Source organism: Paenibacillus sp. MB22_1, from assembly GCF_047200555.1.
Lineage (GTDB): Bacteria > Bacillota > Bacilli > Paenibacillales > Paenibacillaceae > Fontibacillus > Fontibacillus phoenicis.
In genome coordinates, this window is sequence record NZ_JBLADV010000003.1 from 1 (window position 1) to 42,675 (window position 42,675).

The 42,675-nt window shown below is 41.8% G+C and carries 45 protein-coding genes; 42 read left to right on the forward strand and 3 right to left on the reverse strand.

Annotation, left to right across the window (positions count from 1 at the left end; translation table 11 throughout):
• Positions 1 to 252 precede the first annotated feature (252 nt).
• Entirely contained in the window at positions 253 to 2,652 is a 2,400-nt protein-coding gene (locus tag ACL02P_RS24020; RefSeq protein WP_412838227.1) for a CARDB domain-containing protein, read from the forward strand.
• 158 nt (positions 2,653 to 2,810) lie between these two features.
• Here the strand turns inward: ACL02P_RS24020 and ACL02P_RS24025 are convergent, their stop codons facing one another.
• Complete coding sequence (locus tag ACL02P_RS24025; RefSeq protein WP_197070091.1) at positions 2,811 to 2,921, reverse strand: putative holin-like toxin; 111 nt, start codon at positions 2,919 to 2,921, stop codon at positions 2,811 to 2,813.
• Positions 2,922 to 3,073: 152 nt separating this feature from the next.
• Between ACL02P_RS24025 and ACL02P_RS24030 the strand changes: the two genes are divergently transcribed.
• From ACL02P_RS24030 to ACL02P_RS24070, 9 genes are all read left to right on the forward strand, one after another.
• Complete coding sequence (locus ACL02P_RS24030; protein WP_412838228.1) at positions 3,074 to 3,496, forward strand: prepilin peptidase; 423 nt, start codon at positions 3,074 to 3,076, stop codon at positions 3,494 to 3,496.
• A gap of 427 nt (positions 3,497 to 3,923) precedes the next feature.
• Positions 3,924 to 4,388, forward strand: coding sequence for a hypothetical protein (locus ACL02P_RS24035; RefSeq protein WP_068786910.1), 465 nt, complete (start codon positions 3,924 to 3,926; stop codon positions 4,386 to 4,388).
• Positions 4,389 to 4,400: 12 nt separating this feature from the next.
• On the forward strand, positions 4,401 to 4,571 hold the full coding sequence (locus ACL02P_RS24040) for a hypothetical protein (protein WP_198524802.1): 171 nt from the start codon (positions 4,401 to 4,403) through the stop codon (positions 4,569 to 4,571).
• Between the two features lie 178 nt (positions 4,572 to 4,749).
• Complete coding sequence (locus ACL02P_RS24045; protein WP_412838229.1) at positions 4,750 to 5,325, forward strand: hypothetical protein; 576 nt, start codon at positions 4,750 to 4,752, stop codon at positions 5,323 to 5,325.
• Between the two features lie 83 nt (positions 5,326 to 5,408).
• Positions 5,409 to 5,774 carry a hypothetical protein gene (locus tag ACL02P_RS24050; protein WP_009225510.1) on the forward strand — a complete coding sequence of 122 codons (366 nt, stop codon included), beginning with the start codon at positions 5,409 to 5,411 and terminating at the stop codon, positions 5,772 to 5,774.
• Positions 5,771 to 7,018 (forward strand): plasmid replication protein, encoded by a 1,248-nt coding sequence (locus ACL02P_RS24055; protein WP_009225509.1) that lies wholly within the window; start codon positions 5,771 to 5,773, stop codon positions 7,016 to 7,018. Before ACL02P_RS24050 ends, ACL02P_RS24055 begins: the two co-directional genes overlap by 4 nt.
• Positions 7,019 to 7,115: 97 nt before the next feature.
• Positions 7,116 to 7,757, forward strand: coding sequence for a hypothetical protein (locus ACL02P_RS24060; RefSeq protein ID WP_412838230.1), 642 nt, complete (start codon positions 7,116 to 7,118; stop codon positions 7,755 to 7,757).
• 240 nt (positions 7,758 to 7,997) lie between these two features.
• Positions 7,998 to 9,011, forward strand: coding sequence for a hypothetical protein (locus tag ACL02P_RS24065; RefSeq protein ID WP_412838231.1), 1,014 nt, complete (start codon positions 7,998 to 8,000; stop codon positions 9,009 to 9,011).
• A 39-nt stretch (positions 9,012 to 9,050) separates the two neighbouring features.
• On the forward strand, positions 9,051 to 9,539 hold the full coding sequence (locus tag ACL02P_RS24070; protein ID WP_412838232.1) for a hypothetical protein: 489 nt from the start codon (positions 9,051 to 9,053) through the stop codon (positions 9,537 to 9,539).
• Between the two features lie 61 nt (positions 9,540 to 9,600).
• On the opposite strand, the gene ACL02P_RS24075 is transcribed toward ACL02P_RS24070, so the two are convergent.
• The gene (locus ACL02P_RS24075) at positions 9,601 to 10,674 is read right to left on the reverse strand and encodes an RNA-guided endonuclease InsQ/TnpB family protein (RefSeq protein ID WP_249413056.1); all 1,074 of its coding nucleotides are present in this window, start codon (positions 10,672 to 10,674) and stop codon (positions 9,601 to 9,603) included.
• Positions 10,675 to 10,740: 66 nt separating this feature from the next.
• On the opposite strand from ACL02P_RS24075, the gene ACL02P_RS24080 reads away from it, so the two are divergent.
• The 25 genes from ACL02P_RS24080 (at position 10,741) to ACL02P_RS24200 (ending at position 31,030) form a co-directional block, all read left to right on the forward strand.
• Entirely contained in the window at positions 10,741 to 12,240 is a 1,500-nt protein-coding gene (locus ACL02P_RS24080) for a type IV secretory system conjugative DNA transfer family protein (RefSeq protein WP_412837289.1), read from the forward strand.
• Positions 12,241 to 12,317: 77 nt separating this feature from the next.
• Positions 12,318 to 13,136 (forward strand): S1 RNA-binding domain-containing protein, encoded by an 819-nt coding sequence (locus ACL02P_RS24085; protein ID WP_232730013.1) that lies wholly within the window; start codon positions 12,318 to 12,320, stop codon positions 13,134 to 13,136.
• Positions 13,137 to 13,187: 51 nt separating this feature from the next.
• Positions 13,188 to 13,859, forward strand: a complete 672-nt coding sequence (locus ACL02P_RS24090) for a hypothetical protein (RefSeq protein WP_412837288.1) — start codon at positions 13,188 to 13,190, stop codon at positions 13,857 to 13,859.
• A 107-nt stretch (positions 13,860 to 13,966) separates the two neighbouring features.
• Complete coding sequence (recA, locus tag ACL02P_RS24095) at positions 13,967 to 15,007, forward strand: recombinase RecA (RefSeq protein WP_412838233.1); 1,041 nt, start codon at positions 13,967 to 13,969, stop codon at positions 15,005 to 15,007.
• 357 nt (positions 15,008 to 15,364) lie between these two features.
• Positions 15,365 to 15,679, forward strand: a complete 315-nt coding sequence (locus tag ACL02P_RS24100) for a hypothetical protein (RefSeq protein WP_036715201.1) — start codon at positions 15,365 to 15,367, stop codon at positions 15,677 to 15,679.
• 112 nt (positions 15,680 to 15,791) lie between these two features.
• Positions 15,792 to 16,703, forward strand: coding sequence for a hypothetical protein (locus ACL02P_RS24105; RefSeq protein WP_068779957.1), 912 nt, complete (start codon positions 15,792 to 15,794; stop codon positions 16,701 to 16,703).
• Positions 16,700 to 17,026, forward strand: coding sequence for a hypothetical protein (locus tag ACL02P_RS24110; RefSeq protein ID WP_020816499.1), 327 nt, complete (start codon positions 16,700 to 16,702; stop codon positions 17,024 to 17,026). The genes ACL02P_RS24105 and ACL02P_RS24110 overlap by 4 nt, the downstream gene beginning before the upstream one ends.
• Positions 17,027 to 17,213: 187 nt before the next feature.
• Positions 17,214 to 17,696: a hypothetical protein gene (locus ACL02P_RS24115; protein WP_229520986.1), complete on the forward strand. Its 483-nt coding sequence runs from the start codon at positions 17,214 to 17,216 to the stop codon at positions 17,694 to 17,696.
• Positions 17,693 to 18,121: a single-stranded DNA-binding protein gene (gene ssb, locus ACL02P_RS24120; protein ID WP_089550014.1), complete on the forward strand. Its 429-nt coding sequence runs from the start codon at positions 17,693 to 17,695 to the stop codon at positions 18,119 to 18,121. Before ACL02P_RS24115 ends, ssb begins: the two co-directional genes overlap by 4 nt.
• Entirely contained in the window at positions 18,121 to 18,801 is a 681-nt protein-coding gene (locus ACL02P_RS24125; protein ID WP_412837285.1) for a PD-(D/E)XK nuclease family protein, read from the forward strand. Before ssb ends, ACL02P_RS24125 begins: the two co-directional genes overlap by 1 nt.
• Before the next feature lie 18 nt (positions 18,802 to 18,819).
• Positions 18,820 to 19,701: a hypothetical protein gene (locus ACL02P_RS24130; protein ID WP_144870475.1), complete on the forward strand. Its 882-nt coding sequence runs from the start codon at positions 18,820 to 18,822 to the stop codon at positions 19,699 to 19,701.
• A 74-nt stretch (positions 19,702 to 19,775) separates the two neighbouring features.
• Positions 19,776 to 19,928 carry a hypothetical protein gene (locus ACL02P_RS24135; protein WP_009225497.1) on the forward strand — a complete coding sequence of 51 codons (153 nt, stop codon included), beginning with the start codon at positions 19,776 to 19,778 and terminating at the stop codon, positions 19,926 to 19,928.
• Positions 19,906 to 20,259: a type II toxin-antitoxin system PemK/MazF family toxin gene (locus ACL02P_RS24140; RefSeq protein ID WP_412838284.1), complete on the forward strand. Its 354-nt coding sequence runs from the start codon at positions 19,906 to 19,908 to the stop codon at positions 20,257 to 20,259. The genes ACL02P_RS24135 and ACL02P_RS24140 overlap by 23 nt, the downstream gene beginning before the upstream one ends.
• Before the next feature lie 102 nt (positions 20,260 to 20,361).
• Complete coding sequence (locus ACL02P_RS24145; RefSeq protein WP_412837283.1) at positions 20,362 to 20,721, forward strand: hypothetical protein; 360 nt, start codon at positions 20,362 to 20,364, stop codon at positions 20,719 to 20,721.
• A gap of 136 nt (positions 20,722 to 20,857) precedes the next feature.
• Entirely contained in the window at positions 20,858 to 21,346 is a 489-nt protein-coding gene (locus tag ACL02P_RS24150; protein WP_009226417.1) for a JAB domain-containing protein, read from the forward strand.
• Entirely contained in the window at positions 21,343 to 21,507 is a 165-nt protein-coding gene (locus ACL02P_RS24155) for a hypothetical protein (protein ID WP_157273513.1), read from the forward strand. Before ACL02P_RS24150 ends, ACL02P_RS24155 begins: the two co-directional genes overlap by 4 nt.
• Before the next feature lie 29 nt (positions 21,508 to 21,536).
• The gene (locus tag ACL02P_RS24160) at positions 21,537 to 21,797 is read left to right on the forward strand and encodes a stage V sporulation protein S (protein ID WP_412837282.1); all 261 of its coding nucleotides are present in this window, start codon (positions 21,537 to 21,539) and stop codon (positions 21,795 to 21,797) included.
• 68 nt (positions 21,798 to 21,865) lie between these two features.
• Positions 21,866 to 22,078: a hypothetical protein gene (locus tag ACL02P_RS24165; protein WP_198136235.1), complete on the forward strand. Its 213-nt coding sequence runs from the start codon at positions 21,866 to 21,868 to the stop codon at positions 22,076 to 22,078.
• Positions 22,079 to 22,434: 356 nt separating this feature from the next.
• The gene (locus ACL02P_RS24170; protein ID WP_412838285.1) at positions 22,435 to 25,143 is read left to right on the forward strand and encodes an ATP-dependent DNA helicase; all 2,709 of its coding nucleotides are present in this window, start codon (positions 22,435 to 22,437) and stop codon (positions 25,141 to 25,143) included.
• A 919-nt stretch (positions 25,144 to 26,062) separates the two neighbouring features.
• The gene (locus tag ACL02P_RS24175) at positions 26,063 to 26,503 is read left to right on the forward strand and encodes a hypothetical protein (protein ID WP_412837278.1); all 441 of its coding nucleotides are present in this window, start codon (positions 26,063 to 26,065) and stop codon (positions 26,501 to 26,503) included.
• 89 nt (positions 26,504 to 26,592) lie between these two features.
• Entirely contained in the window at positions 26,593 to 27,489 is an 897-nt protein-coding gene (locus ACL02P_RS24180; RefSeq protein ID WP_412838286.1) for a DUF6744 family protein, read from the forward strand.
• Positions 27,490 to 27,514: 25 nt separating this feature from the next.
• Positions 27,515 to 27,856, forward strand: a complete 342-nt coding sequence (locus ACL02P_RS24185) for a DUF4258 domain-containing protein (protein ID WP_009225706.1) — start codon at positions 27,515 to 27,517, stop codon at positions 27,854 to 27,856.
• A 145-nt stretch (positions 27,857 to 28,001) separates the two neighbouring features.
• Positions 28,002 to 28,361 carry a hypothetical protein gene (locus ACL02P_RS24190; RefSeq protein WP_036715715.1) on the forward strand — a complete coding sequence of 120 codons (360 nt, stop codon included), beginning with the start codon at positions 28,002 to 28,004 and terminating at the stop codon, positions 28,359 to 28,361.
• A gap of 203 nt (positions 28,362 to 28,564) precedes the next feature.
• Entirely contained in the window at positions 28,565 to 29,659 is a 1,095-nt protein-coding gene (locus tag ACL02P_RS24195; protein WP_412837275.1) for an AAA family ATPase, read from the forward strand.
• 3 nt (positions 29,660 to 29,662) lie between these two features.
• Complete coding sequence (locus ACL02P_RS24200) at positions 29,663 to 31,030, forward strand: VWA domain-containing protein (protein ID WP_412838287.1); 1,368 nt, start codon at positions 29,663 to 29,665, stop codon at positions 31,028 to 31,030.
• Between the two features lie 324 nt (positions 31,031 to 31,354).
• Here the strand turns inward: ACL02P_RS24200 and ACL02P_RS24205 are convergent, their stop codons facing one another.
• Entirely contained in the window at positions 31,355 to 33,523 is a 2,169-nt protein-coding gene (locus ACL02P_RS24205; protein WP_412837273.1) for a hypothetical protein, read from the reverse strand.
• A 273-nt stretch (positions 33,524 to 33,796) separates the two neighbouring features.
• Between ACL02P_RS24205 and ACL02P_RS24210 the strand changes: the two genes are divergently transcribed.
• From ACL02P_RS24210 to ACL02P_RS24240, 7 genes are all read left to right on the forward strand, one after another.
• Positions 33,797 to 36,550: a type I restriction endonuclease subunit R gene (locus ACL02P_RS24210; RefSeq protein WP_412837272.1), complete on the forward strand. Its 2,754-nt coding sequence runs from the start codon at positions 33,797 to 33,799 to the stop codon at positions 36,548 to 36,550.
• A 110-nt stretch (positions 36,551 to 36,660) separates the two neighbouring features.
• Positions 36,661 to 37,254 carry a restriction endonuclease subunit S gene (locus ACL02P_RS24215; RefSeq protein WP_412837271.1) on the forward strand — a complete coding sequence of 198 codons (594 nt, stop codon included), beginning with the start codon at positions 36,661 to 36,663 and terminating at the stop codon, positions 37,252 to 37,254.
• The gene (locus tag ACL02P_RS24220; protein ID WP_412837270.1) at positions 37,251 to 38,807 is read left to right on the forward strand and encodes a type I restriction-modification system subunit M; all 1,557 of its coding nucleotides are present in this window, start codon (positions 37,251 to 37,253) and stop codon (positions 38,805 to 38,807) included. Before ACL02P_RS24215 ends, ACL02P_RS24220 begins: the two co-directional genes overlap by 4 nt.
• Complete coding sequence (locus ACL02P_RS24225) at positions 38,808 to 40,034, forward strand: restriction endonuclease subunit S (RefSeq protein WP_412837269.1); 1,227 nt, start codon at positions 38,808 to 38,810, stop codon at positions 40,032 to 40,034.
• Between the two features lie 281 nt (positions 40,035 to 40,315).
• Complete coding sequence (locus ACL02P_RS24230; protein ID WP_412837268.1) at positions 40,316 to 40,921, forward strand: hypothetical protein; 606 nt, start codon at positions 40,316 to 40,318, stop codon at positions 40,919 to 40,921.
• A 197-nt stretch (positions 40,922 to 41,118) separates the two neighbouring features.
• Positions 41,119 to 41,970, forward strand: a complete 852-nt coding sequence (locus ACL02P_RS24235; RefSeq protein ID WP_089550007.1) for a hypothetical protein — start codon at positions 41,119 to 41,121, stop codon at positions 41,968 to 41,970.
• Positions 41,971 to 42,091: 121 nt separating this feature from the next.
• Entirely contained in the window at positions 42,092 to 42,568 is a 477-nt protein-coding gene (locus ACL02P_RS24240) for a hypothetical protein (RefSeq protein WP_089550008.1), read from the forward strand.
• Positions 42,569 to 42,675: the final 107 nt, after the last annotated feature.

Consider the following 42,675-nt stretch of genomic DNA (forward strand, 5'->3'; position numbering starts at 1 on the left):
GGGCAGAGATGAAAAAGAAGGATATATGATAAGTTTAGATAGTAGTGGAAACGAAGATTTGGAGGCATTGTTCAGTAATGTCAACGATGCCATTGTAGTAAATACTGGTGATGGTTCTGCGGCGCCATTGACCGAAGTACAGAAGCTTGCACAGAAATTAGAATAAGCTAAACGAATCAAATTACATTTTGAGTCTGCGATTAAAGGTCGTAGGCTCTTTTTCTTTTCAGTTTTTGGTAGGGGAGAATGTGAATGAAGAAAAAAGTAAGCATTGTAATACTACTAATAAGTACGCTGATATCAACAGTAGTCTACGCTGCTGGAATCCCAATGTTACAAAAGCATGTAAATGACGCCTTTGGAATATGGGAATACGGTAAAACCGGAGATAGTTTTGTGGGGTTTGTTCCGGCATTGGGTAGAGATGCAAAAGATAACCTTTGGAAACTTTATCAATGGCAAGCTGTTTTTAGTTTTGCAAACGGTCAAAAGAAAACTATAGATAATTACGATGTATTCGCGGTAAAAGAAAAACCGGGAGATCCTGAGTTCTCGGATAAAAACGGCTTTGGCCTAACATACAAAAGTAAGGCTGCTGTAGGTGAACTATTCGATGCTGTCTGGTCAGGTCACATGAATGTATCTCAGAAGCAACAACAGTATTTTCGAGAAACTTTTACTGTGCGCGGAACGGATTATGATTCTGATCATGATTACTACTATGTTTTGGAATGGAATTACAGGTTCCTGCGCACCTCCGGTATCGTCAGCCGAATGGGTGTCCAGTTTGACCGCACCCAAAAAGTTGATGGAAAAGGTCATGCCTATTTCAACGTTACTGCTTGGCCGACCTTGAAAGTCACGCAAGGTGAGGAACTTACAGTGAGCTTTACAACTGCTGGGGTTAATAACAGCTTGCGTCAAGTGGATGTCTATGCGTTACCCAAAGGTGCATTCCCTGACATGACTAAGCGTGTTAAGCTTACCTCAATCACTACAACCGATACAGAATACAGCAATACCGTTAAGATCGCTAGTAAAGAGCTGTCACGTGTACTTGGAAAAGAGGTAGACATTATCGTAGACGATGGCTACGGACGTACTCAGATAGAGAGTGTGACATTAGCAGATGATCTGAATATGGATTACGTCCCAACAAAACTGACGCTAACTGAAGGTGGTCAGCTTTGGGTTAAGTTCCGTTATGACGGTGATGAAGACATTATCTCCAGTGACTATGCAAGTGAACGCGGAATGCCGATGATAGCAAAGGTTACAATCGGCGGTGCGGTTTCTACTAGCTTTAACCTCTCATCCATGTACAAGGATCTGCCAAAGCAGTTTACTGTGGGTAAAGAGTACAGTTACATGCTTGGCGAGATTGAAATCAGTGATGATCCAGGCACGTATTACATCAAAGCAGATGTCACGATAAACAATCCTAATCATCCAGATAGGGCGCTGGAATCACCGAATGAAGCATACTATAATAACGAGATCAAAGGTGGCTGGACAATCGAGCGTAAGGGGGCAGAGAACGATCTGATCGCCCAATCCATTACCGCCAGCCCAGCGGCGCTGACTGTAGGTCAATCGTCTACGGTTACAGCAAAAGTGAAGAACGTTGGGGCTACGGATGTTTCCAATGTCCTGATCCGCTTCATGGCTGATGGTAAGAAGACCATCTATGAAACCAGAAAGAACATGCCTGCTAATACGCCGATTACTGTAGGCGGCTTCAAGTGGACAGGAAATACGGGTATCCATACCTTAAGCGTTCATGTAGACCCCGAGAAGGAAAAACAAGATAAAGATCGTTCAAACAACGTAGCCGTTACGGGTTGCACTGTAACCAAAAATGGCGGCGATGCTTATTGTGATACCACGAAGCCAGAAGCTAAGTGGGATGTGACATATCCATTGATTACAGGCTATCCAACCAAGACAAGAACGGTGTCTTGGACGGACTCAGAAGGTAAACGACATACTTCTACGGAAAGCTACACGGATTACAGCGACCCGATTTGGGAGAATCGAAAAGTAACCTATAATGAAAAGCTTACCGTTTCGGCTGAACTGAATACAAAGCAGGGAATTCCTACAGCCCCGCCTTGGAAGCCGGAAGAAGAGAAGGAATCAGATCGTGAAAGTCGCGGATCATGGGAAATCATTCCTTGGGCTAAGGAAAATGGTTTGAATCCAAATGAGGTTACGCGTGCCGGTTATGGTGTAGAGATCAAAGCAACGACAAAATACACCACAGATTGGGAAACCAAAGTCCCTAAAGGCTTAGAAGGAACGGCTAAACCCATTGGGGGTGAGCTAAAAGGGCCTACTGAGGTTAGGGTCTATATTTGGGACACCAACGGTGATTATGTGACCAGCATTGGTCTAGTTAAGACAGGTGGAGATGATAAAACAGCAACATGGGAGCTTCCAGAAGAGCATTTCAAATCGAAGTTTCTTGACATCTATGAACGAAAATTTTATACGGATGTCAAAGCTCCCGATGGAGAGTATACGTTTAAAATTGTAGCCATGCACGCTGGACAGAATGACTTATCCTCTTGCATCATCAAGAAAATAACCATTTACGGTAGCATGTATGATGATTGGCAGACGAAGCGAGATACATCGGAGTGGTACAAATAAGGGCATTGCATGTATGTAATTTCAGATTTATAATAAAAATAAGAAAGGGGCGGCGGTAACCGTCCCCTGCAACAGCCGCTTTTAAGGGCGGTTCGGCATTAAGAAAAGATAATGCTTATTAAGAAATAAGACCGAAACCTTTTCTCAGGAGGGGCGGTCTATTTCTTTTGGTTAAGGATCGCTAAAACAATTGTAACTACCAGCGTCAGTAGCGCGATAATTAGCGAACTGAAACCGATCATAATTGTTAAAGCGTCTTTAACTTCCATGGCATCACCTCCCTTGCGAGAGGTTAGCCGACCGCCCATATAGCCTTTCTGCTGCAGTTTTAATTATATCATAGACGACCTCAAGCAGTCTCTTCGGAGGCTGCTTTTTCTATTAGTAGAGGGTTAGGTAGTAGAGGGTTGGGAGGAAGAACATGAACAATTTACTGGAGTCGATTCCGCTGATAATTCTGTTAGGGGTAGCCACGTATACAGATTTGCAGTATAGAATCATACCTGATTGGTTGAGTGGTATAGGGATTGGATATTTCCTTATATTTCGGCTATTCCATAATGAACAACCTTTTTATTATTTGCTAGGTGTTTTAATTGGAGCAGGCTTGCTTTATGTATTTGCTGTCTTAAAACCTGATTCATTTGGTGGTGGAGATATTAAGCTAATGGCAGCCGTAGGTATGGCTCTTGGCTGGCAGCAAGCAATGTTGTTTCTAATGATTATGCTCACGTTTGCTTGTCTATTTGCTATAATTTTCAAATGGGCTGGTGAAATGGAAAAACTTCCATTAGCACCGTTCTATTTAATGGCATATTTTCTATTTATAATTGGAGGAATATGAGTTAGTAAAAAAAAGAAAGCATTCTATTATGGGAACATATGATTGCACTTTCAAGTTTCTAATGCTATAATACACTTGTAATTATTTTTTACCTCTATACTCCCGATTTTGCTGGAGACAAGAGTTTAGTCCCTTAGGGACAAATAAGTGTAATGCCTCACCTACAGGCTTTCAAGCCGAGGAAAAAGTAGGACAGTATATTATTTCCCGAAATCTACATTTGCTTAGAACAAGGGAAGAAGGGTACCGAAAGGCTCTGATAAAAGATTTATCTGTGCTTTTATATGCACCTATGGAAATTCTGATTTTAGTTTATAAAGCCGATTTTTGCATGGATCTTCCGTGTAGAGATCGGCTTTTTATATTTAATGAAAGGAGTGTGCGCCATTCGTATTTGTTTGATGAGTTATCTGAGGAGGTAATTCATTTGCTGTTGCACGTCAAAAGTGGAGAACTGTATCCGGTTGACTTTCTTCCCTTGCAACCTGTAGATGTAAAACGAGGTATGAAAAGCTGGGATCAGGCATTTAATTGGAGTATTTATTTTAGTTACCAGAACGTAGAATTATACAAATTAGTAATTCGAGGGAATAATGACATACAAGGAGTCATTGCGTTAGAACGAAGAGTAGATCATGTGTATATTCATTTGATCGAAAGCGCACCTCATAATCGCTTTGACAAGATATTCGATTTTGTAGGAGAGACTTTAGTTGCCTTTGCATGTCAACGTAGCATTGATCTTGGCTTAGAGGGGTTTGTAGCATTTGATGCTAAGACACACTTGATTGCCTATTATGCTCGAAATATGCTGGCAACGCCTATAGGCAGTGGTCGAATGATTATTAATGAAGATAACGCCAGAAAACTGGTTATGTTATACTTAAGATAAGAGGTGATGATCATGGAAAGAATGAAGTATCCAGAGGAGAGTATTGATGAAGCAGCTCGCCGTTTAACTGATGGACACTATGTTGTCTCGTCGGTTCCTGGTGACAATCTAGAACGTGACAGAACCATCAGTGAAGCCATCGCTAAAATGAAGGTTGAACGTTCGGCAAAGGCTCGTTCGTAAGTCGAAAACTTATAAATATCTGATATTTTGTTTTTTGAAAGTCGATGTACAGGAAACCTCTGTAATCATTGGCTTTTTCTATTTTTATAAAAATAAATTTCGCCCTTCGCCTGGCGTAAAATGGCGGTGTTAATCCTACACCGCCATTGGCGGCAGGATTAACGGAGAGGAGAAAAAAATGAGTATTTTAGAAACGTCAATATTTGATGGGTTAAACGATTTAAAAGATAATGCAGAAAACCTGTACTTACAGCACGAAAAGCTTAAAATACAACGGATGAATGCTGAAGCCAGACTTATCAATGCTCAATTACGTGCTCAATTGATGAGTAAGGAAGAAAAGAGTCTGAACGAGCCTTTACATGATAATGAAATGAAAAGATTACTTGAAGAGTACGCTATGCTGGAACAGATGGAGCAGAGTATTGAAGCCAAAAAGGATGAATTACAACTCAGTATCCTGAAATATAAAGAGCAATCCGGTAAAAAACTTACGCTGTCAGACCGATATATAAAACGATATTACTTCCAACATTTAAGAGATGTAGTTTTAAAACGCAAAATGTTACCTGAACCGGATTGGTCTGATGACATGAGTGTTTTACTTTGGTGGAATAAATTGTTACCCATGTTGGATGCAGATACAATAGAAGAACTTTGGATGTATTTTTTAGTAGATGAAAATGATCGTGTAGTAGAGCAAACCATGCGCAAAATGTTAGAAGAGCAACGTAGAAGATTGATAAGAAGATGAACAAATACCGTTCAATAGCCTCTACCCTCAATTGGGTAGGGGCTTTTTTTGTTTTGCTAAAGGTTGAAGGGAGGTAGACGATCTTGATGAGCAGAGAAGCCATTTTGGATGCGCTACTATCGGCTACTGCTGAGAACGAAAATATGATGTGGATGTTGGCAGCACTTAGAATGGCAGAACGACCTGTACAGAAGGAGCAGCTAAGGGATGTAACCAACGCCTTGTACAAAAAGATACATCCTGATGTAGAGCAGGAGAAGTTGCCGATTAGATCAAGGCATTTGCTGGATGAAGCGGCAGCGATGTTAGAAGGAGCATCGCTGGTTCAGGTAGCTGAAGTAGCAAAATCCAAGCGATACACATTATCCCCATTAGGGGAAGAACTACTCAACTATAGGCAATATAAGCTGATGCAAGAACGAATCAAACGAAAGGGAGCGGAGCAATGAATATCAGTTTGAAGTATGGTTTTCTGGGGTTAGGGATGGGAGGAACTTCAATTGCTCATGCATGTGCTGGGATGCGGTTATCTGCCAAAAGTGAGCAGCGTCCTTATACGGCCTTATTGATTAACAGTAATGAGATGGATCTTCTCAAACTGCCAGATTATCCGAATATTAAGAAAATCAAGCTTCCAGGATTTGAACGTGGGGTAGGTCGGGATATTCAGCTTGGGCAGGAAGCATTCAATGTTCACAAGGAAATTATTGCAAAGACACTGCAGAGCTACTTTAATGACCGGGATTACATTTTCATCTGCTGTGGTTTAGGCGGTGGTACAGGAACAGGTGCGGTTATTGAAGCTGTTCGTCTGCTTCATGGAAAGGGCTTTGCAGGGCGATTTGGTTTGTTGCTTACGTTGCCACGTCGAGACGAAGGTCGGAAGGTTCTAGACAATGCCTTGCAACGTCTGCAAGTGATTAAGCGGGCGATGCAAGGCTTAGGAGCGATTGTTGTAGTGGACAATGAAAAGCTGTTCCAAACTGGCTTGAATAAAAATCAGAGTGTGGAGGATTTCATGAAATCATGTAATCGCCATGTGGCACGGCTGCTCCACGATCTGAACACAGTCACAGCCAGCTACAAGCCATATGGTAGCTATCACTTTGATGCTTCGGAATGGTTGAACATGCTTAAGACAGGTGGCTGCTTACACATTGGTAAGTGCGTTCTTTCCGCTCAGGCTGTTGACCTGGCTTCTCCAGTAACCTATATGGAAGCGATCAAGCAGAGTGTGCTAAACGGGGAGTTGTCAGCCGGTTACGATCTTCAAGACGCAACAAGCAGCGCAGTTAGTATTGTAGCCGATAGTTCTACGGCAAGGCGCTTGTTCACTCATGCTTTTGTGGAGCAGATTCAATCATTCCTGCACGAGAGTACCCCGATTTTGGATGAGAACCCTGTGGCTACCTATGTTGGAGATCAGCCTGGGCAAGTAACAGTGTATAGTGTGTTTGCAGGGTTAAATTTTCCCGACAGCGTGAAAACATTGACGGAAGAGCTGGCCGAACTGGAGCGCAGAGCGGAAGAACGAAGCCAGAAGACAGATACCATTGCAGAGGCGCTAGCACGAGTCAAGCCTAGGGATAAGAAGGCAGCTGTCGATCTGGAGGCGTTGCTTGAAGATGATCCTGCACCAAAAACAGCCCAAGAGAAATCTGATCCCTTTGATTTTCTAAACAGTCTGAAGTGATACGCTTCAGATAAGCCTTTGTACAGCGGATAATGCGGCAGATAAAAGTGACAAGTGATGCACATATAAATTAAAACCAAAATGGAGAGTGAATCAGATGTCGTTTTGGGAGCAGCGTACTCGAAAAAGAACTGAAGAGTTGGAGGAGATGTACAAACAGGCAGTAGAGCTTTCTTTCAAATTAGGAACGGCTTTATCAGAATGGAGGACGATGCTGCCAGAAAGTACCTCTCCTGATCCGAAGGCGTATCCACCATGTATCTATAGAACGTACATGCTGGGAGATAATCCAGTTTATCAATTCTCGTATCAAGGGATGTTGCCTCTTTATCTGAGAGACAAGCATTACGGCAATCAAATTAAGGACTACTACACTCAAGCTACTATTCAGGCCACAATGGAAGCAGTAGCGGCTTCCCAAACAGAAACTCCTGTTCTGAGTTCGGCCTTTATTTATATCTGTCATTTTTTTGAGGATTTATTGATCCGTGATCTGGACAATCGTAACCGTAGCGCAATAATAAACGCGATTCGATATGCTGGATTGATCAAAGATGATTCGTGGAAGGAAGTGGAAATTATGGAATCTGGATTCTTGGATGTTAATCGTAAAAACCATGTTCAAGTCTTTGTTACACCTTCCCAAAATGCTTTGAAAATGATTGAAAATATTCGTGAAAAGTATCGGGCCGGCCATGATTTTTCGGGTATGTTTGAACCCGATAAACACCCCCTATGAGTTGAACCCGTTATTTTCGGAAAGAACTTTTTAAAAATACGTGCTGGATATTGGATTGTACCCGAAACGAAATTAAGGCTAGAGCGGAAAGGTGGGAAGAGGCTACCGCGAAACGCAGTTGAGCGTTAGACTCTGAGCACCCCGTCCTACGCCCCCCGTCAATTAACCCATAAACCGTAACTAACAAGACAATGTGCCTTAGAAAGCGGGGCAGTAAATTTCCAGCAGAAAGGAGGATAAATGCCAAGACAACGTGAATGGACAGACCGGGACCTGAGTATATTGCAGGAACTGTATGAACTACGGGAAATGACGAAGAAGCAAATTACGATGAAGCATTTTACAAGTGAGAAGTATGCACATAAGCGGTTGTATGTCATGAAAAAGGAAGGGCTTATAACTACGAACGTGTATGGTAAGAGAACGGCAGGTCGAACAGTCACGGCGGCGTATGTCCGATTAACCGAAGCGGGAATGGATTTGTTAATAGAACGTGGCTTGTTGGATAGCAAGAACTATCGTGCAAGGGATTTGGGACTGTCAATTCAACAGCGGCAGTACATTACGGATGCGAACGAGCTATTCGTGCAGATCCCCGAAGTGCCGTATATGGACTCTCGCCAGATCAAGCGCAAATACAATCTCAACCGTGGTAATCTAACGGTCGGTGGATTCAGAAGTGACAAAGGGGATTATATGATCTACATCCTGATGCCCGATGCCAGGGAACAAACGCTAGTCAAGATCATCAACGAGATCAAGAAGCACATGAAACTGCGAGGATTCCTGGTGTATTACAAGAGCGTATCCGTAAAACATGCTTTTGAAACCATGAGTGAGAAGCTAAATTTAGTTACAGGTGGTATCCCGGTTCACTTGCTGCCGTTCAATGAGTGGGGGATTCAAATCACAAGGGAATACATCCTGACAAACACGTTTTTAAAGCTACAGAAATTGCTTGAACCATATGGAGAACTGAAAGAAGTTGGCCATTCCAGCAAATACGGATTTGAATACGGGCTGGTGCAAAAAGAATGGATTGGTCCGTGGAAAGACCCCTATGTCATCGAACTCCTGACGATGAACATGATGACTTTGAAACGATGTTTAACCAACTACTCCATAGGAGTAAGCCAGACAGTAGGACGAAGAGTCCTTCTTTTTTGTTATGAGGATGAAGTTGAACACTACAAGCAGGAGTTATCAACCGCAGCACATGTGGATATTGTGGGTATTTCAAAGAATTCCCTTTGAATTCATTTGAACGAAGATTTGAAAGGAAACTTATATGCCATGATCAGATTCGTAAGCTTATTGCTCACTCTTGGCGGGTGGGCTTATTTGTATTGGCGCTTACCGGGTTGGCCCTTATTTATTCCTTGGTCACTCAGCATCATCGGCTTAGTCGTCTATTTATACGGTTGGGTGTTAGAACGGGAGAATAAGCTGATTTATTTCTTCACCAGCTTACTTTGGATTGGGATAGCGTTGAGTCTCAGACTGAATGAGGAGATTTTAGCGACTCCATCCTTTCCATTTACGATAACAGGAACCGTGCACACAGCCTTTATAGCAGCACTCATTTTGTCCTCGTTCCTTACATTTGCCAATTACAGACTCGAACACAATTTGAAAAACCGCCGAGGCAATGTGAGCAAGCAACAACTTGTCCATGTCAAACCTACGGCGGCCGATCGATGGAAAAGTTTTAAACGTCTGTTTATTTCGTCCAAGACAGAGATTCGACTGAATTTGGGTGAAGAAATACCTATGAAGGATTGAGGTCATAAACCACACGGCTAAAGCCGTGAGCTTGCAGCTAGAATAAATCTGCCGCGTTTGGCTATATGACAGTAGCCCTGCTCGCAATTATACGAGCAGCCACATTGTCGGCTGGAGCAGCGTACCCACAGCATTGACAATGGAATGTATCTCTGGTCGCTCGGTTCTTTTTGTCGATCAGTCCGCATTCCGGACATGTTCGGGATGTGTTGCGCGGATCAACCAAAACCACTGGTACACCAGCCAGTCTAGCCTTGTACTCGATAAACTGGCGAAGCTGATAGAACGCCCAAGAAGAATGTTTCGCACGCTGAGCCTTTTTAACCGTCTTCTCCGTCCGTTCCCGAATACCTTTGAGGTCTTCGAGAGCAATCATAGACCGAGTGCCTTTGGCTTTCTCAACAATCTTCTTGGAAATGCAGTGGTTTATATCGCGTACAAAACGCTGTTCTTTGCGGCGACGCTTTTTAAGCAAGCGTTTAGCAGATTTGGTGCCTTTCGCTTGCAGTTTCTTTCGCAAACGACGATGACGAGCGCGAATGCTGTTAACCTTTGAACCAGAAAATACTTCGCTCGTGGAATCAACAGCGATATTCGCAATACCAAGGTCAACGCCAATTACGCCTTCTGGCTCAAACGGTGTTCCGTCCGGCAAATCAACCACAAGGAGGAGATAAAATGATCCGTCTTGTAAAATCAAGTCGGCTTGCCCGCGAACCCTGCGGCCCTGCAATACGCCTTTGTGGTAGGCGCTAATAATCATAGGGACGTCAATGCGTCCTTCAAGTGTAAGTATAGATGCGTACTCCAGCCCTTTGAAGGACAGAATACGCTGGTCATACACGACGGCCCCAAATTCGCGGAAGGCATGGACGGACTTGCGTTCAGTTTTGTAACTTTCTGCAACCTTTCCGATAGAGCGGACAACCAACTGCGCCGACAGACCGAAGCGCTCGCGGACGTCGTAATAACAAAGCTTTTGGATACCAATTTTACCGAACGTTTTGGATTCAAAAGAAACTTTGCTGATGTAGTTACACGCTTCATTGAATCGTTTCATGGTGTCCAATAACTTTCGATGTTGTTCACTATCCGTCAACAGTTTGATCTTCATCGTGCAAAGCAAGGAAATCACCCCCCTTTGCAATCTATTATACCACAATTATTGAATAAATTAATCAATAGAAAGGAAGGTGAGAGCATGATTCAATGGGGAGGCAGTGATATGTTCACGCATATGCTTGTTGTTGGCCCTACCCGCTGTGGAAAGACAGCCACTTTACTCAAGCCCATGATTTATCAGTTGCTGCTTCTGAAGAAGAAGGGGGTTCCACTCGGACTTTCTGTTGTGGAGCCTAAAGGTGATGTTGCGGCAATGGTAGCAGAAATGTGTGATGCAATGGATATGCCCTGTGTCCATGTTGATCCCACAATAACTCATAGCGCGCGGTTTCCGGTGATGAAAGGCGACGAGGACGACGTAGCAGAAGCTACGGTTACTGTCCTTAAATCTATGTTCGGGAAACAGGAAGCATTTTTTGCTACAGTGCAGGAGCTTGCCGGACGGAATATTACCAAGCTTTTAAAACGTCTTTACTTGGATGATGTTAACCTGGGCGATGTACTCCGAACGATGCGAGATCAACGAATGCTGGAGGATAAGGTACAGGAACTTCGTTTTAAAGAGGGTGAATCCGATCTGGTTCAGTTTTTCCAATCGGAACTGCTTGGGGCACAGAAGGAAAAATATCAGCAGTTTGTTATCGGGCTTCGCGCCCAGCTTGAGAACTTAACGTCTAACCGGCATCTGGAGCCAATCTTGACTGGACAATCCGATTTCGACATGGACAAGCATTTTGCTTCTGGCGGTGTATTAGCCGTAAATACGGCCATGGGTAAATTGCGGAAAGCCGGGGATGCCTTTGGTCAGTTCGTCGTTATGCATTTGCAGAGCGGAACATTCCGCAGGCCGGGCACAGAGCGCACGCGCGTACCGCATTTTATGATCGTGGATGAGTATTCCCGATATATTAATCCCGATGTGGAGTTGTTCTTATCCATTGCAGCGGAGTATCGAACAGCCGGAATATTTGCTATCCAGTCTTTGGGGCAGCTAGAAGTCGAATCTGGCAAGATCAACGCTAAGGCCATGAAGCAATCCATTATGACGAGTTGCCGAAACAAAATCGCTTTTGGCGGGCTATCTTATCAAGATGCTGTTGAATTTAGTCGGGAATTTGGGAAAAAACAAATCATAATGCGTCAAAGCACATTTAAACAGCAATTATTACTCCCTAACTTTTTGCCGGAGAACTACCGGGACACGGAAAAGGAAGAAGACCGTATTTTTTACACGCAGATGATGGATGGACTACCCAAATTCCATTACGTGGCGAAGCTGCTGGACGATGGCACACCTTTACCGCCGAAAATAGGCAAAGGTTCATTTGTTCCGAGGGACTGGAAAGAGCGGCGGGAATGGGAAGTAAAGCGGCGATGGTGGAGAGGATTTGGTGCCGTAATCAAGAGCAGGGGCGCTAAACTTGAACATGGAAATGTGGCATTCGATGCGCAGCCTAATCAAGAAACTTTTACTTCTCGTTTGAAATTTATATCTGACCCTATCCAAGATGAACCGTATGTAGACGAAGATGATTTCGATCACACAACGACAAACACAGAAGAAGATCCATTTGAGTAAGAACCTCAGCGCTAATTGTGTTGAGGTTTTTCAAATATCCAAAAACATCCAAAAACAAATTTATGGAGGTAATGAACATGAGTGAAGAGTTAAAGAAAGTGTTGATTGAAGGTTATAACGAGGAAAAGTTGGAGCAGAGCAGCTATGATGAAGGCTGGGCACAGATTTATAGTGCCCGGCAGAATGATCTTGTATTGCAAGCTGAACTAATTGGTCTTGAGCCAAAGCTTAACAAGCTGTGTGGCGTGGTATTAGTCGGTGGAGTCAGAGGATATATCCCACAGGATTTCTCTGGTACGAAGGATGCCCATGAATTTCGGCGTTTACTTGGAGAACCAGTTGCCTTTAAAATCCTGAGCTATGATCGTGATGGAGATACCTTCATCGCATCCCGTCAAGCAGCCCTGGAACATATGGAAGGTTTGACGTGGAAATGGCTGGAGCAAGATGCGGTAATTACAGCGGTAGTACGTAATGTTACTCCCAAGGTATTGATGCTGGATATTGGCGGTATTACAACGGAGCTGCCGGTTCAGGAATATGGTTATGGATGGGTAGATGATCTTCGTGAAGAAGTTACCGCCGGGGATCACCTCAAAGTAAAGGTGGTAGAACTGGATAAAGAAAATAAAATCGTGAAGGTTAGCAAGAAGGCAACAGAGAAAAGTCCATGGCCGGATTGCGTAAAACGATATGTATCCAAAGGAACCTACAAAGGTAAGGTATCCGGTGTAATGGAGTACGGCATTTTCGTTAATCTTGAGCGCGGAGTCGATGCTCTGGTTCCGCATATCCGGTTTGGAAAAGTGAAGCGGGGCGACACAGTCTATATTCGGGTCCGCGGGGTTGATCCAAAGCAAGAGCGGATTTATGGGCGGATTATTCCCAAAAAGTGAAAGGGGCGATTCTCGCCTCTTTCCTCACTTAGTTTTAGAAAGGAGCTTTGTATGAAAACATCACCCTTCTCGATTACACATGAATGGACGTTTAAACCTGCTTCATTTCCGGAGGAGCTTGTACCGGGATATGCTCCATTACGAGCTGCTACCGAAGCAGACGGTCTCAGATCGCTTGGTTTGATTGGCTGCATGGGAAGTGTTCAAATGGGGCGTCTATTCCAGTGGAAACGACATCAAGTCCGGCGCATGTTAGCTGAGAAGAAGCTGATTCAGCACCTGCTTCTCAAGAACAAGAACACGATCCCAATCTATACGATTGGCCCACGAACAGCGCAATTACTCAACCTGGAATGGTCACATGAATTCTGGAGAACATGGACAATGGAACAGATTTTGTCCCATTTAGTGTTTTTTCAGTTTTGCTGCGCCATGCGGGATAAACAAAAAGCGTTTCAAATTCATGCCGCTCCTTATCCCTTTACGGGCAGGGTTGAGATTGGAGCGGAATCCAGAAATGTATTGGTGATCCGTGGAGATACCAGTTACTTGCCTGCTTCATTACGGCACTCATCGTATCCCATTATTGTAATCTCAGAATCTCTTGAAGCGGTTATGCCGTTGAATGAACTTTTGAAGGAAGCGAAGTTACTACTGGACACTGACCTGAAACAAGATTATCGTTTCTACAGGCAGATCAAGGGAGAATGGGTAATTAAGTAAATGTCTTGGGAAAAATCTCCTTTCCTATTGAAATACGAACATATGTGTGGTAAATTGTTCCTATAAAACAGAACATACATTCGTATTATAGGAAGGAGTTTTAGACTATGGACAATCAAGAAAACAGACAGGCGGCACTAGAAAAGGCTTTGAAGGAAATTGAGAAGTCTTATGGGAGAGGGGCTGTCATGAAATTAGGGGAGGCAGCTCATGTCCAAGTTGAAACCGTTTCGAGCGGCAATCTTGCTCTTGATATAGCTTTAGGTGTAGGAGGTTTTCCAAGAGGGCGAATTATTGAGGTTTATGGTCCAGAATCCTCCGGTAAAACAACAGTGGCACTACACGCGATTGCTGAAGTACAGAAGTTAGGAGGACAAGCTGCTTTCATTGACGCCGAACATGCACTTGATCCACTTTACGCGAAGAATATAGGCGTTAACATTGATGAATTACTGTTGTCCCAGCCCGATACCGGTGAACAGGCGCTTGAAATAGCAGATGCCTTGGTACGAACCGGAGCGGTAGAAATTTTGGTTGTTGATTCCGTAGCGGCCCTTGTTCCTAAAGCAGAGATCGAGGGAGAGATGGGGGATTCTCATGTAGGACTTCAAGCCCGACTCATGTCTCAAGCGATGCGAAAATTATCCGGTTCGCTTAGCAAATCCAAGACGATAGCTATCTTTATTAATCAACTCCGGGAGAAAGTCGGTGTATCGTTTGGAAGTCCGGAAGTAACTCCTGGGGGCCGTGCATTGAAATTCTATTCATCGGTTCGTCTTGATGTACGTCGTATGGAGACGATCAAATTAGGTAATGAGATGGTGGGAAGCCGGACACGTATTAAGGTCGTTAAGAATAAGGTTGCACCACCGTTTAAGCAGGTTGAGGTTGATATGATGTATGGTGAAGGCATTTCGAAAGAAGCAACCCTTCTTGATCTCGGAGTTGAACTGAATGTAGTTGAAAAATCAGGTTCGTGGTTTTCTTATGCCGGTGATCGTTTAGGGCAAGGCAGGGAGAATGCTAAGCAGTTCTTAAAGGAACATCCGGAGGTAGCTTTCAAAATCGACAGTGAGATCCGCGGATCTGAGGTAGAGCTGAAACCGGTACTGGAAGAAGCGGAAGATCGGGAATTTGCAGCCGGATAAAATGAGAACGTATGATTGCACTTTTATAATCACAATGCTATAATATTCCTGTAATTATCTTTACCTCTACACTCCCGTTTGCCGGAGACAAGAGTTGCCTGTATAGGCGATAAGTGCTGTACCTCCCCTACAAAGCTTTATAGCTGAGGATTAAAGTAGGATAAAGTCATTACCCCCCGAAATCTCCTGTGCTGAGAACAAGGGAAGAAGAGTACCGAAAGGCTCTGATAAAGGTTAAACCGCACCCGCATGTGTAATTTAAAGTATTGATAATGAATTAAAGCCGATTTTTGCATGGATTCGTCCGTGCAGAAATCGGCTTTTTTATTTTCAAAAAAATGAAAGGGTGATCGAAGCATGTTTAAACACTGGTTCAAAAAGGACAAACGTCAAGATTCATCAGTTTCACATTATAACCCGGTTCTTCCCAATGAGAGTGAGTGGACTAAGCTCAAGCTAATGTGGGAGAAATCCAGAAATAAGCATAGCCCTTTAGAGCAAAGTCTTATTCAGGAAGAAGCAGAAGCTTTTGAACGAGTAAGGGGGATGCTTGAGGAGGCTCTTTCGCTATTGGATGATGCCTGCATTGAATCAGAAGGAATGCTCAAGGTGAGGCTTCGACAAATCTGGACTGATCTGGATGAGCTTGTGAAGACCTATACGCTTGAATAATAAAAATGTGAATGAACGTTATTTCTCTCAAAGAGAAAGGACGTTTTTTTATTTTACCTTTCTGTGCGGGTATAAATAGCACAGACGTCAAATGACGGGTGGAGGTTAAAAAATGGACTTGTCGATTATGGAAAAGGTAGTAGTTCAAGGTGATCTTTCTTCATTGAAACCCGAGGAACGTTTGATCTACTACACGAAAGTTTGTGAGAGCGTTGGACTTAATCCCCTCACCAAGCCGTTTGATTATCTGAAACTGGATGGAAAGCTAGTGCTTTATGCTAAGCGCGATGCTACGGATCAGCTTCGTAAAATTCACAAAATCAGTATCACAATAACCAGCCGTGAACGCATTGGTGATGTTTACTGTGTGACAGCTCGTGGAACGACTCAAGACGGTCGTGCTGATGAATCCATAGGTGCTGTTTCCTTAATGAAAGAGGAGAAGATCTGGGACGAGATGCGTAGATGCAAAGTCCCTACAGGAAAGATTCTCCCGTTGACAGCAGATGAACTTGCCAATGCCATTATGAAAGCCGAAACAAAAGCGAAGCGTCGGGTAACGCTGTCACTATCCGGCCTTGGAATGATGGACGAAAGTGAGATTGAAACCATTGAAGGTGCAGAACGGATTGAAGTGGGTGAGCTTGCTCAAACGAATAATCAAGTTCCGAAAAAGCTGTCTTCTGATAGCACTGCATCCAGTTCTGATCCTAAGACTACTGAAAGTAAAGGTAAGAAAAACAATTCGGGTGGAAAGCCTTCAAACTCGAATCCAAAGAACTCGGGAGAAGTATACAAGATGCTGGATATGGCAACAGGAACCTCTCCGGGCGGAGTAACATTCGCCAAGTTGAAAGTAGTCAATGTAGGGACGGGTGAAGAATCCATTGTGCTTGCCAATACAGCTGAAACGCTTGATCAGGTCAATGCGATTTCAAATAACATGCAATTTAAACTTGATTTTGAAATGAGCAATGGATTCAAAATTGTGAAATCGATTCAGTTAGTGGGTGAAGCTGCATGAGTCTGACAACCTTTACGGATGGGAAGGCACTAATCTGTGCGTTCCCATCCAGTAAGCAAAATGGCGTGTATCTCGTGAAAGTGGAGCCTCATTACAACGATTTGATTATTACGCATGACTGCCCTGCATGTCATTTCGGACACAAGCAATGCAAGCATGTTCAAATGGCTGCGGAAGTTTACGAGCGTTGGCAGTGGTGGGAACCTAAAAAGCAGATTCACACGGTTACGCGCAAAATTGTTCTTTCGTCGGAGTGGGAGCAGATACAACTTCCTCCCAGCCAAGAAGAACAATTAAGGGCAGTGATCGACCATGCTTCCTGACATTCTGGACGTTGCAGACCAGAACGGACTCATTATTAAGCCTTCCTCACAATCGAGGGAGGAAGTTCTCTGTAAATGTCCATTTTGCCATGAGGATTCTAAACCGGGAAAAAAGCGAAGATACTACCTTTCTCTTAACACCAAAGACCAGGTATTCAAATGCTGGTTTTGTGGGGAGAGTGGGGGAGTGCTTCGCTTTATTTCTCTTTTGGAGGGAGTTCCGGAAGAACAGGTGCGGCAGAGATATCGTAAGCGGAAAATTGTGCATCCAGCTGAACGACTCAGCCGAAATCAACGAAAGTTATTGAGGCAACACACAGGAGGCAAAGAGCCTAATTGGAAGCTGATGAGAGAAAGAGATTTTGCCTATTACATGCGTTCTATGGATCTTCTTTGGGAGCAGTGGAATGAGTTTCTGGAAACAGAACGGCAAGGTGCTTATCTCTGGCTGATCATCGGGATAAAGAACTTTAAATATCAAAAGTACATTGAGCGTATCCGACAACGCGAGAAAGAAATTGAAGCTCCCTTATTGGACGATGTGCTCCAAATTTATTCATGTTCAGTACGTCCTAGGTGGACGGAAGACGCGGAAAGATTTGTTTGCAATTTTAAATCTGTAAGTCCTGAGCCTGAAAGGGCAGGCATGAAGACGGAGGATAAAAAATGAGCTTGAACCAAGCAGTATTAATCGGAAGACTGACAAAGGACCCTGAGTTACGTTATACACCTTCTGGTGTAGCAGTGGCACAATTCACATTGGCTGTAGATCGTCCCTTTACGAATCAAAATGGAGAACGAGAAGCGGACTTCATTCCTATTGTGGTCTGGAAGGCAGTCGCTGAAAATGTAGCTAACTATGTGAAGAAAGGCCACCAGGTTGCAGTTACAGGACGAATTCAGGTTCGCAACTATGAGAACAATGAAGGGCGCCGTGTATATGTAACGGAGGTAGTTGGACAGTATGTTCAATTCCTTACTAACACATCTAACGGGACTTCTCAAACCGGCGATCGTCAAAATTCGACAAATAATCAAGGGACCAATTCAGCCGGAGATGGATGGAACATCTCTGATGAAGATTTGCCATTCTAATGCTGTACTCTTATTCCCGGCTCTCGCTTTATGAAACTTGCCCTTATCGATTTTACCAAAAGTACATTTTAGGTAAAAAAGAGCCAGTTACCAAACCACTAGCTCTTGGAAAAGCAGTTCATAAAGCGATTGAGCTAAAGATCAATGGAGTATCTGAGCATGAAGCCATTATAGAGGCAATTATTGAATCAGATTTTCATCCCGAAGTGACTTATGAAGAGATTGCTTCATTGGTGCAGCGTGCTCCGGAAGTCAGGGGACAAACGGAAGTTCATTTTGTACTTCCACTTGGAGATAGCATTCAATTTCAAGGCTACATTGATCTTCTGGAAGAAGAACGATTTTGGGATTGGAAATCGAATTGGCGACTGTACCGAGCAAATGATACAAGGCAGCTTGCATTGTATGCTTGGGCAATTATGAAAAGAAGAGGACTTCGGCAAGTCAAGGGGACATTGTACTTTCTACGCTTCAGGAAAGCAGAATCGTTTGTATATAACGAGTCTGACGCGAATGAAGCTAGAAAATGGGCGCATGGTTTGGCGGAAGAGATTGAAATGAAGAAGTCTTGTCTGGAATCATTCCCGGATATGGCTTCTTCTTTGTTTCCACCTACACCAGGCGGCCATTGTAAGCATTGTCCGTTTGTGATGGAGTGTTATCAAAAATCGAAAAATTAAGTTGAAAGGATGACATAAATGAGTCATTTTACAGTTGCGGTGATTACAGAGTCATTGGACAAAGTTGAGGATTTGTTGGCTCCTTATCAAGAAAACAACATGGGAGATTGTCCGAAAGAGTACCTAGAATTTTATGATGTTGAAGAAGAGTACCGCAAGATTTATGAAAATGAGTCTTCAGTACGAATTCAATTAGAAGACGGGCGTATTGTATCGCCATATGATAAGGTATTCAGAAAAGTAACTCCAAGTGGCAGTGTAATCGGATATGAAGTACCTGATCACTTAAAACGAGTTCAAATTCGGCATACGGAAGTGTATCCTTCTTTTGATGATTTCATGGTCGAATACGGAGGATACACATCACGTGATGAAGAAACAGGAAAGTACGGTTACTGGGAGAATCCTAATGCTAAATGGGACTGGTATTCCATTGGTGGCAGATGGTCAGGTTCACTTTTGCTGAAGTCGGGAGAACGAGCGGATGCTGCTCAAATTAAGGATATCTTCTTTATTGAGCAAACCGATCATGAGGGCCTCACCGTAGAGGTTGAGGGGTATCAAGTACCAGCATCTCTTGCACCAAAATTCGAAATTATGGTGGCTGAGGCAACTAAAGCTTGGGAAGAAATGCTGGCTGGAAAAAGCCTTTACCGTCCGGAATATATCTTTGAAAGATACGGAGATAAGCAATCTTATATTCGTGAAATGTTGAGTTTTTCAACCTACGCGGTGATTACACCGGATGGAGAGTGGCATGCCAAAGGGGATATGGGATGGTTTGGTATGGGTTCTGAAACGCCAGAAGAAGCGCGCAATTTCAACAAGTCATACTATGAAACGTTTATTAAATCCTCTAATCCTAACCACTATCTGGTCGTAGTGGATTGCCACATTTAATTACTGATACATTGATGTTCTCCTTCCGTTTGGTTACAATGAGCTTAACAATACCGAGCGGAAGGAGGATCGTCATGAACAAGGAGGAAAAGTCAGTGGAGAACACGGGCAACGTTGCTAAGAAAAGTGCACCTATTCCGAAAGATGTCACTGTATTAGGACCAGGCTATGAGTGGTGGTTTGAAAATACTGAGGACGATGTTTATGACGAGAAGTATCGGGACTAGGTATTGTCGTGGAGATATTTGGGTGGCTAAGTTTTCGTACTATGAAGATCCAACTCAATATAAAATGAGACCTGTAGTTATCATTTCAAACGATATGCTAAATGAATCGGACGATGTTATTATTTTAGCGCCGATCACCAGTGCGCGTCCTCGAAATGATTATGATGTTGTTATAGATTATTGGGAAGACGCTGGCTTGGATCGCGCTTCGTGTATTCGTGTTTCTAAGCTAACTTCTTTTCATAAGACATTTTTAAAAGTGAAGATAGGTACATTGCAATCCACTGATTTAGAAAGTGTATTGCATGTAGCAAGTTCAATGTTTGTTTGACTGTATAATTTAAAAAAGACGAACGATTTCCTTCGGGGAATTTGTTCGTCTTTTTTTCTTTTTATTTTATTAAGCAGGCCAAAAATGAGGAGAGTGTATTAAATGACTACAGGAGTAATTGAGAAGTTGACAGAGGAAAAAGCAATCGAGTTAGCACTGGAAATAGAACGTACTGAAGCAGCGCTGAAGAAAATGAAAGAAAATTTAAAGGCTTATGTTGATGATAATGGGCCGCTTCATGCAGGAGACAAAGTTTGGGGATACAGCATTTCGACTTCTTGGCAGTTTGGAGCCGATAGTTTGAAGGAACTGGCCGTAGCGATTACAGCAGAGGGAAAGAATGCTTGGGAGTTCCTGAGTCTTCCGGCTACTTCCATTAAGAAGCTCGGTTGGGAAGAAGCTGCGTTGTCTCAATATGGCACGCTGAAAGAAACGAAGCGTTTCGATTCGAGAAAAGTCTAATTGCATCTTTAGTTCTCAGAGTAAATTATGGTTCGAGATAGTTATAAATAATTTCGCCTCTCGCCCGGCGTTAAACGGCGGTGTTTATTTCCGACACCGCCGTAAGGCGGCTCGGGGTAAACGGGAAGGAGTAAAAATGAAAGATTTTATGGTGATGGAATCTCAGTTAAATGCTTTGCCACCTAGAAGACGCAAACAGGCTGAGAAGTTGCTTGAACTGATTCGAAAAGTAATGGAGGGGGAGAAAGATCACTATATCCATACACCAGCCGATGTTTTTCAGGCTGTGGCTACCGATTTAGTTGGATTAGATAAGGAACATTTTATGATCCTTATTTTAAATACAAAGAACCGAATTTTGTCTAAAGAGGTTATCTCTATCGGTACGTTAAATTCTGCAATCGTGCATCCTCGTGAAGTCTTTAAACCTGCAATCATTAAAGGAGCTGCATCCATTATTTGTGTGCATAATCACCCTTCAGGTGATCCTGCTCCTAGTTCTGAAGATAAGAAATTGACCGAAAGACTAATACAAGCTGGTGAAATAATTGGCATCGATGTCCTGGATCATGTTGTTATCGGAACGGAAGGATATGTTTCTTTAAAGGAGCAGGGCATGATATGACAGCCAAGGATCGCTTTTTAACTGAGCTTTTGAAGAGGGATGGTAAGGAACGGTGGGTAGCTGCGTTGTTGCTTGCTGCCCCTCCTGAAGTTTTGAGTACAGTTACGGTGAAAACTTTGCGCAAGGAAGGAAAGGCGGTTATGAATGCTTCTAATAGCTAATGAAATTCAGGGAGAAGGTGTTTGGCATAATGATTAGTATTTGCAAAATTTCTGCTCATGCCAATCCAGTTGACGCAGCCCAGCGAATCGCTAATGTAATTCTCAAGTGTGGCGTGATCGAACTGCAAGCCGTAGGAGATAACGCCATCAGTAAGGCTGTGAAAGCTGTAGCTATTGCTCAGAAATCAATTGTGCATAATGTGGACATGGTTTGTACTCCATCTTTTATGGTTTCAGATTCGAAGGGTGAGAAAGTCGCTGGAATGAAAATAGTCGTAGAGAATAGATAATTCAAAGATGAAAGCAGTTTTCCCTGGAATTGGAGAGCTGCTTTTTTCACATGAGAGGGGAATGGAGAATGAACAGCAGTATTGTTTCTTACCCTAACCGTGGTCCGTATGGAAGCAGCAAATATCGAGGAAACTGCTCAGGACATTTAATCGCCGATTTGTTGGATTATTATCAGACAAAGCGCTTTGTTGAAGTTTTCGCCGGTGGGGGTACAGGAGCGGATGTGGCTAAATCTAAAGCTATCCGCTCAATTCACATCCACCTGTCGCACCTTACATAGGTGCGTGGATTGAAATTCCTATCTATTCAAAGAATTCTTTCCATTATAGGTCGTACCCTTTGCGGGTACGTGGATTGATATACTTCAGTAAATCGTGGAGAATTGTCGCTGGTCAAATAGGTGGCTTAAAACACTCTTTTTTTAATCAAAGCCCTACTGCACAAGGAATTATTATCCTCCCTGTGCAGTTAATCGGCTTGTTCAGCCGACCAAGATCAGAGATCAGTAGGTAGAGCTTAGAAAATCGTGTCAAGATATAGAATAATATTTGTTTGAGAAAAATTTGGAGGTGATCCAATGGTTTTAGCGAATATATGTATCATAGTCATATTGATTTCTATATGGAGGAGAAGGTAATGGATAGAATTCGAATTGAAATTTTGACAGTTAGTAAAGTTATTTGCAAAAACATTAACATGTTTGATGGTAGAAATAGAGGTTTTTTATCACAGAACATACTTTCCCAACTTCGGAATTTCGTTGAATATACTTCATTATTAGCATATAGTAACGGGAAAGATATTGAAATTACATATGATAATATCAAAAAGGCAAATACTTATGTCAGTACAAAAGGCAACTTAAAGTTTTTAACTAAGTTCCATAAGTTGCTTCAAATAACAGCCTCTCACTATACTTTGGATGAAGAAAATTCAGAGAGACTAATGTTGAAGTATTATGAGTTTTTATTGAAAATGAAGGAATTTATCAAGACAACGTTCGATATTGAGGTGCTTGAGAATATAGATCAATTCCCTATTCGTATCGATCCTAATCTTAAAGAATATTATGAGAAAATTACCGAAAGGATAATTCAGCCAAGTTCAAGTAGCACTAGAAACTCTTACAATGATCGATATTATATTCAGAAAGTTAAGCCCATCTTCGTTGAGCACAGAGTGTACTATGAAGTAACATTTACAATAGCTAATGATAAAAGTAGCAAGCATGAGAGAATTATCGCCTTCACAAATGCTGACTTACTCCCCAATTATTCTGTGAGGCTTTCTGTTAGAAATGATACAATTAATATTTTGGGCAAGGAGATGCCTATCTTTATTATTGATGCTTGGGAAGTATCTATTCGACCATGTGAGTTCACTAATTTAGGGAGGATAATGGGATTCCCTTATAAATTTAGCGAAAACTCTAGCGGATATCGAGAGTTAATGAGGTCTTTAACCGTTAGCAAGTCAAATTTAGTAGATTTTGTAGAACTCGATGATGATTCATATGAATTAATTAAAAATCAAATAATTGAAAGAGCAAAATTAACAGTTGAGCCACTAATTTTTCGGGTATTGGACGATTGCCGTAATCTAATAAAGGAGAATAGGCCAGGAAGTAATGTAATAAGATATCTACTGTATAGAATGAACAACAAAGTTTTAAAGCAACAGTATAGTTCTTCCACTTGTCAGTATTTATCAAACTTGAATCTTAATTATAAATGTATCCCTTTTGATGAGATCCCCTTCAACACATCATTGGTAAATCACAATCCCAAAATTTACGATCTTTTTGATTGTATAGACGCATCTGGCAGAGAACATGAGTTGTTTGCAAGGTATATAAAAAATAATACAGAAATAAAAGGGCAATTATACACCTCTGTGAAAGAAATTCCCAATTCTGAAAAGGTTCCTGAGTTAATGAATTTATACAACCAAAAACTATATTATAAACATGCAAATCGAAAATTAGAGAACTATAAAAATAATATATATATAAAAGGGTATGAAGAAGATACGCTTCAAATCATTGATAGGCTCAAGAAACTATCTTCAACTGGCATTAAAAACTACTCGAACTCAGTTATCTCTTGGCTAAATTCATCTGCTTATCAGATTGACTGTGATGAAAAAAGGGCCGCATTACAACAAATGTTTGAAAACTCAAGGGTAGCATTAATCTATGGTTCTGCGGGAACAGGTAAATCTACTTTAATAAGTCATTTGTCTAGTTTTTTTGGTCATATGAACAAGTTATATTTAGCTAACACTAATCCAGCAGTAGATAATTTGAAACGAAAGGTTAATGCTGCAAATAGTAGCTTTAAAACTGTGGCTAAGTTTCTATCTCATAAAAATATCGAAGTTGATTATGATGTGTTGATTATTGATGAGTCTAGTACGGTTAGTAACGATGATATGTTAAAGGTTTTAAATAAGGCTAAGTTTACGTTGTTAGTCTTGGTTGGGGATGTTTTTCAGATCGAGTCAATAATTTTTGGAAATTGGTTTAGCATTGCACGATCATTTCTTCCAACTTCCTCAGTATTTGAATTAAAGGAACCCTATCGAAGTAAGAATTCCAACCTGCTCGATTTATGGACTAAAGTAAGAAATTTAGACGAAGATATTTTGGAGCATATTACCAAAAATAATTATTCGGTTTCTTTAGATGCATCAATCTTTGAACATTTCGAAGACGATGAAATAATATTATGTCTTAACTATGACGGACTTTATGGAATAAACAATATTAATAGATTCTTGCAGCAAAGCAACCCAAATCCTCCTATTCAATGGGGAATTCAAACTTATAAAATTAATGACCCAATTCTATTTAATGAGTCAGAGAGGTTTGCGCCTATAATTTATAATAATCTGAAGGGCAGAATAGTAGGGATAGTGGTTTTTGATGACAAAATACAATTCGATATTGAACTCGATAGAGCAATTAATCAGTTAGAGGCAGAAGGATTTAATTTTGAATTGATGGAGAACTCTGAAAATGGATATTCTGTAATCCGATTTTATGTCAACAAGTATAGAAATACTGACGAAGATGATGATTTATCCTCTGAGGCTGTGATTCCATTTCAGGTTGCTTATGCTGTTTCAATTCATAAAGCACAGGGGTTAGAGTATGACTCAGTCAAAGTCGTTATTACAAATGAGATTGAAGAAATGATCTCACATAATATCTTTTATACCGCGATAACCCGTGCGAAAAATAGGTTAAAAATATATTGGACGCCTGAGACAGAGAACAAGATATTAACTAGTTTGGAGAAAAAAACAAGTGTAAAAGACGTGGCTTTACTAACATCCAAATTGTAAGTATATAGTGGACTCTAGCATAAAGAGTTGTCAGATATGATTACATTATTCCAAGAAAGTAAGGATGTGATGGTGCGTTTTTTTGCCTCTTTACTTTCTTACAAGCCTTTACCTCCACAGCCTCCTAATTAATATGGAGCCCTCCATCACGACAATGTAGACCTAGTACATGAAGAGGAGTTCAATGCGAAAAATGTCTGAGCAGAGGGGATAAAGCTGCACATGAGGTATTGTCTAATATTAGGACAGTCGTGGTTGCCAGAAAGTAAGGAGTAAATGTGAATTTTCGCGACTTTTCATAGTAATCCACCGTTTCAGCTACGACTGAGACTTCTTCTGCTGTCAAAATCGATTGAAGGGTAAACTGGATCGTGATAGACTTTTTCATGGCGTTGTCACCTTTAGGTTGCGTTTGTAGGGGTACAATCATTTTATCGAGTTACGGGCTCTTTTTCTACCATTTAGTGGTTAATCATCAGGCGTGATACATTATAAAAGTAATAACTGTTATTGAGTTCAGCGGACTTTTTAGCGAACATATGATTGTATTTATGAAGGGCGAATGTTATAATAATTTTGTAATTATATGTACCTCTGTACTCCCTATTTTGCTGGAGACAAGAGCTTGTCGTCCCGAAAGGACAAGTAGTTTTATTACCTCCCCTGTAAGCTTCTATTTGGAAATTCCAGATATGAAGAGAGGAAAAATGCAGGACAATTTCACTTGATCCGTCACTTCCGTTTGCAGAAGACAAGGATTGAAGAGTACCGAAAGGCTCTGATAAAAGTTTTACTTTTGCGCATTCGCGTGCGTCTTTAGAAATTTTGATACTGTTACTAAAAGCCGATTTTTGTATGGATTTTCATGCAAATATCGGCTTTTTTATTTTTATTAAAAAAAAAGAGAGGATGAATGAACATGTTCAAGTTATTTAGAAAAGAGAATTCTATTCAAGCCGAGATCACTTCTTTTATACAACAAGAAAAATATCGGCGTAAAAAGGCGGATGAGTTTATTCTGATGCTCTCAGAAGCTATCTCATATGTTGCAGAAGAAGTGTGGGGGCTGCGAGATAAAGAACTGACTGTTGGCGACAATATTGTTTTTCAGTTAGAGGAAAAACGATTTTACCTCATGGAAGAGATAAACGACACAATACAAGAAGTTGAGAGGTTAAAAGGACAATCATACTGGAGAAGCGTGCAGGAAATCATGAATTACGCCAAAGACATGATCGAAGACATTAAGGAGCGAGATACGGGAAGAAATCGACTCGTAACCGAAATGGCTAGTCTGACTCAACAGATGAAAAATAGCCTCATTATCTCTGACTTAAATGTGAAAGTATTTCGGGTGTAGGCTGTTAACCAGTTTAAATGTTAAGCAAAGGCTGGTTCCTTACTTTTAGGAATTGGTCTTTTTTTATTAAAAATGAGGAGGTTTTTCTTATGAATGCCATTTTAAAGGATGTAGTTGCTGTACCATCCAGTAAAGACAACGCGATTGGATTTTTAACCTGGAATTCTCTATCCAACATGCTGATTACCCCGGACGACCTAAAACAAAAGCTTGTTGATTCCGGATTAGGGGCTGGTTGGATGCCGAAGGATATCCGGCTCCCGGATGCCTTTAGAAGAGCCACAAGTGAAAAATTCAAAAGAGAAGTGTCACCAGGAGTTTATGAAAACTATATGTTCCGCGAGGTGGCTTCTACCAGCGCTTTCGTACAACGAAACCTAGTTTGCGAAACCAAGGATACAAAAGGTAGAAGATTAAAATATGTTCCAGACGTAGGAGCGCTGGTATTAGATCGAAAAACGGAGACAGTAGAGACCAGCTATATTTCATCAATGGCGCAGCAACTAGTTAATAATGCTGCGTTGCAGTTTGAAATTTATCGAAACAATTATGGTTCTACTACACTACGTACGTTGATTACCAACGTCTTAAAAAGTATGTCACCTACACCGGTTAGACCATCAGGTGGTGTTTACTTCATACCGGCACAGTTTGAGAGCAACTTGGATGCATTGGTCAAATTCGTATCATCTCTTGAAAAAGGAGAAGCGGAGAAGGTTCCTGTAATGAACACCATGGATATGAAAAACATGGTGACACGCAAGCTGTTAGATCATCTCCGTGACACTCTCGCTGCATGCGAAGAAAGCACGGAAAGACAGCTGACCAAAGGCCAGATGAAAGAGTTGATAGAAAACGCTCGGTCGGTGGCAAACGATTTTGCGCAGTATCGCGAAATTGTCACCGGCGATCTGGAGGAAATGGAACGTCTGGTGTCGGCGCTTCGCATGAAAGTGGGTGAAGCGCTAGTGAATATGGCCGTGTAATTCTCCAGAAAGGAGAAGAAAAGAAATGAATGCCGAAACTGAGCATAGAAAGTTTGTTGAACTGCTTGAAGAGGGAGATGGAAAGCTTGTGATTTCCAAACATGCGCTTCACAGACAAATTGAGCGCGGCATCTCCGAAATAGACATACGAAACGCCGTCTTGAACGGATGGCCGATTGAGAGGCGTCAGGACGGTGCGGATGTTACCATCGTTCTGATGTATTTTCTTAAAATCGGAAAAGGGCAATACCGTCCGCTCCATGTCGTATGCGTTTTTAATGTTGTCCATCCAGAATCGTGGACGGTGAAAACGACATACGACCCCCGAAGCGGGGAGTGGAGAGACAACTTCCAAAGAAGAAAATAATTTTTGTAATGCAAAAATTTATCTGAACGGATATAATAAAGGGTAAAGGGGTGTGATCGTCATGTCCAAAGTCGGACGACCCAAGGCTGATCATCCGCGCAACTTTACCCTTCCAGCCGTTCGGGTGAACAGGGAGGAAAACCGTATGTTTAAGCTTAAAGCGGGAATATTTGCGAACGGCAGCTTGGCGAAGTTTTCGCGCATGGCCATGGAAGCGTACCGCGAGAAAATCCCGGAAACGATTGAACTGGCCGGACGAACTGGTCATCTCCGGTATGGATCGGAAGTTTACACTGTGGAGGTCGGGAATGAAATCTACACAGTGACGGTTACGAACATACCGGAATACATTTTTGACGATGGCGAAACGGTGTCAGATTTGATGCTCCGCGCGAGCATCGAAGAAGAAGTGAATGAAATGGTTTTGGAATGCATCCAGAATCGTCGTCCGGTGCCTGAAGCCATCGATCTGCTTGAATGGATCGGGTTGCCAGTCACGGTGTAAAAACAAAAACACTATTAAAAGCCATGAGTTTCCCTTGCGGGATTCGTGGCTTTTATTTTTTCGGAGGTTGAATGTGGAGTTGACGTGGGCATCTTGGACTTCCTGCGATTGACCCCACATTATAAAAATAAAGAGCTGATGACTTCTTCATAAGAAGCGTTGGCTCTTTTTATTTTATCTAAAAATGTGGAGGTAGCTAAAAAATGAAAATCAAGGATATCCAGAATGCATTAAATAGTCAATATTCTGAACGAGAAGAAGTGATTGAGGGGCTGATGGTGGCTATGATCGCCCGTCAGCATGCTTTGTTGATCGGGCCGCCCGGAACAGGAAAGAGCGCCCTTGTAAGTGATCTAACTAAGCGGATTACAGGCGCGAATTACTTCCAATGGCTGCTGACACGTTTTAGTACACCAGAGGAGTTATTCGGACCTGTCTCGTTGAAAGAACTGGAACAAGGCGTGTACAAGCGGAATACGACGGGAAAGCTGCCGGAAGCACACACCTCATTTCTTGATGAAATATTCAAGGCTAACAGTGCAATTTTGAATGCCTTGCTGACTCTCATCAATGAACGAGTGTTCTACAACGATGGCAGTCCGGCACAGGTTCCCTTAATGTCCTTGATCGGTAGTTCAAATGAATATCCAGAAGAAGGTGAGGGACTAGAAGCCTTGTTTGACCGCTTCTTGCTGAGATATGAAGTGGACTACATCGGCGAAGATCAGTCCTTTGTTTCCATGTTGAAAGGTTCTGCACCATCTCCAGCCGATATGAGCATAGATGAATTATTTGAACTCCAGTTCTTTAGTGATACAGTCACTATTCCTGATGAGGTATTTGATGCACTAAGCAAGATCAGAAGGGAACTGATGGATGAAGGCATTCGTCCTTCTGATCGCCGATTCAAGCAAGTTCTTTCAGTAATTCGTGCTAAGGCTGTGTTAGCCGGAAGAGATCACGCAGAACTTGAAGACCTCATGATTCTCAAGCATAGTCTGTGGGAAAAGCCGGAGCAGCGTGATAAGGTCGCAAAGATCGTTCGCAATCATGCTCAGGATGCGGTGAAGACACGTGTGGAAGAGATTAAAACTGAAGCTGCTGATATCTTGAAGAGTCTTGAACAGTCTAACAACTCAACGGATGTGGCTGTAGAAAGCACGAAGAAGCTTAAAAGCTTAGTCATCGAACTTAAAAAGCTTCAAAAGGATAATCCGAACCGACCAGAAGTCGAGCAAGCTATTGCTCTTGTTCAAAAGTCATTGACGGATATCGCATCTCAAGTGTTGGGGGTGTAGGAGATGAAGGAGCAAAAAGGTTCTGTTTTAAACACAGATTCATATGATCGGAGACGCTTCGGGCAGATTTTAGAGATGTCCAAGAAGCTCAGAGAGGTTAGTAAAGAGGGAAGTAAATTATTTCCCTCTTTCCAACCTTTAATGGGTGACATGTGGGCAGGCCTTTTTAAAATGAAGCCTGAATTGCTGGAAGAGGTTCCTGAAGGGCTAGAGATGAATCATCAGCTTATGGAACGGGTGATGTCAGACGAAAGCTATCAGGAGTTTCGTGAGTTTACTCGACTGGATGACCTAGCTGCTGCTCTTGGAACAACGAAATATAGTGAGACGGTTCTTGGATGGGTTAAAGAACAAGCGCAAAAGGATCAGGACTTGGCGAATGCGTTGCAAAACTTTATGAAGGGAAAGCCAGGCGCCTCACAGGAAGCGTCAGAGGCATTATCTTCAGCCTTGAATCAGAACGGCAACGAACTATCTAAGATGCTGGCAAAGGCTGCACAAGAAGCAACAGAAGCCAAGGAGAATGTAAAATCTCTTTTGGGGGGTATGCAGGCAGGAAGTGGCGATAGTGAACTGAAAAAGGTTCCGTTGAAAGATCAACTCATCCTAGCTGAAAGGTTGAGCCACGATAGAAAGATGAAGGACATTGCAAGGTGGGCTGGTCGTATGAAAGTGATTGCTAATCGGAAGCAGCGTTCGAAGCATAAGGATGCTATTAACCGTAATGGGATTAAGCAGGGAAATGATATAGAACAACTACTTCCGATGGAACTTGGGAGCTACGCCAGCCCTATGACGAAAATAGATTTCCTACGCCGTTATGTTGAGGGTCAAACGCTTCAGTATGATACAAAGGGGCCTGAACAGCTAGGCAAGGGGCCAATCATCCTGTGCCTAGATCAATCCGGAAGCATGAGTGGACAAGACACCATCTCCAAAGGATTTGCTCTTGCCTTGATGAGTATTGCCCGTAAGCAGCGAAGAGACTTTGCATGGATTCCGTTTTCTTCACATGCAGATACTCCGTTGATCTATGAGCGTGGGAAAATAACAGTTCAGGATATGATTCAGTTGGCCACTATTTTTTTGGGTGGGGGAACAAGCTTTGAACCTCCACTTAGGGCAGCAAGTCAAATCATTAAACAGAGCCGCTTTAATAAAGCGGATATTGTGTTTGTGACAGACGGAGAGTCTCATGTGAGTGAGCATTTCCTACAGACATGGAATGAACTGAAGGATAAAAAGGGTTTTTCAGTCTTATCTCTTTTGCTAGGCAGGGAATCTATCCAAGGGGTAGAAGACTTCTCGGATCGGATTGTTACAGCTTCTTCGTTTGAAGATGAATCAGTGCATCAGGTATTTGAAATATGAGATGAGCAGGGCATATTATATCTGTCCTCAGCCTGTTGAAAGTTTTTCAACAGGCTGACCCGACAATAGTCGGGTTTTATTTTTGACCATCAAGCCTTTTGATTAACTCGAATTATTATTTTTGAGTCGACATTGAAACCGCCGCGTGATACCTAATTGAGAATTATCTATTCGACATAGGACAAGGTGACCATTTACGAGGAAGATCAGCCTTTGATTATGGACGTTGACGGTGGGTAATGATAATGTTTAGTAAGTTAATTTTAATATCGTGATCCCAAGGGGAAGGAGAAGCCAATTATTGAGATAGCTTCTCCTTTGCTATTAACTTGCAGGCTTTTGTTTTTTCCTTCTAGTAATATCTGCTTTCAGTTCTTCAATAACGTCTGAAACTGACAGATTATAGCTCCTGATTGCATAATCGACCGCAAGAATCAATTCCTCGTATGTCCACATAACGACTTTCTTTCTGTACCTTCCAGCAAGATCTTGGAGTACGGCGACAAAACCCTGTTCTAGTTCACCTGCTACGACAATCCCTAGAACATTGACAGTAGTATCCTTACATTTATACACGAATTGTTGAAGCATTTCATATGCTTTTTTGTCTGTGGGTTTTATCGGCTTCTTCTCATAACTCTTGGCTATACCTACAAATACGGCATCGTCCATATCAAGCATTTTTATAGTAAAGCTGATATCGCCAAATTCTTGGCCATGATGCGGATGTAATTTATGATCAGTAAAAGTTACAAATGGTTTCATGATGCAGCGGACACTTTTTTCATGCTGACAGGCTTGACAAGCATCCACACTATGATACGAACATTTTTCAGTAATCAGACTTAGTACTTCATGCAGTTCTTCACGGGGTTTCGGGGTTATTCTTCGATCCCAGACCGATTTAAACTGTTCGAGTTCTCTTACTTTGAACATAACTTTGGATGCGATTCTGGAAGAATAGTGAACAACATTGTTTTGAAGATAGAAAGACTCTTCTTCATGCGAGAAGGCGACATCTGGAAAATACTTACTAATGATCTTCTCGGTAAGTTCGACTAATGCTGATTTGGGATTGATCATAGCCCCATCGTACCAGGAATCAATTCTAACCTTATGATCCATAAGGCAACGAACATTATCTTGCTGGAGCTCAGTGTAACAGAATGAGCATACGACCTTCGGAGCTTGTCCCTTCTTCACAGAAATCGTTAACAAATCGGTGTTTCCGCAGTGATTGCAGTTGATATCCGTATAGTGGTCGCAACTTTCGCAATAAGGATAAAACCGGGCAATAGTGTGCTTCTTCAATGAAGTTACAATTTTATGGACATTTAAGTCATGCAATTTGAAACTTTCAATTTTCTTGACCTTACAGGTAACAACTGCCTTTATGACCTCTAAGATTACTTTTCTCTCGTCATTTGTAGTAGTGAAAGTAACAAGATCGGGATCTACATCGAGACCAAACGACTCGAATTTTTCATCGATCTCACCATTGTCATGTACGGAGTTAATGTAATTCATGATTTGTTCAATTCGCCAGATTCCCCAACGTCTCATCTCAGAGGCTTTAAGCTGACGAGTAAGGTAGATCTTCCCTTTGTCATTATTGACCCCAAGTGTTGAGAAGAAGTCGCCATCCTCATCGATGGCTTCTTGGTAAACTGAACTTGGCGAATCGTACCCGTCAAATTCAGTCAGTTGCCCTACTTTATTGCCCAGATCGCTATCAACTAAAGTAATTTTGCTTGGCTTACCCGAAGCAGGATCAGGGTTGTTCAAAGTGGTTCGTTTCATGAATTCTTTGCTAAACACACTGTCAACAATATTTTTTGTGATGTTCACTGGTGACACAAAGCAGTTAAAGGCTACTTGAATTGTTCTGGATATTATTCCAACTAGGGACTCAGTGGGAATACTGATACTTACAAAGCGTTGGTCGAAGTTGATCCATAAGAACCCGAATTTCAGTTCGTAAATAAATTCAGACTGTTCGGTTTCAGGACTTATATAGTTATATCTCTCTTGATATTGTAATGCGATTTCTAAGGTTTCATGGTTGACAACAGTTTGGTCGATTGCGATTAGACCAAAAACATTATCCTTGGGATATATGACGGGTTTGAGCAACTCATTCATTTTGGTTACGCCAGCATCATTCTTATGACCGGATATAAACGATGCCGAGTTCACTTGGGGGTCATGTGGACGTAACATAAATAGCCGGAAATTTGGTCTACGGCTATATCTGTTTTCTTCAAAACAGGTTTCAATGTCTGATTCAGTTATTTCTGGAGAGATAGCGATGATTTCCACAAGCTTTTGTTTGTCTAATCGCTCAAAAGCAGCTTTCAAATCATGCTTGACTTCACGCTTGACAACTGTGCGATAACGATTGATTAAATCTTTTTCATCTACCTTTGAATATAGCAGATGACGAATTACTCCGTTTTGCACATGAAGTAATTTGTCAGCATGTTTTTCTGACATAGAGACCCCCCTAAAACAAACTCGAAATATTAAGACTATTGTAGCATATTTCTTTATGTGCAGAGAGTGGTGTTGGATTAGGGTGGATAAGCCCAATTTATATTTTATTTTATTGTTGAAAAAAGATCCTGATTGGTATATGACAGGGGCACATTTTCTACGGTCATCTCTAGTATTTGGTTCTTTAGAAGGATATCGACAAGCGTTAGCAGAATTATGTAAGAGCCCTGTGTATAAGGGGTATGTATGAATAGCAAAAAGGAGGCCTCGTACTTGTCCTATCAATCGGAAGCCCAACTGGAGAAAAATTTAATCGAGCAACTTGTTCGTCAAGGCTACGAACGAGTAACCATAAATGATTACGATTCACTTCTCGAAAACTTTAAACAGCAACTGAATAGGTTCAACGCGAAGAAGTTGAACGGTCAGCCACTGACCGATGCTGAGTTCAGCCGCTTTTTGACTCAGGTTGACAGTAAGAGTATTTTTGATTCTGCAAAAATTCTCAGGGATAAGCAAGTGTTCCAACGCGATGATGGAACCGAGATTTACCTTGAGTTGATGAATACTCGAGAGTGGTGTAAAAACTTCTTTCAAGTCACCAATCAGACAACTGTCGAAGGAACTTATAAAAACCGGTATGATGTAACAATCCTCATTAACGGACTACCCGTGGTTCAGATCGAGCTAAAGCGCCGCGGCTTAGATTTTAAAGAGGCGTTCAATCAGATCCAGAGGTATCGAAAGCACTCGTTCCGAGGGTTATATCGTTACCTGCAGATGTTTGTAGTCAGTAATGGGGTCGACACGAAGTATTTTGCTAACTCAGATGGTGACATCTTGTTTTCGCATACCTTCTTTTGGTCGGATGCAGAAAACAATCGCATCACTAATCTAAGTGATTTCGCAGCCAGCTTTTTGGAAAGATGTCACATCGCGAAGATGATCGCTCGATACATGGTATTGAATGAGACCGAGAAGCTGTTAATGGTTATGCGCCCCTACCAGGTTTATGCTGTTGAAGCACTTATTAAGCGGGCTTTAGAAACCAAGAACAACGGTTATATCTGGCACACCACTGGTAGCGGTAAGACGTTAACTTCATTTAAGGCGAGTCAGATTCTTGCTAATGAACCACACATCAAGAAGGTTTTCTTCCTCGTTGACCGCAAGGACTTGGACAGCCAAACCCTTGCTGAATTTAACAAGTTTGAACCCGGTTCAGTGGATATGACGGATGATACGGACAAACTGGTGGCACAAATTTCGGACTTAACTAAGCCGCTGATCGTTACTACGATTCAAAAGATGGCAAACGCTATTAAAAATCCACGTTATGAGCACATCATGAAACCGTATCAGCATGAACGGGTTGTCTTTATCATTGATGAATGTCACCGTAGTCAATTCGGTAAGATGCATACTTTGATCAATAAGCATTTCAAAGAAGCTCAGTACTTTGGTTTCACGGGGACACCTCTGTTCGAGGAGAATAAAAGTCAAGATGGTCGGGTAACTGCCGATATTTTCGAGAAGTGCTTACATACGTATTTGATTAAAGATGCTATTCATGATGGTAATGTCTTGGGGTTTTCGGTGGAGTATATCCAAACGGTTGATGTCTCGATTGATGAAAAGGATCAAACCCGTGTAAAAGGAATTTTAACCGATGAAGTTTGGATGCACGATGATCGTATCCGTATGATTGCCGAACATATCATCACCCACCATGATCGGAAGTCCCGCAGTAAGGGGTATACCGGTTTATTTACTGTGGACAGCATTCCGATGCTGGTTAAGTATTACGATACCTTTAAATCAATGTCTCATAACTTGAAGATTGCCGGTATCTTCACCTATGGGCAGAATGAAGATAGTGAGGGTGACGGACAAGACGAGCATTCGCGGGACAGTCTTGAACGTATCATTAAAGACTACAATGTCATGTTCGGCACCAATTTCTCTACTGATAAGTATCAGGGGTATTTTGCTGATGTCTCCAGAAGAGTCAAGACTGCCCAAATCGATATTCTGTTGGTGGTCAACATTTTCTTAACAGGTTTCGACAGCAAGACCCTGAACATCCTCTACATGGATCGTTTTTTGAAGTATCATAATTTGATTCAAGCCTTCTCACGCACCAATCGAACGGAAAAAGCGACTAAACCCTATGGAAATATTGTCTGCTTCCGCAACTTGAAGGAAGATACCGATGAAGCGATCAAGTTGTTCTCGAAGACTGACAATATTGACGATGTCCTGATGAAGAGCTACGAAGAGTACCTTCAAATGTTTAGGGCAGCACTGTCAAAAGTAAAAGCCCTTGCCTTAACGCCAGCGGCAGTGGATGCGCTGAAGCAGGAAGAGGAAAAGCAGGAGTTTGTAGTCAGCTTCCGTGATCTTACTAAGTACTTGACTCGCCTCCAAACTTTCACCGAGTTTGAATTCGATCCAGTTAGGTTAGGTATTCATGAGCAGGAGTACCAGGACTACAGGAGTAAGTACCTCCGTATTTATGATGAAGTTAAGCGCGGAGGGGGGAAGGAATCGATTTTGGCTAATGTTGACTTCCTGATCGAGCTGATGCACACAGATCGGATCAATGTTAGTTACATCATGAATTTAATCAGGAGCATCGATTTCGATAATCAGGAAGATCGAGACAAGTCGATAAAGAACATTGAAGATGAGATTGATCGGGCTGACAATGAGCAACTCCGTCTCAAGGCGAATTTGTTGAAGGAGTTCTTACGTAAAGTCGTACCGACATTAACGAATGCCGATTCGGTGGACGATAGCTACAATGCGTTCGAACAAGAAGAACGTATGAAGGAAATTGAGGCATTCGCAGGTGAAGTGGGGTTGTCACCTGAAGAGGTCCAAGGTTTTGTTCAGGAGTATGAGTATGGTGGACTTGTTAATCAACAAGAGATTAGTGATGCAGTAAAGTTACCGTTCTTACAAAAAAGAGCGATGATCCAACGAATAATTGAGTTCATCACCGAGCATACCAAACGATACTCGTAGTGCTATTTATAAAAATAGCAGAAAAGGGATTGCCTTTTCTGCTGTTTTTTATTATGATGATCTTGTTGATATTGATGCTATTTGAAAAAATAGCAAGGGGGAGGGTTGGTTTGAATTTAGAACAATGTGCATCGGTGGTGCAAGGAGCATTTCTTTCTCGTATCCAAATATCACCATCACCGAAAGCAGTAAAGCTTTCGGTTTACACGATGAAAGAAATGAATGAGTGGTTAAGTCTTGATCCTACATCGGTAGAAAATCAACAAGATGTTCATGTAGAGCAAGCTCGTTTAAGTACTTTACCGCTTGCCAAAGAGGGATTAGTCTTAATCAGCTTAACCGGACAACGAGCAATGGCATTGCAGAAAGAGCATGTCGGTAAGTTGATTCCCTCTAACTTTGCCATTATTGAGCCTACAAACGAATTACATCCTGACTATCTGGAGTGGTTTATAAATGAACATCCAGATTGTCGCAAACAATTGAAGATCGCAACACAAGGTTCCAGCATCGCAGCTTTATCGATTCAAATGCTTAGGACTTTGGAAGTTATTTTGCCACCTATGGACGATCAAGTGAGAATTGGTAGTGTCCACAGATTATTACATCGAAAAAATCGTCTACTTCAGGAGAGAATCGCATGGGAACAGCAATATATCAAACAAATACTAATGGGGTATCTAAAGGAGGAGGTAAACAAATGACAACGACTGAGTTGCAGCGTTATCAACAAGGTGAATTACATAAGAAGCTTTGGGACATGGCAAATGACCTTCGGGGTCAACTTGAAGCTTACGAGTTCAAGGACTATATTCTCGGCTTGATCTTTTATCGTTTCTTGTCTGAAAAAACGGAGGATCGGGCAAACAAATTGCTCGAAGAAGATAACATTTCATATAAGGATGCTTGGAAAGATCAGGCTTATCGTGAAGGATTAAAGGATCAACTTATTCAGGAGATTGGTTATGTTATCGAACCTGACTATCTGTTTTCAAGCATGATTGAGGAAATAGGTAAGGGCGAGCAAGGAAAATTCGATATTGAGATGCTTCAAAATGCAGTTAATAAAGTAACTGATTCAACGTTGGGGGCAGAAAGCCAAGAAGAATTTCATAACCTTTTTGAAGATATGGACTTATCTTCGTCAAAATTAGGGCGTGATGTGAAGTCTCGTTCCAAAGTTATTGCTAAAGTAATGGTTAATATCAACAGCATACCTTTCTCACATGATGATGCGGATATTGACGTCTTGGGAGACGCTTACGAGTATTTAATCGGTCAGTTTGCAGCCCATGCGGGTAAAAAAGCTGGTGAATTCTACACTCCACCGCAAGTTTCAAAAATCATTGCCAAGATAGTAACACTAGGTAAGCAGAATATACGAAATGTTTATGACCCTACCTGTGGTTCGGGATCGTTGCTTTTGCGGGTTGCCAAGGAAGCGAAAGTACGGAAGTTTTATGGACAAGAGAAAACCTCGACTACGTATAACTTAGCTCGTATGAACATGCTTTTACATGATGTGTCCTATCATAACTTCGATATTCAGAATGCTGATAGTTTAGAGGAGCCGCGACATCTTGGTATGCGCTTCGAAGCTGTAGTAGCGAATCCCCCCTACTCTGCTAAATGGAGTGCGGATGAGAAGTTCCTGCAAGACGAGCGTTTCAGTGCTTATGGTAAGCTGGCTCCCAAGTCCAAAGCTGATTTCGCCTTTGTTCAACATATGATTCACCACCTTGACGATAATGGAACAATGGCAGTTGTCCTTCCTCATGGGGTATTGTTCCGCGGCGCGGCTGAAGGGGTTATTCGCAAATACTTGATTGAAGAGAAGAACTACTTGGATGCCGTGATCGGTTTGCCTGCCAACATCTTCTTTGGCACTTCAATTCCAACATGCATTTTGGTGTTCAAAAAATGCCGAGAAGCGAATGATAATATTCTGTTTATTGATGCTTCCAATGATTTCGAGAAAGGCAAGAACCAGAACCGCTTGCGTGACGAAGATGTTGAGAAGATTGTAGAAACCTATAAGACACGTCAAACCATCGAGAAGTATTCGTATGCCGCTAGTCTAGACGAAGTCAGATCCAATGACTATAACTTGAATATTCCTAGGTATGTCGATACTTTTGAGGAAGAAGAAGCGATAGATATTCAAGTGGTTCAAACTCGACTTAAGGAAATTGATGATGAACTTGACAAGATTGATTCGGAGCTTGAGAAGTATCTGAAGGAATTGGGGGTTAACTAAGTGTACCCAAGTCTTAGATTTAAAGGGTTTTCCGAGCAATGGATGCCTACCACTATTGGAGCTGTATCGAAATCTATTGATTACGGCTTAAACGTTGCTGCAACTGATTTTGACGGTGAAAATAAGTACATCAGGATTACTGATATAGATGAAGAAAGTCATCTTTATATTGAACAAAATAAAGTTTCTCCTGAAGGATCTATGACCGATGAATATTTGCTCAAAGAAGGAGACATTTTGTTAGCCAGGACTGGGGCAAGTACAGGAAAAAGTTATATGTACAGAAGTGAAGATGGGAAGATGTATTTTGCAGGTTTCCTTATACGTCTTCGGATTAAGGAGACAGTAGATCATCGATTTGTTTACTATCAAACTTGGAGATCTCACTACAATCGTTGGGTAAAATTGATGTCAATGAGGTCGGGGCAGCCAGGGATAAATGCCAGTGAATACTCAGGTTTTGAATTTTATATTCCCACAATTGATGAGCAAAGGAAGATTTCTTCGTTTTTCTCCCTCCTCGATCAAAAGATCGTGAAGCAAGAGGAGAAGATCAAACAGTTGGAGTTGTTCAAGAAAGGCATGCTCCAGAAGATTTTTTCGCAGGAGATTCGATTCAAAGATGAGAATGGGCAAGAGTTTCCTGAGTGGGGGACAGTGAAGCTTGGCGATCTCGGTGAAACATACGGAGGGTTAAGTGGTAAGACAAAAGATGATTTTGGTGATGGAGAATGTTCGTTTATAACCTATATGAATGTTTTCACGAATACCGTTGCCAAAATTGATGGTCTTGAGAAAGTATCAATTGGTGCTAATGAAAATCAACATAAAGTTCTAGCAGGGGACATTCTATTTACGACTTCTTCTGAAACACCCGAAGAGGTTGGTATGGCTTCAGTGTGGAGTCATGAAATTCCTAACGTCTATCTGAATAGCTTTTGTTTTGGGTTTAGGTTGTCAAAGCCTATAGATCCCATATTTCTAGCATATTTATTGCGATCTGGAGGTTATAGGAAACACATCACTATGTTGGCTCAAGGGTCGACTCGTTACAATTTATCGAAATCGAACCTGATGAAAATGGAACTATCTATTCCGGTGAATGAAGAGCAAAAGTTGATTAGAGATTTTTTTGTGAAACTTGATATTAAGTTAGCAAAAGAGATTGAAAAACTTGATCAATTAGAAACTTTGAAAAAAGGTTTAATGCAACAGATGATTGTTTGATGTCAAGATGAACGTGGAATAGCTCCTTCCGGCGGGGGGGGGGCTATTTCAGTTGTTCTGTTATTTTCGTTTCAAACACTAAACGGCAGGAAAAGTAAGTCGTGATCCGCATGACAACTGGGAAAGTTTTGAAGTGGTTTCGACATTTGGGACAATGAGAACGATATTAGGGTTGTCACTATCACTGACCCACAACAGTTCAATCACAATCCCCAATTACTTACAGGAATTTTGCATCTCTTGTATAATGGTCTTAATTGAAACAGCGGGGGTTGTTATTCATGAGCCAACATTATAATCGAGAAGCCGAACTGAAAGAACGCTTCAACCGATTCATCGCGGACAAAATAACCGGCAGTAACGACGATTACTATTCCAGGCTATCAGTTGAGGATTTCGAGGACATCAAGACCGCTCTGAAGGACATACATAACATCCTTACATATAAGACAACGATCCGTTTCATCGAATGGCTGAGCGACCGATTCCCTTATGTTAAGGAGAATTATCAGGTTTACTTGGATCAGGTGCTTAACACCAAGCCAAGCAATAATGGTTATGATCTAATGGTCATCGGAGATATAAAGATCGTAGCCGAGATCAAATGTAATAAACCGATCAATAACGGCTACGTATTTGGTTCCAACCAGAAAAGGGGTATCATTGATGATATTAAGGGGTTGCTTACAGGCAAAACCAAAATGAAGTCGCTTGATCCGACCGAAGCTTATAAATTTTTGGTGATCTATGACTTTGGCGACCATACTTTATCCGCCGCGCAGCACTTAATCAAGAATTTATCGGCTGAAATGAAGGATAGGGTAACGATTTACGAGGAAGGTCAGCCTTTGAAGTTGGATAAGGTTTATATCGTATTTATCAAATAGCACGTAAATGCCCTAATGAGGTAACTCTTTTCGAAGGTAATTGAGTTGGTAATCACAACGCTTCCTCAAATTTGCTTTTCCTTGGGGTATATCCAAAAAGCTTTGATCGGAGTTTATTTTTCTTCAGAAATTATTATACTTCATTAAGTCCTTCTTTAGTGATTAAAGTCCTTCTACTATAAGGAGGTGGGAGTTTTATGCAGACAAACGATGCAGTCTTTGCGAAAGAGTTTAGGGATATGATGAATGGTCGTAGAAGCATGGCACATTCCTTTAAGATTACGGATTTACCATTACCTCGATTGGATACCATGATTAACGGCATTCCTAAGGGTCGTATGGCTTTCATTAAAGGGGTAACGGAGATGTTTTTTGACCGTTTGAATGAGCAAGAAGTTCAGTTAGTCGGTCGGACGACTCTGAAGAAGCGTCAAGTTCTTTCGGATGGGTCATTTCGTCGGGATAGTTCGGGTAATTATGTTTACGATCAAATCCCGGTTAGTCATGATTGTGTAGCGGTGGTGAGTAAGATTTCGATTGGTTTGAGAAGGTTTGTGGATGGTAGGGAGCATAAGCCATCTGAGGGGTTTAAGTACGTGGATTACATTGATACCGGTTTCGGACGTAAGTACATCTATATTCTCCCGAGAAAACATGTTTACCGTCTAAACATGTGTGCTTTGATTTTGACTCCGAACAAGCGTAGGGTCTATTTCAAGGGTTGTAAGTTAGCCTTGCAAAATGGTAACTACGTGTATCTTTACGTGATTCCCTACACGTATAGGGAGAACCTTGATGTTCGAGTCCTTGGGGTAAAGTCCTCTTATAATTTCGATAAAGAGGTCACAGCAATATTGAATTACTGGGTGGAACAAGGGGTTATTTTCCATCCAAGTCTAACGGCTCTCGAAAGTCAAGTGAATGGGCAAACGAATCTTGGCATTATTGACCTAGAGGGAACCATTATTTATGATGAATATCGCCGTTATGGAGTATCAATGGCGGAAGAGCGAGAGGAAGAGTTTATGGAGTCTTTTGAGGAAGTTTGATTTTTCTATGGGGTTCGGGCAGGGGAATGAACCCCTGCTTTTTGTTTGAAAATCTATGGAGACATCCATACATCTTGATTCTGTTGTATTGGTTTTAATCGAGGAGTAACCAAGGTTCATCATGTCTTATCCCCCATATGGGGTCGACTTCGTATTCAGGGGTCGACCTTTTTACTTTTTGGAGCCGGATCGCCATCAGATTTATATAGGTATATCAAAAATCAGGAGGCGATCTAATGCTTCAGCTTTCAACAGAAGATATGATTTTGTTGGTAAACAAGTGGCAAGGGAGAACCATATTATTCTTGTTTTTAAAGGGTATCACAATGGTCAATACGGCAGCTACACGAAGAATCCTGGCTTCTACAAGAGCATTCGATTTCAAAAAGATGACCTTGATGTCTACATCGATTACGATGATGAAGATGAAAGTGGGCTGTTTAAAGTCACTATTCTAAATGATGTTGTTGGCGAGCAATTGAAGTGGGCTAATCCGACTTCCCTATCTAAATTGAAAGAGCTTCTTGGGATGATGAAGCAACCGCCCGCCGCGCTTATTAATTACATCAACGAGCAAGCATCTTTGGTAGACCGCTAATCTCAATTTATAGCCGTTCCCTCCCCCTCAGGGGTATCGAACGGCTTTTTCTATTCCCCTACCTATTCCCCTCCCCTATCCATCAATCATAAAGCTCCTTGCAATTA

What these genes read in the sequence shown, in the direction of transcription:
- ACL02P_RS24205 (WP_412837273.1), bottom strand. Translation starts at nt 33,523, where the DNA reads ATGTCAGAAAAACATGCTGACAAATTACTTCATGTGCAAAACGGAGTA.
- ACL02P_RS24150 (WP_009226417.1), top strand. Translation starts at nt 20,858, where the DNA reads ATGAAAGATTTTATGGTGATGGAATCTCAGTTAAATGCTTTGCCACCT.
- ACL02P_RS24140 (WP_412838284.1), top strand. Translation starts at nt 19,906, where the DNA reads ATGACGAGAAGTATCGGGACTAGGTATTGTCGTGGAGATATTTGGGTG.
- ACL02P_RS24240 (WP_089550008.1), top strand. Translation starts at nt 42,092, where the DNA reads ATGTCTTATCCCCCATATGGGGTCGACTTCGTATTCAGGGGTCGACCT.
- ACL02P_RS24220 (WP_412837270.1), top strand. Translation starts at nt 37,251, where the DNA reads ATGACAACGACTGAGTTGCAGCGTTATCAACAAGGTGAATTACATAAG.
- ACL02P_RS24145 (WP_412837283.1), top strand. Translation starts at nt 20,362, where the DNA reads ATGACTACAGGAGTAATTGAGAAGTTGACAGAGGAAAAAGCAATCGAG.
- ACL02P_RS24055 (WP_009225509.1), top strand. Translation starts at nt 5,771, where the DNA reads ATGAATATCAGTTTGAAGTATGGTTTTCTGGGGTTAGGGATGGGAGGA.
- ACL02P_RS24080 (WP_412837289.1), top strand. Translation starts at nt 10,741, where the DNA reads ATGATTCAATGGGGAGGCAGTGATATGTTCACGCATATGCTTGTTGTT.
- ACL02P_RS24155 (WP_157273513.1), top strand. Translation starts at nt 21,343, where the DNA reads ATGACAGCCAAGGATCGCTTTTTAACTGAGCTTTTGAAGAGGGATGGT.
- ACL02P_RS24135 (WP_009225497.1), top strand. Translation starts at nt 19,776, where the DNA reads ATGAACAAGGAGGAAAAGTCAGTGGAGAACACGGGCAACGTTGCTAAG.
- ACL02P_RS24200 (WP_412838287.1), top strand. Translation starts at nt 29,663, where the DNA reads ATGAAGGAGCAAAAAGGTTCTGTTTTAAACACAGATTCATATGATCGG.
- ACL02P_RS24060 (WP_412838230.1), top strand. Translation starts at nt 7,116, where the DNA reads ATGTCGTTTTGGGAGCAGCGTACTCGAAAAAGAACTGAAGAGTTGGAG.
- ACL02P_RS24100 (WP_036715201.1), top strand. Translation starts at nt 15,365, where the DNA reads ATGTTTAAACACTGGTTCAAAAAGGACAAACGTCAAGATTCATCAGTT.
- ACL02P_RS24065 (WP_412838231.1), top strand. Translation starts at nt 7,998, where the DNA reads ATGCCAAGACAACGTGAATGGACAGACCGGGACCTGAGTATATTGCAG.
- ACL02P_RS24090 (WP_412837288.1), top strand. Translation starts at nt 13,188, where the DNA reads ATGAAAACATCACCCTTCTCGATTACACATGAATGGACGTTTAAACCT.
- ACL02P_RS24180 (WP_412838286.1), top strand. Translation starts at nt 26,593, where the DNA reads ATGAATGCCATTTTAAAGGATGTAGTTGCTGTACCATCCAGTAAAGAC.
- ACL02P_RS24020 (WP_412838227.1), top strand. Translation starts at nt 253, where the DNA reads ATGAAGAAAAAAGTAAGCATTGTAATACTACTAATAAGTACGCTGATA.
- ACL02P_RS24185 (WP_009225706.1), top strand. Translation starts at nt 27,515, where the DNA reads ATGAATGCCGAAACTGAGCATAGAAAGTTTGTTGAACTGCTTGAAGAG.
- ACL02P_RS24030 (WP_412838228.1), top strand. Translation starts at nt 3,074, where the DNA reads ATGAACAATTTACTGGAGTCGATTCCGCTGATAATTCTGTTAGGGGTA.
- ACL02P_RS24125 (WP_412837285.1), top strand. Translation starts at nt 18,121, where the DNA reads ATGCTGTACTCTTATTCCCGGCTCTCGCTTTATGAAACTTGCCCTTAT.
- ACL02P_RS24160 (WP_412837282.1), top strand. Translation starts at nt 21,537, where the DNA reads ATGATTAGTATTTGCAAAATTTCTGCTCATGCCAATCCAGTTGACGCA.
- ACL02P_RS24195 (WP_412837275.1), top strand. Translation starts at nt 28,565, where the DNA reads ATGAAAATCAAGGATATCCAGAATGCATTAAATAGTCAATATTCTGAA.
- ssb (WP_089550014.1), top strand. Translation starts at nt 17,693, where the DNA reads ATGAGCTTGAACCAAGCAGTATTAATCGGAAGACTGACAAAGGACCCT.
- ACL02P_RS24165 (WP_198136235.1), top strand. Translation starts at nt 21,866, where the DNA reads ATGAACAGCAGTATTGTTTCTTACCCTAACCGTGGTCCGTATGGAAGC.
- ACL02P_RS24025 (WP_197070091.1), bottom strand. Translation starts at nt 2,921, where the DNA reads ATGGAAGTTAAAGACGCTTTAACAATTATGATCGGTTTCAGTTCGCTA.
- ACL02P_RS24190 (WP_036715715.1), top strand. Translation starts at nt 28,002, where the DNA reads ATGTTTAAGCTTAAAGCGGGAATATTTGCGAACGGCAGCTTGGCGAAG.
- recA (WP_412838233.1), top strand. Translation starts at nt 13,967, where the DNA reads ATGGACAATCAAGAAAACAGACAGGCGGCACTAGAAAAGGCTTTGAAG.
- ACL02P_RS24070 (WP_412838232.1), top strand. Translation starts at nt 9,051, where the DNA reads ATGATCAGATTCGTAAGCTTATTGCTCACTCTTGGCGGGTGGGCTTAT.
- ACL02P_RS24085 (WP_232730013.1), top strand. Translation starts at nt 12,318, where the DNA reads ATGAGTGAAGAGTTAAAGAAAGTGTTGATTGAAGGTTATAACGAGGAA.
- ACL02P_RS24045 (WP_412838229.1), top strand. Translation starts at nt 4,750, where the DNA reads ATGAGTATTTTAGAAACGTCAATATTTGATGGGTTAAACGATTTAAAA.
- ACL02P_RS24235 (WP_089550007.1), top strand. Translation starts at nt 41,119, where the DNA reads ATGCAGACAAACGATGCAGTCTTTGCGAAAGAGTTTAGGGATATGATG.
- ACL02P_RS24105 (WP_068779957.1), top strand. Translation starts at nt 15,792, where the DNA reads ATGGACTTGTCGATTATGGAAAAGGTAGTAGTTCAAGGTGATCTTTCT.
- ACL02P_RS24040 (WP_198524802.1), top strand. Translation starts at nt 4,401, where the DNA reads ATGGAAAGAATGAAGTATCCAGAGGAGAGTATTGATGAAGCAGCTCGC.
- ACL02P_RS24110 (WP_020816499.1), top strand. Translation starts at nt 16,700, where the DNA reads ATGAGTCTGACAACCTTTACGGATGGGAAGGCACTAATCTGTGCGTTC.
- ACL02P_RS24170 (WP_412838285.1), top strand. Translation starts at nt 22,435, where the DNA reads ATGGATAGAATTCGAATTGAAATTTTGACAGTTAGTAAAGTTATTTGC.
- ACL02P_RS24230 (WP_412837268.1), top strand. Translation starts at nt 40,316, where the DNA reads ATGAGCCAACATTATAATCGAGAAGCCGAACTGAAAGAACGCTTCAAC.
- ACL02P_RS24175 (WP_412837278.1), top strand. Translation starts at nt 26,063, where the DNA reads ATGTTCAAGTTATTTAGAAAAGAGAATTCTATTCAAGCCGAGATCACT.
- ACL02P_RS24130 (WP_144870475.1), top strand. Translation starts at nt 18,820, where the DNA reads ATGAGTCATTTTACAGTTGCGGTGATTACAGAGTCATTGGACAAAGTT.